The organism is Trinickia camelliae, assembly GCF_053525655.1.
In genome coordinates this window covers 1-56,339 of the sequence record NZ_JBCHAA010000017.1, presented here as the reverse complement: position 1 = coordinate 56,339, position 56,339 = coordinate 1, and the positions used below count along the sequence as shown (strand labels likewise).

The 56,339-nt window shown below is 63.6% G+C and carries 53 protein-coding genes (1 of these 53 running past the window's edge); 25 read left to right on the top strand and 28 right to left on the bottom strand.

Annotated elements, in window-relative coordinates; all coding sequences use genetic code 11:
- Positions 1-201, bottom strand: partial view of a TetR/AcrR family transcriptional regulator gene (locus AAHK20_RS25440; protein ID WP_449184271.1) — the beginning only. The gene continues 420 nt to the left of window position 1, outside the view; 201 of the gene's 621 nt are visible here — the first part of the coding sequence; the start codon lies at positions 199-201; the stop codon falls past the left edge of the window.
- Between the two features lie 235 nt (positions 202-436).
- On the opposite strand from AAHK20_RS25440, the gene AAHK20_RS25435 reads away from it, so the two are divergent.
- Both AAHK20_RS25435 and AAHK20_RS25430 read left to right on the top strand, forming a co-directional pair.
- Positions 437-1,723, top strand: coding sequence for an MFS transporter (locus AAHK20_RS25435; RefSeq protein WP_449184270.1), 1,287 nt, complete (start codon positions 437-439; stop codon positions 1,721-1,723).
- A 143-nt stretch (positions 1,724-1,866) separates the two neighbouring features.
- Positions 1,867-2,460 (top strand): nitroreductase family protein, encoded by a 594-nt coding sequence (locus AAHK20_RS25430; RefSeq protein WP_449184269.1) that lies wholly within the window; start codon positions 1,867-1,869, stop codon positions 2,458-2,460.
- 54 nt (positions 2,461-2,514) lie between these two features.
- Here the strand turns inward: AAHK20_RS25430 and AAHK20_RS25425 are convergent, their stop codons facing one another.
- Positions 2,515-3,990: an MFS transporter gene (locus AAHK20_RS25425; RefSeq protein WP_449184268.1), complete on the bottom strand. Its 1,476-nt coding sequence runs from the start codon at positions 3,988-3,990 to the stop codon at positions 2,515-2,517.
- Between the two features lie 199 nt (positions 3,991-4,189).
- On the opposite strand from AAHK20_RS25425, the gene AAHK20_RS25420 reads away from it, so the two are divergent.
- Positions 4,190-5,440: an Hsp70 family protein gene (locus tag AAHK20_RS25420; protein ID WP_449184267.1), complete on the top strand. Its 1,251-nt coding sequence runs from the start codon at positions 4,190-4,192 to the stop codon at positions 5,438-5,440.
- Positions 5,441-5,592: 152 nt separating this feature from the next.
- On the opposite strand, the gene AAHK20_RS25415 is transcribed toward AAHK20_RS25420, so the two are convergent.
- Entirely contained in the window at positions 5,593-5,796 is a 204-nt protein-coding gene (locus AAHK20_RS25415) for a cold-shock protein (protein WP_137333962.1), read from the bottom strand.
- Between the two features lie 454 nt (positions 5,797-6,250).
- On the opposite strand from AAHK20_RS25415, the gene AAHK20_RS25410 reads away from it, so the two are divergent.
- Together AAHK20_RS25410 and AAHK20_RS25405 are read left to right on the top strand one after the other, a co-directional pair.
- Entirely contained in the window at positions 6,251-7,843 is a 1,593-nt protein-coding gene (locus AAHK20_RS25410; protein WP_449184266.1) for an APC family permease, read from the top strand.
- 242 nt (positions 7,844-8,085) lie between these two features.
- The gene (locus AAHK20_RS25405; protein WP_449184265.1) at positions 8,086-10,038 is read left to right on the top strand and encodes an ESPR-type extended signal peptide-containing protein; all 1,953 of its coding nucleotides are present in this window, start codon (positions 8,086-8,088) and stop codon (positions 10,036-10,038) included.
- A gap of 172 nt (positions 10,039-10,210) precedes the next feature.
- Here the strand turns inward: AAHK20_RS25405 and AAHK20_RS25400 are convergent, their stop codons facing one another.
- From AAHK20_RS25400 to AAHK20_RS25370, 7 genes are all read right to left on the bottom strand, one after another.
- The gene (locus AAHK20_RS25400; protein ID WP_449184264.1) at positions 10,211-11,002 is read right to left on the bottom strand and encodes a DODA-type extradiol aromatic ring-opening family dioxygenase; all 792 of its coding nucleotides are present in this window, start codon (positions 11,000-11,002) and stop codon (positions 10,211-10,213) included.
- A gap of 116 nt (positions 11,003-11,118) precedes the next feature.
- Positions 11,119-11,718, bottom strand: coding sequence for a UbiX family flavin prenyltransferase (locus tag AAHK20_RS25395; protein ID WP_449184263.1), 600 nt, complete (start codon positions 11,716-11,718; stop codon positions 11,119-11,121).
- 43 nt (positions 11,719-11,761) lie between these two features.
- A complete protein-coding gene (grxD, locus tag AAHK20_RS25390; RefSeq protein ID WP_449184262.1) occupies positions 11,762-12,073 on the bottom strand; it encodes a Grx4 family monothiol glutaredoxin in 312 nt (103 codons plus the stop codon).
- 82 nt (positions 12,074-12,155) lie between these two features.
- Positions 12,156-13,070 (bottom strand): peptide chain release factor N(5)-glutamine methyltransferase, encoded by a 915-nt coding sequence (gene prmC / locus AAHK20_RS25385; RefSeq protein WP_449184261.1) that lies wholly within the window; start codon positions 13,068-13,070, stop codon positions 12,156-12,158.
- Positions 13,071-13,106: 36 nt separating this feature from the next.
- Complete coding sequence (gene prfA / locus AAHK20_RS25380; RefSeq protein ID WP_449184260.1) at positions 13,107-14,189, bottom strand: peptide chain release factor 1; 1,083 nt, start codon at positions 14,187-14,189, stop codon at positions 13,107-13,109.
- Between the two features lie 129 nt (positions 14,190-14,318).
- The gene (gene hemA, locus AAHK20_RS25375; RefSeq protein WP_449184259.1) at positions 14,319-15,605 is read right to left on the bottom strand and encodes a glutamyl-tRNA reductase; all 1,287 of its coding nucleotides are present in this window, start codon (positions 15,603-15,605) and stop codon (positions 14,319-14,321) included.
- A gap of 59 nt (positions 15,606-15,664) precedes the next feature.
- Positions 15,665-16,447 carry a response regulator transcription factor gene (locus AAHK20_RS25370; protein ID WP_449184258.1) on the bottom strand — a complete coding sequence of 261 codons (783 nt, stop codon included), beginning with the start codon at positions 16,445-16,447 and terminating at the stop codon, positions 15,665-15,667.
- A gap of 175 nt (positions 16,448-16,622) precedes the next feature.
- Here AAHK20_RS25370 and AAHK20_RS25365 point away from each other — a divergent pair, with 175 nt between their 5' ends.
- The 4 genes from AAHK20_RS25365 to AAHK20_RS25350 are packed head-to-tail and all read left to right on the top strand — an operon-like array spanning position 16,623 to position 19,930.
- The gene (locus AAHK20_RS25365; protein WP_449184257.1) at positions 16,623-16,868 is read left to right on the top strand and encodes a hypothetical protein; all 246 of its coding nucleotides are present in this window, start codon (positions 16,623-16,625) and stop codon (positions 16,866-16,868) included.
- 18 nt (positions 16,869-16,886) lie between these two features.
- Positions 16,887-18,716 carry an aminopeptidase P family protein gene (locus tag AAHK20_RS25360; RefSeq protein WP_449184256.1) on the top strand — a complete coding sequence of 610 codons (1,830 nt, stop codon included), beginning with the start codon at positions 16,887-16,889 and terminating at the stop codon, positions 18,714-18,716.
- Between the two features lie 48 nt (positions 18,717-18,764).
- Positions 18,765-19,310 (top strand): cysteine hydrolase family protein, encoded by a 546-nt coding sequence (locus AAHK20_RS25355; protein WP_449184255.1) that lies wholly within the window; start codon positions 18,765-18,767, stop codon positions 19,308-19,310.
- Positions 19,307-19,930 carry an HAD family hydrolase gene (locus AAHK20_RS25350; RefSeq protein WP_449184254.1) on the top strand — a complete coding sequence of 208 codons (624 nt, stop codon included), beginning with the start codon at positions 19,307-19,309 and terminating at the stop codon, positions 19,928-19,930. The genes AAHK20_RS25355 and AAHK20_RS25350 overlap by 4 nt, the downstream gene beginning before the upstream one ends.
- A gap of 52 nt (positions 19,931-19,982) precedes the next feature.
- Here the strand turns inward: AAHK20_RS25350 and AAHK20_RS25345 are convergent, their stop codons facing one another.
- The 3 genes from AAHK20_RS25345 to AAHK20_RS25335 form a co-directional block, all read right to left on the bottom strand.
- Positions 19,983-21,101, bottom strand: coding sequence for a DUF748 domain-containing protein (locus AAHK20_RS25345; RefSeq protein WP_449184253.1), 1,119 nt, complete (start codon positions 21,099-21,101; stop codon positions 19,983-19,985).
- Positions 21,102-21,217: 116 nt separating this feature from the next.
- A complete protein-coding gene (ettA, locus tag AAHK20_RS25340; protein ID WP_449184373.1) occupies positions 21,218-22,885 on the bottom strand; it encodes an energy-dependent translational throttle protein EttA in 1,668 nt (555 codons plus the stop codon).
- A gap of 170 nt (positions 22,886-23,055) precedes the next feature.
- Positions 23,056-23,397 carry a DUF3761 domain-containing protein gene (locus tag AAHK20_RS25335; RefSeq protein ID WP_449184252.1) on the bottom strand — a complete coding sequence of 114 codons (342 nt, stop codon included), beginning with the start codon at positions 23,395-23,397 and terminating at the stop codon, positions 23,056-23,058.
- Between AAHK20_RS25335 and AAHK20_RS25330 the strand changes: the two genes are divergently transcribed.
- Positions 23,348-24,511 (top strand): glycerophosphodiester phosphodiesterase family protein, encoded by a 1,164-nt coding sequence (locus tag AAHK20_RS25330; protein ID WP_449184251.1) that lies wholly within the window; start codon positions 23,348-23,350, stop codon positions 24,509-24,511. The genes AAHK20_RS25335 and AAHK20_RS25330 overlap by 50 nt on opposite strands.
- A 108-nt stretch (positions 24,512-24,619) precedes the next feature.
- Here AAHK20_RS25330 and ychF read toward each other — a convergent pair whose 3' ends face one another.
- On the bottom strand, positions 24,620-25,714 hold the full coding sequence (ychF, locus tag AAHK20_RS25325) for a redox-regulated ATPase YchF (protein WP_449184250.1): 1,095 nt from the start codon (positions 25,712-25,714) through the stop codon (positions 24,620-24,622).
- A gap of 330 nt (positions 25,715-26,044) precedes the next feature.
- Between ychF and AAHK20_RS25320 the strand changes: the two genes are divergently transcribed.
- The 11 genes from AAHK20_RS25320 (at position 26,045) to AAHK20_RS25270 (ending at position 38,353) form a co-directional block, all read left to right on the top strand.
- Complete coding sequence (locus AAHK20_RS25320) at positions 26,045-27,217, top strand: UbiH/UbiF family hydroxylase (protein WP_449184249.1); 1,173 nt, start codon at positions 26,045-26,047, stop codon at positions 27,215-27,217.
- A gap of 91 nt (positions 27,218-27,308) precedes the next feature.
- Positions 27,309-28,037, top strand: a complete 729-nt coding sequence (locus AAHK20_RS25315) for a DsbC family protein (protein WP_449184248.1) — start codon at positions 27,309-27,311, stop codon at positions 28,035-28,037.
- A 108-nt stretch (positions 28,038-28,145) separates the two neighbouring features.
- Positions 28,146-29,957: a M61 family metallopeptidase gene (locus AAHK20_RS25310; RefSeq protein ID WP_449184247.1), complete on the top strand. Its 1,812-nt coding sequence runs from the start codon at positions 28,146-28,148 to the stop codon at positions 29,955-29,957.
- Positions 29,958-30,218: 261 nt separating this feature from the next.
- Positions 30,219-30,815: an FMN-dependent NADH-azoreductase gene (locus tag AAHK20_RS25305; protein ID WP_449184246.1), complete on the top strand. Its 597-nt coding sequence runs from the start codon at positions 30,219-30,221 to the stop codon at positions 30,813-30,815.
- 313 nt (positions 30,816-31,128) lie between these two features.
- Positions 31,129-33,741 carry a fimbria/pilus outer membrane usher protein gene (locus AAHK20_RS25300; protein ID WP_449184245.1) on the top strand — a complete coding sequence of 871 codons (2,613 nt, stop codon included), beginning with the start codon at positions 31,129-31,131 and terminating at the stop codon, positions 33,739-33,741.
- Between the two features lie 15 nt (positions 33,742-33,756).
- The gene (locus tag AAHK20_RS25295) at positions 33,757-34,332 is read left to right on the top strand and encodes a DUF1120 domain-containing protein (protein WP_449184244.1); all 576 of its coding nucleotides are present in this window, start codon (positions 33,757-33,759) and stop codon (positions 34,330-34,332) included.
- 78 nt (positions 34,333-34,410) lie between these two features.
- Positions 34,411-35,172 carry a fimbria/pilus chaperone family protein gene (locus AAHK20_RS25290; RefSeq protein WP_449184243.1) on the top strand — a complete coding sequence of 254 codons (762 nt, stop codon included), beginning with the start codon at positions 34,411-34,413 and terminating at the stop codon, positions 35,170-35,172.
- Between the two features lie 225 nt (positions 35,173-35,397).
- The gene (locus AAHK20_RS25285) at positions 35,398-36,084 is read left to right on the top strand and encodes a DUF1120 domain-containing protein (RefSeq protein WP_449184242.1); all 687 of its coding nucleotides are present in this window, start codon (positions 35,398-35,400) and stop codon (positions 36,082-36,084) included.
- Between the two features lie 42 nt (positions 36,085-36,126).
- Positions 36,127-36,840, top strand: coding sequence for a DUF1120 domain-containing protein (locus AAHK20_RS25280; protein WP_449184240.1), 714 nt, complete (start codon positions 36,127-36,129; stop codon positions 36,838-36,840).
- A 61-nt stretch (positions 36,841-36,901) separates the two neighbouring features.
- Positions 36,902-37,597 (top strand): DUF1120 domain-containing protein, encoded by a 696-nt coding sequence (locus tag AAHK20_RS25275; RefSeq protein ID WP_449184241.1) that lies wholly within the window; start codon positions 36,902-36,904, stop codon positions 37,595-37,597.
- A gap of 42 nt (positions 37,598-37,639) precedes the next feature.
- Complete coding sequence (locus AAHK20_RS25270; RefSeq protein ID WP_449184240.1) at positions 37,640-38,353, top strand: DUF1120 domain-containing protein; 714 nt, start codon at positions 37,640-37,642, stop codon at positions 38,351-38,353.
- A 149-nt stretch (positions 38,354-38,502) separates the two neighbouring features.
- On the opposite strand, the gene AAHK20_RS25265 is transcribed toward AAHK20_RS25270, so the two are convergent.
- Positions 38,503-39,300, bottom strand: a complete 798-nt coding sequence (locus AAHK20_RS25265; RefSeq protein WP_449184239.1) for a uracil-DNA glycosylase — start codon at positions 39,298-39,300, stop codon at positions 38,503-38,505.
- 105 nt (positions 39,301-39,405) lie between these two features.
- On the opposite strand from AAHK20_RS25265, the gene AAHK20_RS25260 reads away from it, so the two are divergent.
- Complete coding sequence (locus AAHK20_RS25260) at positions 39,406-40,983, top strand: fimbria/pilus outer membrane usher protein (RefSeq protein WP_449184238.1); 1,578 nt, start codon at positions 39,406-39,408, stop codon at positions 40,981-40,983.
- A gap of 10 nt (positions 40,984-40,993) precedes the next feature.
- On the opposite strand, the gene AAHK20_RS25255 is transcribed toward AAHK20_RS25260, so the two are convergent.
- The 7 genes from AAHK20_RS25255 to rpe form a co-directional block, all read right to left on the bottom strand.
- Positions 40,994-41,620 carry a CYTH domain-containing protein gene (locus AAHK20_RS25255; RefSeq protein WP_449184237.1) on the bottom strand — a complete coding sequence of 209 codons (627 nt, stop codon included), beginning with the start codon at positions 41,618-41,620 and terminating at the stop codon, positions 40,994-40,996.
- 24 nt (positions 41,621-41,644) lie between these two features.
- Positions 41,645-42,430, bottom strand: coding sequence for an indole-3-glycerol phosphate synthase TrpC (gene trpC, locus AAHK20_RS25250; protein ID WP_449184236.1), 786 nt, complete (start codon positions 42,428-42,430; stop codon positions 41,645-41,647).
- A gap of 39 nt (positions 42,431-42,469) precedes the next feature.
- Positions 42,470-43,513 (bottom strand): anthranilate phosphoribosyltransferase, encoded by a 1,044-nt coding sequence (gene trpD, locus AAHK20_RS25245; protein ID WP_449184235.1) that lies wholly within the window; start codon positions 43,511-43,513, stop codon positions 42,470-42,472.
- A 14-nt stretch (positions 43,514-43,527) separates the two neighbouring features.
- Positions 43,528-44,121: an aminodeoxychorismate/anthranilate synthase component II gene (locus AAHK20_RS25240; protein WP_449184234.1), complete on the bottom strand. Its 594-nt coding sequence runs from the start codon at positions 44,119-44,121 to the stop codon at positions 43,528-43,530.
- A gap of 14 nt (positions 44,122-44,135) precedes the next feature.
- Complete coding sequence (trpE, locus tag AAHK20_RS25235; protein WP_449184233.1) at positions 44,136-45,629, bottom strand: anthranilate synthase component I; 1,494 nt, start codon at positions 45,627-45,629, stop codon at positions 44,136-44,138.
- Between the two features lie 359 nt (positions 45,630-45,988).
- A complete protein-coding gene (locus AAHK20_RS25230; RefSeq protein ID WP_449184232.1) occupies positions 45,989-46,732 on the bottom strand; it encodes a phosphoglycolate phosphatase in 744 nt (247 codons plus the stop codon).
- Entirely contained in the window at positions 46,729-47,421 is a 693-nt protein-coding gene (rpe, locus tag AAHK20_RS25225; protein ID WP_449184231.1) for a ribulose-phosphate 3-epimerase, read from the bottom strand. The genes AAHK20_RS25230 and rpe overlap by 4 nt, the downstream gene beginning before the upstream one ends.
- A 189-nt stretch (positions 47,422-47,610) precedes the next feature.
- Here rpe and apaG point away from each other — a divergent pair, with 189 nt between their 5' ends.
- Complete coding sequence (apaG, locus tag AAHK20_RS25220; RefSeq protein ID WP_207003454.1) at positions 47,611-47,985, top strand: Co2+/Mg2+ efflux facilitator ApaG/CorD; 375 nt, start codon at positions 47,611-47,613, stop codon at positions 47,983-47,985.
- Positions 47,986-48,042: 57 nt separating this feature from the next.
- Here apaG and AAHK20_RS33505 read toward each other — a convergent pair whose 3' ends face one another.
- Positions 48,043-48,183 carry a hypothetical protein gene (locus AAHK20_RS33505; RefSeq protein WP_498063349.1) on the bottom strand — a complete coding sequence of 47 codons (141 nt, stop codon included), beginning with the start codon at positions 48,181-48,183 and terminating at the stop codon, positions 48,043-48,045.
- Between AAHK20_RS33505 and mltA the strand changes: the two genes are divergently transcribed.
- Complete coding sequence (gene mltA / locus AAHK20_RS25215) at positions 48,149-49,336, top strand: murein transglycosylase A (protein WP_498063348.1); 1,188 nt, start codon at positions 48,149-48,151, stop codon at positions 49,334-49,336. The genes AAHK20_RS33505 and mltA overlap by 35 nt on opposite strands.
- A gap of 67 nt (positions 49,337-49,403) precedes the next feature.
- Here mltA and paaK read toward each other — a convergent pair whose 3' ends face one another.
- From paaK to paaN, 5 genes are all read right to left on the bottom strand, one after another.
- Entirely contained in the window at positions 49,404-50,708 is a 1,305-nt protein-coding gene (paaK, locus tag AAHK20_RS25210; RefSeq protein ID WP_449184229.1) for a phenylacetate--CoA ligase PaaK, read from the bottom strand.
- Positions 50,709-50,835: 127 nt separating this feature from the next.
- The gene (paaI, locus tag AAHK20_RS25205) at positions 50,836-51,294 is read right to left on the bottom strand and encodes a hydroxyphenylacetyl-CoA thioesterase PaaI (protein ID WP_449184228.1); all 459 of its coding nucleotides are present in this window, start codon (positions 51,292-51,294) and stop codon (positions 50,836-50,838) included.
- 1 nt (position 51,295) lies between these two features.
- Entirely contained in the window at positions 51,296-52,087 is a 792-nt protein-coding gene (gene paaG / locus AAHK20_RS25200; RefSeq protein WP_449184227.1) for a 2-(1,2-epoxy-1,2-dihydrophenyl)acetyl-CoA isomerase PaaG, read from the bottom strand.
- A 198-nt stretch (positions 52,088-52,285) separates the two neighbouring features.
- On the bottom strand, positions 52,286-53,488 hold the full coding sequence (gene pcaF / locus AAHK20_RS25195) for a 3-oxoadipyl-CoA thiolase (RefSeq protein ID WP_449184226.1): 1,203 nt from the start codon (positions 53,486-53,488) through the stop codon (positions 52,286-52,288).
- Positions 53,489-53,581: 93 nt separating this feature from the next.
- On the bottom strand, positions 53,582-55,291 hold the full coding sequence (gene paaN / locus AAHK20_RS25190; protein WP_449184225.1) for a phenylacetic acid degradation protein PaaN: 1,710 nt from the start codon (positions 55,289-55,291) through the stop codon (positions 53,582-53,584).
- A 135-nt stretch (positions 55,292-55,426) separates the two neighbouring features.
- Between paaN and AAHK20_RS25185 the strand changes: the two genes are divergently transcribed.
- Positions 55,427-56,203: an enoyl-CoA hydratase gene (locus AAHK20_RS25185; RefSeq protein WP_449184224.1), complete on the top strand. Its 777-nt coding sequence runs from the start codon at positions 55,427-55,429 to the stop codon at positions 56,201-56,203.
- The last annotated feature ends 136 nt before the right edge of the window (positions 56,204-56,339 follow it).

Below are 56,339 nucleotides of genomic sequence, written 5' to 3'. Positions count from 1 at the left end.
GTCCTTCGACGAAAACTGCCGGTACAAGCTCATCTTGTTGACGCCCGCCCGTTCGACCACGGCATCGACGCCGACCGCCCGAACGCCTTCCCGGTAGAACAGCTCACTGGCGGCGTTCAGCAACTGCGCTTGCGCCTCGGTGCCCGCGGTGTGGGCGCGGGTGCGTGTCGTGGAGGATTTATCGGTAGTGGTTCGAGTCACGATGGCTCCTGCTTGAATGCTTAAAAGTCTTGATGCGACGCGGGTGAAGGCGTCGCGCCGCGATGCGCCGCTCCACGGATATCCGTCCGCGTCTCAGGGTGATCTCTTGACATGTTACCGATCGGTAACTAGCATCGCAACTCAGATTGTTACCGATCGGTCACAAGATATTTGTCAGAACTTGCAACAATCAACTGCTGCGTCGCCTTGTAAGGCCGCGCGGATCGGAGTCTCGATGAACTGGGCAACAAAACTGATACGCGGGAGATTTCACTACGGCTGGCTCGTGGCGGCGGTGGTTTTCCTCGTGCTGCTCGCGGCAGCGGGCACCCGCGCCACGCCGAGCGTGATGATGGTGCCGCTCGAACACGAATTCGGCTGGAGCCGCGCGACGATCTCGCTCGCGATCTCGGTCAACATCGCGCTGTACGGCCTGACCGGCCCGTTCGCCGCGGCCGCGATGCAGCGCTTCGGCGTGCGGCCGACGGTGCTGGCCGCGCTCGCCACGATGGCGTGCGGCGTCGCGCTGTCGTCGCTGATGACGGCGCCGTGGCAGATGATTCTGATCTGGGGCGTGATGGTGGGCGGCGCGACGGGCGTGGCGGCGCTGACGCTGTCGGCGACGGTCGTGACCCGGTGGTTCACGACGCATCGCGGTCTCGTGATGGGCATGCTCACCGCCAGCTCGGCCACGGGGCAGCTCGTGTTCCTGCCGATGCTCGCCGCCGTCGTCGAGCACCAGGGCTGGCGTGCGGTCGTGCTGATCGTCGCGGCGGTCGCTGCCGTGGTGTTGCCGCTGGTCGCGTTTCTGCTGCCGGAGCGGCCGGCCGATCTGTCGCTGCGGCCGTTCGGCGAGCCGCATGACGCGCCCATCAAGAACGAAGCCGCCAAGCAGAACCCGCTCGCCATTGCGTTCGGCACGCTCGCGATGGCGAGCAAGACACGCGACTTCTGGCTGCTGTTCTTCAGCTTCTTCATCTGCGGCGCGAGCACCAACGGTTACGTCGGCACGCACCTGATCGCGATGTGCGGCGACTACGGCTTGTCGGAAGTGCAGGGCGCGTCGCTGCTCGCGGCGATGGGCGTCTTCGATCTGTTCGGCACGACGCTCTCAGGCTGGCTCTCCGACCGTTTCAACAGCCGCGTGCTGCTGTTCTGGTACTACGGACTGCGCGGTCTGTCGCTCATGTACCTGCCGCACGCGTTCGGTATCGACTTCTTCGGCCTGCCGCTGTTCGCGGTGTTCTACGGGCTCGATTGGATCGCGACCGTGCCGCCCACCGTGCGCCTCACCACCGACGTCTACGGCAAGGACGCCGCGCCCGTCGTGTTCGGCTGGATCGTCGCGGGCCACCAGCTCGGCGCGGCGTTCGCGGCGCTCGGCGCCGGGATGCTGCGCGCAAGTCTCGGCACCTACACGGTGGCGTCGACGATTTCGGGCGGACTGTGTCTGATCGCGTCGTTCATCGTGTTGCGCATCAATCGGCGTGGGGAGGTCGGCGCGGCGGCGTCTGCGGCTTAAGGCGGTCAGTCACGGGTTTGCTTTGCCAAGTCGATGCGGGTGAATTGCTTTTGCGCGAACGGGTGAGCGCGCTTCCACGAGGACGGTTATGCTATGCGGCCGGGCGCTGGCCGCCGTTTTCCGAACTTGACCAAGAGAAGCTCATGTCAAAGAAACCCGCACCGACCGAAACCCCGATTCACGAACTGATCGCTGGCCGCTGGAGCCCGCGCGCCTATTCGAACCAACCAATCAGCCGCGAGCAGCTGCAGTCCGTGCTCGAGGCGGCGCGTTGGGCGCCGTCGGGTTACAACATGCAGCCGTGGCGCTTCATGGTGTTCGACCGTCATGCCGACGAAGCGTCGTTCAAGCGCGCCTTCGCGACGCTCGTGCCGTTCAACCAAGGCTGGAACGCGAACGCGCCGGTGCTGATCGCGGTGACGGCGCACAAGCTGAACGCGAAGGGCGAAGTGAACCGTGTCGCGTCGTACGACGCGGGCGCAGCGGGTTTCTCGCTGGTGCTGCAGGCTCACGCGCTGGGTCTCGCCGCGCACCAGATGAGCGGCTTCGACCAGAAGGCGTTCCACGAGGCATTCGCGCTGCCGGACGATGTCGAAGCGATCGCGTTCATTTCGATCGGCCACCATGGCGATGTCGACAAGCTCGATCCGGTGCTGCGCGAACGCGAAAAGGCACCGCGCACGCGCTTGCCGCTCGGCGAGATCGCTTACGCGGGGGCGTGGAAGAAGGCGTTCTGATCGGTGCCGCTTTCGCGATCAGGCATGAAACGCGCAGCCTTGTCTGCGCGTTTTTTATTGAGGCGCCGCCTGATCGTCGCTCACCGCCGATAACGGCAGCGCGACATTCTCGAGCGGCCTGCGCTCGGCGTTGATGCCCCAGATCGCCGCGATGAGCGCCGCGGCGATCATCAGCGCAGAGCCGACCAGATAGCCGGAAAACACCTCGCTGCGCTGATGCGTATCGATGAGCCGCCCGAAGAACGCCGGCCCGGCGATCCCGCCGAGCGCGGTGCCGAACGCATAGAAGACCGCGATCGCGAGCGCGCGGATTTCGAGCGGAAACGATTCGCTGACGGTGAGATACGCCGAGCTCGCCGCCGCCGACGCGAAGAAGAAAATCACCATCCAAGCGACAGTCTGCTCGACGACGTTGAGCGAGCCGCGCTCGAACAAATAGCCGCAAGCGATCAGCAGGACGCCGGATATCGCATACGTGAACGCGATCATGGCGCGGCGGCCGATCGCGTCGAACGCATGGCCGAGCACTAGCGGCCCGAGAAAATTCCCGAGCGCGAACGGCAGCAAATACCAGCCGACATGGTCGCCCGGCACGCGATAGAACTCGGTCAGCACGAGCGCGTAGGTGAAGAAGATCGCGTTGTAGAAAAACGCTTGCGCCGTCATCAGCGAGAGGCCGACCAGCGAGCGCCGTCGATGCAGCACGAAGAGCGCATGCAGCACCTCGCGCAGCGCCGTACCTTTGCGCTCGCGCAGCCGCAGCACGCGCACGCTCTCGTCGCGCAGCACTTGGCCCGTTTCGCGGAAGCGCGCTTCGATCGCCTCGACGATCTGGCGGGCAGGGCTCGGCTGATTGTGCGTGAGGAGCCATCGAGGGCTCTCCGGTATCCACATCCGCATGAAGACGATGACGAGCGCGAGCGCCGCGCCGATGAAGAAGCATGCGCGCCAGCCCCAGTCACCTGGCAGCACATGCGGATCGAGCAGCACGATCGAACCGCCCGCGCCCAGCGCGGCGCCGACCCAGAACGTACCGTTGATAGCGAGATCGGTCCAGCCGCGCACGCGGGCCGGCGTGAATTCCTGAATCGTCGAGTTGATCGCCGCGTATTCACCGCCGATTCCGGCGCCGGTCAGGAAGCGGAACACGATGAAGCTCGCGAGATTCCACGAGGTCGCGGTCGCCGCTGTTGCCGCCAGATAGAGGCTCAGCGTGATGAAGAAGAGCTTGCGGCGGCCGAGCCGGTCGGTGAGCCAGCCGAAGAAAAGCGCACCGAGCACGGCCCCGGCGATGTAGGCGCTGCTCGCCAAGCCCACGTCGGCGTTGGAGAAACGCAGCACCGGACTGGTTTTCAGCGCGCTTGCCACTGAGCCCGCGAGCGTGACTTCGAGGCCGTCCAAGAGCCACGTGACGCCCAGCGCGACGACGATCAGCGTGTGAAAGCGTCCCCACGGCAGGCGGTCGAGGCGGGAGGGCAGGTCGGTTTCGATGATGTCGGGCGCCGTCTGCGACATGGTTTCGTGAGTCATTGCGTGGATGCTCCTGAACCCGCCTTGCGCGCAAAGCGCGTGCAACGAAAATCGATAGTGAATCGCTAGACGCGAGCAATTTGCGTTCCCCGACGCTCGATGTGCGACGCCGGGCGCGCCCGGGTTGCTGGCCGACGTGCTTTTATGTTAAATAACCGGTCCTCAATTGTTCGCGCCAGGCGTGATTGCGATCTAAGCCATGACTTACTGCGCGATTGACTTCGGCACCTCGAACTCGGCCGTGGCGCTGCCTGTCGATGGCGGCGTGCGGCTCGCACCGGTCGAGGGCGCCTACACGACGCTCCCCACCTCGGTCTTCTTCAACACCGACGAACACACGCGCGAATTCGGCCGCGCCGCGCTCGAGGCGTATATCGACGGCTTCGACGGCCGTCTGATGCGCTCGATGAAGAGCATCCTCGGCTCGGCGCTCGCGGAAACGACGACCGACCTCGGCGACGGCTCCGCGATCAAATACACCGAAATCATCGCGATCTTCGTCGATCACTTGAAGCGCAAGGCCGAAGCGTTCGCCGGCGCGCCGATCTCGCGCGCGGTGCTCGGCCGCCCCGTATTTTTCGTCGACGACGATCCGCGCGCCGATGCGCTCGCACAGAAGCAGCTCGAAGCGGCGGCGCGCTCGGTGGGCCTCACCGAGATCCACTTCCAGTACGAGCCGATCGCCGCCGCGTTCGACTACGAATCGCGGCTCACCGACGAAGGACTCGTGCTGGTCGCCGATATCGGCGGCGGTACGTCTGACTTTTCGCTCGTGCGCGTCGGCCCCGAGCGCATGAAACGGATCGAGCGCAAGGACGACGTGCTCGCGCATCACGGCGTGCACGTCGCCGGTACGGATTTCGACCGGCGCGTCGAGCTCACGACGATCCTGCGCGAATTCGGCTACCGTTCGCTCGATCCGGAAGGACGCGAACTGCCGAACCGCATCTATTTCGACCTAGCGACGTGGCATTTGATCAACACCGTCTACGCGCCGAAGCGCGTCAGCGAGTTGAAGCTGATGCGGCACCTTTACACCGAAGTGCGCCAGCACGATCGCCTGATGCGCGTCGTCGAGCGACGTCTCGGCCATGCGCTGGCGGCGCGGGCGGAAGAGGCGAAGATTGGCGTCGCGGCCGGTGGGCAGACGCTGATTGATCTGGAGGAGGTGGAGGATGATCTGCGGCTCGCGTTTGACGAAGCCCAGCTGATCGAAGCCGGTCTCGACGAAGTCGAACGCATCGTCCAGGCTGCGCGCGATACGGTGCAGGCAGCCGGCATTGCATCGCGCGACGTCGGCGCGATCTACTTCACGGGCGGTTCGACGGGCCTCGCGTTCCTATCGAACGCGTTGGCTGGCGCATTCCCCGCTGCCAAGCCGGTGTTCGGCGACCGCCTCGCCAGCGTGGCGACCGGCCTTGGAATTCACGCGCAACGCATTTTTCATTAGTGCGTTTGTAGGCGCGGCGGTCGGCGCGGCGGATTTTCTTGTGTCGACCCGAGTTGGCGCTTTAGCGCTTACTCGGGTCCCATGCAAAGCTCAGACAAATAAAAAGCCCCGCAATCGCGGGGCTTTTTGCGTCCTGCTAAGGCTGCGCTCGCTTACACCGGCTTGATGTTAGCAGCTTGCTTGCCCTTCGGGCCGGTCTTAACGTCGAACGTCACTTTCTGGTTTTCTTGCAGCGTCTTGAAGCCTTCCGTGCGGATTTCCGAGAAATGCGCGAACAGATCTTCGCCGCCGCCGTCCGGCGTGATGAAGCCAAAGCCCTTTGCGTCATTGAACCACTTGACGGTACCGGTTTCCATATTACTTGTTCCTAACAATGAGTAAAAAAGGCCGAAGCCTTGGGGTGCGCATGAAAATCAAGGAAGGGTAATAGGACCAACCGGAGTACCGTTGATAGGGCGAAACTACGAAAGACCAATCCACTCGCCACTTGAAATCCTGCTCGCACTTTATAAGTCGAAAGCGATCAAAGGTCAACCCAATCCCGACAAGCTTGGGGGGCTTTTCTACTGTGTTACGCGTAAATGGCGGGCATAACGCTTACAAACCTTGCAATTTAGCCGTTTTTTTTGTAGTGACCGATCCATTTTGGTGCCATTTGAAAGTTGCAACCGTTAAACTACGCGCCGCGTGGCCGGTTGCACCGAGTGCTACATCGGCCTCCACAGAACGCGTGGCAGCCAACCTGTCCTGCACGGAGTATTCTGCAAGACCGCGCTGACCATGCCTTTTGAGATAGAGGAAGGAGAAGTCGTGAAAAGTTCTATTCAACGGAACGTTGGGCCGTTTGCTTTGATGCTGACGGGCCTGGGTTCCATCATCGGCTCGGGCTGGCTCTTCGGCGCATGGAAGGCGGCCAAAATCGCGGGTCCCGCCGCGGTCTGCGCGTGGGTGATCGGCGCGGTCGTGATTCTCGCGATTGCTCTGACATATGCCGAACTCGGCGCGATGTTCCCCGAGTCGGGCGGCATGGTGCGCTATGCGCGCTACTCGCACGGCGCGCTCGTCGGCTTCATCAGCGCGTGGGCGAACTGGATCGCGATCGTGTCGGTGATTCCGATCGAAGCGGAAGCGTCGATCCAGTACATGAGCACCTGGCCCTATGAATGGGCGCATGAGCTGTTCGTCAACGGCTCGCTAACCACAAACGGCCTATTGCTTTCGGCCGTGCTCGTGGTGATCTACTTCATGCTGAACTACTGGGGCGTCAAGGTGTTCGCCCGCGCCAACACGGCCATCACCGTGTTCAAGTTCATCATCCCGGGCGCGACGATCCTCGGCCTGCTGCTGACGGGTTTTCATTCCGAGAACTTCGGCCAGGCAGGCACGTTCGCGCCGTACGGCTGGTCGGCGGTGTTTACCGCGGTGGCGACGAGCGGCATCGTGTTCAGCTTCAACGGCTTCCAGAGCCCGATCAACTTGGCCGGTGAAGCGCGCAATCCGGCCAAGAGCGTACCGTTCGCGGTGATCGGCTCGATCCTGCTCGCGCTCGTGATCTACGTGCTGCTGCAAATCGCGTACATCGGCGCGGTGAGCCCGAGCGACGTCGCGAAGGGCTGGAGCCACTTCAACTTCAAGTCGCCGTTCGCGGAACTCGCGCTCGCGCTGAACCTGAACTGGCTCGCGATCCTGCTCTACATCGACGCGTTCGTGAGCCCGAGCGGCACCGGCACGACCTACATGGCGACGACCACGCGCATGATCTACGCGATGGAGCGCAACAACACGATGCCGAAGATGTTCGGCAACGTGCACCCGTTCTACGGCGTGCCGCGCAACGCGATGTGGTTCAACCTGATCGTCTCGTTCATCTTCCTGTTCTTCTTCCGCGGCTGGAGTTCGCTTGCGGCGGTGATCTCGGTCGCGACGGTGATTTCGTACCTGACCGGCCCGATCAGCCTGATGTCGTTGCGCCGCGCGGCGACCGATGTCGAGCGTCCGCTGAAGGTGGCGGGCATGAAGTTCATTGCGCCGTTCGCTTTCGTCTGCGCTTCGATGGTGCTGTACTGGGCGAAGTGGCCGCTGACCGGCGAAATCATTCTGCTGATGATCGTCGCGCTGCCGGTGTACTTCTACTTCCAGGCGAAGTCGGGTTTCGGCGGCTGGGGGCGTGACCTCAAGGCTGCGTGGTGGCTCGTGGCCTACCTGCCGTCGATGGCGATCCTGTCGCTGATCGGCAGCCATCAGTTCGGCGGCATGGGCGTGCTGCCCTACGGCTGGGACATGCTGATCGTGGCGGTCGTGGCGTTGATCTTCTACTTCTGGGGCATCAACACCGGCTATCGCACCGAGTATCTCAACGAGCGTGAGTCGCACGACGAGATTCTTGAGGGGATCGGCGCGTAAAACCGCCTCGCCTAAGCCACAAAAGCTTCAACTTGAACAGCCCGCCTGAGCGATCAGGCGGGCTGTTTTGTTTTTGTTTGACCCCTCTCAAACCGGAGGTGCCGAGCATCTTTCCCTAGTTAAGTGAGCTCTTAATGCGGACGCCCATCCCGAAATGTCAGGGCAGAGGGCTAGCTGCGTGGCGCTTACAGGCGCCGCCGATTGGCTTGCCGCTACGCCAACTTACTTTTTGGGGAAGCTGAATGAACAGGGTCTATCGAGTGGTGTGGAACGTCGCGACGGCTTCGTGGAGCGCCGTGGCGGAAACAGCAAAGGGGCGCACGAAAGGAACGCGGCGCGTGGCGACTGTGAGCGCGGTGGCCGCTGCGGTGTTGGCGGTGTCAATGGGCACAGCGTTTGCCGCCGATGCGTGCAAGACGTCAGATGGCCGGAACGGTACGCTCGATGAGCAAGGCATCTGCCAGGTGGCGCAGCAGCAGCCGAAAATAGGAGCGTCGCCTAGCGTGTCGGCTACGCTCGACGATACGTATTTCAAAGTTAACAGTACCGGAGCCGCAGCGAGCGCGACTGGAAGCAATGCGGTGGCGATTGGGCCGGGTGCCGCTGCGTCGAATGACAACGCCATTGCCATTGGCAACGGTGCAATCGCGTCAGGGTCGACATCCTCCGTCGCCATTGGCCTTAATGCTCAGGCCACAACTTTTCACACTGTTGCTATTGGTGAAAATGCGAAGGCAAATGGGCAACAAAGCATCGCGATAGGTAATGGCGCCGCCGTATCGGCGCCGCTATATGGTGTTGCGATTGGAACAGGGGCATCGACGACGACGAACTTTTCCACCGCGCTTGGTTCTCGTGCGCTGGCAACCGGGCAGTTCTCAACCGCCGTTGGTGGTGATGCGGCTGCCGCTGGTAGCAACTCCAGTGCTTTTGGCGCGGATTCGAAAGTAACGAGCGATGCGTCGTTGGCAGCCGCAATTGGCAACAAGAGCGTGGCTGATCGCTCGAATACGATTTCGGTCGGCAGTTCAAGTCTCAAGCGCCAAATCGTCAACGTCGGCGCCGGCACACAGGCCAACGACGCGGTCAACGTTAGCCAACTCTCGCCCGTCGTGTCGGCGCTGGGCGGCGGAGCGTCGATCGATGCGGCCACCGGCGCAGTTACGGGTCCGACCTACAACCTCACCAATGGCGGCACGCAAACAACAGTCGGCGGCGCGCTGACCGGGCTCGACAACGCCATCACGCAGATTTCGAACGGCTCGATTGGCCTCGTGAAGCAGGATGCAACGACTGGCAACATCACGGTGGCGATGGGGCTTGCTGGCAGCCTGGTGGACTTCACGGGGTCGGCGGGTCCGCGCGTCCTGAAAGGCGTCGCGAACGGCGTGGATGACAGCGATGCCGTGACGCTTGCGCAATTGAAGTCAGCGACTGCCGGTATGACGGAGAACGCACTGGTCTACGACGACGCTACGCTGGCATCCGCGACCTTGGGTGGAAGTAATGGCACGGTATTGAAGAACGTTGCGGCGGGTCTGGTAGCTGCTGGGAGCATGGAAGCGGTGAACGGCGGCCAGCTTTACGCGATGCAGCAAGACTTCGCGAACCGCTTCGACAAGATGCAAGGCCAGATCGATTCGATTGTCGACGGTGGCGGTGGAAGCGGCGGTGGCGGTGACGACGGAAGCCATTGGGGAACTGTGACCGGTAATAACGGCACGGCAATTGGCCAGGGTTCGACCGTCTCCGGTGACAATAGTGTTGCCATCGGCCAAGGCGCTACCGCGACGGGCAACAATTCCGTGGCGATCGGCAATGGCTCGGTTGCGGATCGGGACAACACGGTTTCAGTAGGCGCGCCTGGCCAGGAGCGTCAGATTACGAATGTCGCGGCCGGTACCGCGCCGACGGATGCTGTCAATGTTCAGCAGATGAGAGATACGGTGAGAAGTGCGCGCCAGGATGCGATGGGTGGTGTTGCGGCTGCGATGGCAGTGGCCGGATTGCCGCAATCGACGCTGCCCGGCCGTACCTTCGTCGCAGTTGCCGGTAGCACTTACGGCGGCGAAGAGGGTACGGCGGTTGGCGTTTCCTACATGACGCGCGACGGCAAATGGACGTTCAAGGCGAGTGCCAATACGAGCACGCGTGGCGAGGTTGGCGTCGTTGTCGGTGGCGGGGTGTATTGGTAAGCGCATAGGGCTTGCATGACTGCCGCGCGCTGGAGGGTGCGTAAAGTCGTGCGGGAGAGCGGAGAGGGACGCCTGGGTTGATCCAGGCGTCCCTTTTTGGTTTGGATCTGCACAGGCGCGAATTCGCCGGGCGGGTCGAACAGCTAGCGGATAGCGATTCCGGAAGCCCCCGCTATGCGTCGACGCCGCCGAACACGTAGTTCGTCATCGCCAGCGAGCGCTGGTAGGTGCCGAGCGATTGGATCTCGAGCGTGTAGTCGTCGTCGGCTGCCCCCAGCGCCGAGAACACCGGCAGCAAGTGCTCGTCGGTCGGGTGCATCAGCACCGCGTGCGGCGCCTGACGGCGATAGTCGAGCAACGCATCGATATCGCGCGCCGCAAGTCGCGCCTCAAACCAATCGGTGAACTCGTCGACGCGCGGGTCGGCATCTTCGGGGCGCGCGGAGAAGTCGGCCGCGCGCAGGTTGTGCGTGATCTGTCCCGAGCCGATCACCATCACGCCGCTATCGCGCAAAGGACGCAATGCGCGTCCGATCCTGTAATGGTGAGCGGCATCCATCCGCGGCTGGATCGACAACTGCGCGATCGGAATATCCGCATGCGGGAACATCAGCAGCATCGGCACCCAGGCGCCATGGTCGAGGCCGTGCGTCTCGGTGCCGGCCGCGATCCCTGCCTGCGCGAGCAGCGCCACCGCTTGCTGCGCCACCTCGGGCGCTCCCGGCGCCGGATACTGGATCTCGTATAGCGCGCGCGGAAAACCGTAGAAATCGTGGATCGTCTCGGGCCGCTCGGCCGTGCTGGCGACCGGCGCTAAAGTCCCCCAATGCGCTGACAGCATCAGGATCGCGCGCGGACGCGGCAGATGCTGGCCAAGCGACGCGAATTCAGCGGACGGCATCGACGGATCGATCGGCAGCGTCGGTGCGCCGTGGGACAGGTAGACAGAAGGAAGGCGGGACATCGCGGCAGGATCGCGTCGAGCGCGATCGGGGAAGTGAAGTTGCTACGACTATAGACGCGCGATTCCGTTTGATAAACGGGGCAAAACGGAATTGATTGTGTCGTGCGCGTTGCGAATCAACCGTCGACGCCGCGCATCCCCTGCCACACGGGCGCATGCGGTGTGCCGATCGCGAACATATCGAGCACCCGCGCGACCGTGTGATCGACCATCTCGTCGATCGAAGCGGGATTGTTGTAGAACGCAGGCAGCGGCGGAAAAATCACGCCGCCCATTTCAGTCACGGCCGTCATGTTGCGCAGATGCGCGAGATTCAGCGGCGTTTCGCGCACCATCAGCACGAGGCGGCGGCGCTCCTTGAGCGTGACGTCGGCGGCGCGCGTGATGAGGTTGTCGGAGAGGCCGTGCGCGATGCTCGCGAGCGTCTTCATCGAGCATGGCGCGACGATCATGCCGTCGGTCGCGAACGACCCCGACGCGATGCTCGCCCCCACGTCGCGCACCGAATGCACGACATCGGCGAGCGGATGGATATCGTCTTTGGAGAGCTGGAGCTCGTGCTGGATGTTGAGCCAGCCAGCGCTGGAGATCAGCAAGTGAGTCTCGACGCCGCCCGTGCGCCGCAGCGTCTGGAGCAGGCGCACGCCATAGATGGCGCCGGTGGCGCCGGTAATCGCGATGATCAGCCGGCGCGGCGGCATGCTGGGTGTTTCCATCGAACTTGCCGCTGGCCGGTAACGTGAAGCGAGGCGGACAGCTTTACGCCGCCGCGAACAGCTGCTGCAGTTCGCCCGACTGGTACATCTCCATCATGATGTCCGAGCCGCCGACGAATTCGCCCTTCACGTAGAGCTGCGGAATGGTCGGCCAATTGGAGAATTCCTTGATGCCCTGGCGGATCTCGTCGTCTTCGAGGACGTTCACGGTCTTGAACTGATCGACGCCGCACGCCTTCAGGATCTGCACCGCACGGCCCGAAAAGCCGCACATCGGGAATTGGGCGTTGCCTTTCATGAAGAGCACGACGGCGTTGTCGTCGACGATTTGCTTGATGCGTTGTTGCGTTTCCATGAGGGGCCTTGCGTTCTGTAGGGTAGGGATAGATCGAAATGATAGCGGAATTCGACCGGCCGGGCTGAGCGTGGCGCGGGCCTCAGCGGGGGCCTGCGGCGCCGGCTCGTGCGATTGGGCCGCTCATTTCGCCGTTCGTCCAGATGCCCCCGCTGATGCGTTCGATGGCGGCGAGATCGGCGCGCGACTGGACGTCTTCGAAGCCTTGCGCCGCGAGCAAAGCGCGCACGTCGGCGGCTTGATCGTAGCCGTGTTCGATCCACAACTGGCCGCGCGACACGAGGCGCTCGCCCGCGCCGGCCACGATGATGCGGATCGCCGATAAGCCGTCGGCTTCGTCGGTGAGCGCGCCGCGCGGTTCGAAGCGCAGGTCGCCCTCGGTCAGATGCGGATCGCCGTGCCGGATATAGGGCGGATTGCTGACGATCGCGTCGAACGAGAGCGCGGGATCGAGCGCCGTGTACCAGTCGCTTTGCAGGAGCTGGAGCGCGCCGCCGGGACGCTTGGCGTCGAGCAGCTTGGCGGCGTTGCGCGCGGCGACGGTCAGCGCCTCGGTGGAACGGTCGAGCGCCCAAACACGCGCGTCGGGCCGCGCCGACGCAATCGCCACCGCGATCGCGCCGGTACCCGTGCCGAGATCGAGCACACGGGGCGCCGTGATGCCGTCGATCGCGGCAAGCGCCGTTTCGACCAGCAGCTCGGTCTCCGGACGCGGAATCAGCACGTGCGGCGTCACGTCGAATTCGAGGCCGAAGAACTCGCGCGCGCCGACGATCTGCGCGATCGGCTCACCAGCCACGCGGCGCGCTTCGAGCGCTCGATACTGCGCGCACGCGGCTTCGGCGAGCGGCTCGTCGCCGCGCGTGATCAGCTCCGTGCGACGCCAACCCAGCGCGTGCGTCAGCAGAATCCGCGCTTCGAGTGTGGGCAGCGTCGATGCGCGCAGCAGCGAGGCAGCGGTTTTCGGCGTGCGTTCAGCGTCGGCGGTGGCGTTCATCGGCAAGCGCCTCGTTTCGGAAGACGTCGCACTAACTTAGTCCGCGTCGCCCAGCGAAGCCAGCAGCTCCGCCTGATGCTCGCTGACGAGCGCGGCGATCAGATCGTCGAGATCGCCGTCCATGATCGCTTCGAGCTTGTACAGCGTCAGATTGATGCGGTGATCGGTGAGCCGCCCTTGCGGGAAGTTGTAGGTGCGAATCCGCTCGGACCGGTCGCCCGAGCCGATCAGGCTCTTGCGCGTCGCGGCTTCCTTCGCGTGCTGCTCGTGGGATTGCTTGTCCTTGATGCGCGCGGCGAGCACCTTCAGTGCGCGATCCTTGTTCTTGTGCTGCGAACGGTCGTCCTGGCATTCGACGACGATCCCGGTAGGCAAATGCGTGACGCGCACCGCCGAGTCCGTCTTGTTGATGTGCTGACCGCCCGCGCCCGACGCGCGGAACGTATCGATGCGCAGGTCGGCCGGATTGATCTCGACTTCGCCGATTTCGTCGGCTTCCGGCATCACCGCGACCGTGCACGCCGACGTATGGATGCGGCCCTGCGTCTCGGTCGCCGGCACGCGCTGCACGCGGTGGCCGCCCGATTCGAACTTGAGCCGCGAATACGCGGCCTGGCCCGCGATCCGCACGATCACTTCCTTGTAGCCGCCGAGGTCCGACGCGCTCTCCGACATCATTTCGACCTGCCAGCGCTGCCGCTCGGCAAAGCGCAAGTACATGCGCAGCAGATCGCCCGCGAACAGCGCCGACTCGTCGCCGCCCGTGCCCGCGCGGATTTCGAGGTAGATGTTGCGGTCGTCGTTCGGGTCTTTCGGCAGCAGCATCGTACGCAGCTCGCCTTCGAGCTGGGTCATCCGTTCGCGTGCGCCACGGACTTCCTCTTCGGCGAAATCGCGCATCGACGCGTCGGCGAGCAGTTCCTGCGCGGTCGCCGAATCGGTGAGCGCCTGCCGCCAGCGCGCGTAATGCTCGACCACCGGCCCGATTTCGGCGTGCTCGCGCGTGAGCTTGCGGTACTGGTCGAGGTTCGATGTGACGTCTTCGCGGCTTAGCAGGTCATTGAGTTCGGCCAGCCGGTTGGTGAGCTGGTCGAGCTTGAGTTGCATGCTCGTTTTCATGGTGTGGAGCGGGGCTCCCGGGTAGGCTGAAAATCTGGGGTCGGTGGAGCGGAGCAGCCGCGGCGGGGAATGGGTCGATCAGTCTGCCTGCGGGCTCCCGAAGCGGAGCAAGGATGCGAGGCAGCGCCGCTAACGGTCTGAAGAATTCGAATGTTTGTAGAACCCGCCCAACAGTTCGATGAGCGTATCGCGGTTTTCGCTGCTGGCGCGATTGAGCGCGTGCGTCGGGCCGTGGATGAGCTTGTTGGTCAGCGATTGCGACATCGCTTCGAGCACCACCGCCGGATCGTCGCCGCGCGAGAGCATTTTGAGCGCCCGCTCGACTTCCGCTTGGCGCAGCAAGTCCGCTTGCGTGTGCATGTGGCGGATCACCGGCACGATGCTGCGCGCATCGAGCCACTGCATGAAATTGGCGACGCGCGACTCGATGATCGTTTCGGCTTGCGCGACGGCCGCCTGCCGAGACGCGTTGCCTTCGCGCACGATCGCACCGAGATCGTCGACGGTATAGAGGAACACGTCTTCGAGCTTCGCGACTTCGGGCTCGATATCGCGCGGCACGGCCAGGTCGACCATGAAAATCGGACGGTGGCGGCGCGCCTTCACCGCGCGCTCGACGGCGCCCAGGCCGATGATTGGCAGCGTCGACGCCGTGCAGGACACGATGATGTCGAACTCGTGCATCCGCGCGGGCAAATCGGAGAGCGGGATCGAGCGGCCGTTGAAGCGCTCGGCGAGCTTCGCGCCGCGCTCGGCGGTGCGGTTCGCGATGACCAGCTCACGCGGTTGCTGAGCAGCGAAGTGCGTCGCGCACAGCTCGATCATTTCGCCGGCGCCGATGAAGAGCACGCGCTGGTTCGCGATCTTGTCGAAGATCCGCTGCGCGAGCCGCACGGCCGCGGCCGCCATCGACACCGACTGCGCGCCGATCTCAGTGGTGCCGCGCACTTCCTTGGCCACCGAGAACGTGCGCTGGAATAGCTGATTCAGATACGTGCCGAGCGCGCCCGCTTCGGAAGCCGTGCGCACCGCGTCCTTCAATTGTCCGAGGATTTGCGTTTCGCCGAGCACCATCGAGTCGAGCCCCGACGCGACGCGAAACGCATGCCGCACCGCTTCCGATTGCGGCAGCGCGTAGACGTGCGGCGCGAGTTCGGCGACCGAAATGCCGTGGTACTTCGACAGCCATTCGATCGCGGCTTCGCGCACGCTGCGGTCGTCGGTCGCGCAGTAGAGCTCGGTGCGGTTGCAGGTGGAGAGGATCGCGGCTTCGGGCGCGTTCGGCGCCGAGCGGCCAAGCCAGAGGTCTTTGAAGGTCGCGAGAGCGGGTTGGATCTGGTCGAGCGGAAACGCCACGCGTTCGCGCAGAGCGACTGGCGCTGTGTGGTGGTTGATTCCGATCGTCAGAAGTTGCATGTGCGGGGCTGCAATGGACCCTGGCCGTGGATGCGGCAAGGCTATGATTCAGCCCGATATTATAGCGTTTCTATGCTGCTTTCATTCTCGTCGCGATCGGCGCCTTGAGGGCCCTTGGTGCCTTTGGGCACTTTGGTCTTGTCGGCCGGGGGATCGGCAAAGAGCCGGTCGAGCTGATATCCAAAGCCGTACAGCGGGTTCAGGCTGTAGCCGCGTTCCGGATAGAGCTGCAGCTTGCTTCGCACGCGCGAGGCGTGGGTGTCGAGTGTGCGCGACTTCAGATCGCGCCGCGTCGCCCAAACCGTCTCCAGAATGTGTGCGCGCGCAACCGGGCGCCCGAGGTTCGCGAACAGCAAGAGCGCAAAGCGGCATTCCTTCGGGGTCAAGGTGACGACCTGGTCGTCGAAACGTGCTAGACCGCGCGCGGCGTCGAACGCATACTCGCCGAACCGTCCGCGCGACGCGCTTGGCGGGCGGCGCACCCCGGCGCGGCGCAGGAGCGCGTCGACGCGCGCGAGCAGCTCGGGGCCGCGTACCGGCTTGGCGATGCAATCGTCGGCGCCCGCGTGAAGGCTGGCGACGATCTCGCTTTCGCGCGGCGCGTGAATCATGACCATGGCCGGCAGGCCGGGCAGGATCGCGCGGGCGGCCGGGATCACGTCCTCGGACGGTAAATCGCCCGCCCACTGGTCAGAAATGAGAAGATCGCAGGTTTGCGTGGCGATCCACGCGAAGAAGTCGTTGCTGTTGGTGAAGGGCTGACAAGTATGGCCGCCGGCGAAGAGCAGACGGTCCATCACTTCAGCGTGGCGAGAATCCGGTTCGATAAGGGCGATTCGCATGGATGGGCGTCAGCGCTGTCCTGCTCGGTTGCTTAACATTCTTCCGACCCCTAAACTCGACCGCTGCACGGAACAATGCCGTGCTGATCTTTTGATTAAATGAGATAAGAATGCTATTAAGGCGTCCGGGCGGTGCCTATGGGATTAGTCTGAAAATAAGGCGAGGGCGCCGCTAATGGGTTCGCCTGGAATCGTGGTGCTCGGGGCCGTCGTCGGTTGGCTCGGCTGGTGGCTTCATCCGCTGCGCCGCGCCCGTCCTTGGATTGCCGTGCTGATCGGGGTCGCGGCAGCCAGCGCCGCCAAGATGGCCGGCAGTGTGACGGGCCTTTTCTATGACGGCGACACGCTCGAATGGCCGGTTTGCACGGCCATCGCACTTCTCGCCGTTGCCGTGACGGTCGGCTTGGTCTCCCGTCGATGAACGCTTGCAGGCTACACAATGAATATCCGACTTCCTGAATCCGCTGCCCTCGGCGAAACCATTCCCGAGCGGCTGGCGCGGCTGCGCGGCGCGATGGCGCGCGCGGGGCTCGCCGCCTATATCGTTCCGACCGACGATCCGCATCTCTCCGAATATCCGCCTGAGCGTTGGCAAGGCCGTCAATGGCTATCGGGCTTCGATGGCTCGGCGGGCCTTCTCGCAGTCACCACCGATTTCGCCGGCCTCTGGACCGATAGCCGCTACTGGGTTCAAGCCGAGGCTCAATTGGCGGGCAGCGGCGTGCAGTTGATGAAGCTCGTGGCCGGCCAGCCGATGCACGTCTATGTCGATTGGCTGGCGCAGAACCTGCCGGCTGGGGCGACGGTAGGCGTCAACGGCGCGGTGCTCGGTGTGGCGGCGGCGCGCGTGCTGACCGACAAGCTTTCGGCGCGCGGCATCACCGTGCGCACCGATGCCGATTTGCTCGACGAGATCTGGCCGGGCCGTCCGGCGTTGCCTGAGGTGGCGGTCTACGAGCACGTCGCGCCGCACGCCGGCGACACGCGCGCCGAGAAGCTCGCGCATGTGCGCCGCGCGATGCGGGAAAACGGCGCGCAATGGCATTTCGTCTCGACGCTCGACGACCTCGCGTGGCTCATGAATCTGCGCGGTGCCGACGTGACCTACAACCCGGTGTTCGTCGCGCATGCTCTGATCGGGCTCGATGGGGCGTCGCTCTTCATCGGCGACGGCAAGGTGCCGCAGGAAACGGTGGAAGCGCTCGCCCGCGACGGCGTGCGCGTCGAGTCGTATCAGAAAGCCTCCAGCGCGCTCGCTGCATTGCCGGCTGGCTCGACGTTGCTGATCGATCCGCGCCGCATCACGTACGGCCTGCTGCAGACGGTGCCGGCGTCCGTGAAAGTCGTCGAGGCGGTCAATCCGTCGACGTTCGCCAAGTCGCGTAAGACGGCGAGCGAAGCCGAAAACGTGCGTGCGACGATGGAACAGGACGGCGCCGCGCTCGCCGAGTTTTTCGCGTGGTTCGAAAGCGCGCTCGCCAAGGGCGAGACGATCACCGAGCTCACCATCGATGAGCGCCTGACAGCGGCGCGCGCGCGCCGGCCGGGCTTCGTATCGCTGAGCTTTTCGACGATCGCGGGCTTCAACGCAAACGGCGCGATGCCTCACTACAAGGCGACCGCCGCGTCGCATTCGACGATCGAAGGCAACGGCCTGTTGCTGATCGACTCCGGCGGCCAGTACCTGAGCGGCACGACGGACATCACGCGGGTCGTGCCGGTCGGCACGGTGTCGGCGGAGCAAAAGCGCGACTTCACGGTCGTGCTCAAGGCGATGATGGCGCTCTCCCGCGCGCATTTCCCGCGCGGCATCCGCTCGCCGATGCTCGACGCGATCGCGCGTGCGCCGATCTGGGAAGCCGGCTTGGAATATGGCCACGGCACTGGTCATGGCGTCGGCTATTTCCTGAATGTCCACGAAGGCCCGCAGGTGATCTCGCACTTCGCGCCGGCCGAGCCGCACACGGCGATGGAAGAGGGGATGATCACGTCCGTCGAGCCGGGTGTTTACCGGCCGGGCAAGTGGGGCGTGCGGATCGAAAACCTCGTGCTCAATTGTGCCGCGCAAGAGACCGCGTTCGGTTCGTTCCTCAAGTTCGAGACGCTGACGCTGTGTCCGATCGACACGCGCTGCATCGAGCTGTCGATGTTGCGCGAGGACGAGCGTGCGTGGCTCAACGCGTATCACGAGACGGTGTGGACGCGCGTGTCGCCGCACGTGTCGGGCGACGCGAAGGCGTGGCTCGAAACGCGTACCCAGCCCATTTGATCGAAGCGCTAAACGGAACAACGCAGTATTTACAAAAGGAATCGCGATATGGCCGGCGCCGGAGTGATTGTCATCGACATGCAGCAAGCCCTGCTCGCCGGCGCCACGCCGGCCTACCGCGTGATGGCGGTGGTGGACGGGATCAACCGTCTGACCGCCGCGGCCCGCAAAGCGAAAGCGCCGGTCTGGTTCGTGCAGCATGCCGACGACGATGAACTCGCGCCGAACAGCGCGGGCTGGCAGCTCCACCCGGAGTTGGAGCTCGAAGACACGGACCGGGTCGTGGGCAAGCGCTACGGCGATTCGTTTCACGAGACGCTGCTGCAGTCGCAACTCGAGCGCAACGGTATCGATCGCGTCGTGCTGTGCGGTTACGCGAGCGAGTTTTGCGTCAATACCGCCGCGCGCCGTGCGTCATTGCTCGGTTACCGGACGACGGTGGTCTCAGATCTGCACACCACGCAGGATCAGCCGCATCTCACCGCGCAACAGATCGTTGCGCACCAGAACTACGTCTGGGAGCACAGCTCGCTCGCCGGCAACCCGATCTCGGTGCGCACGCTCGCCAACGTGCTGAGAGCGGAGTTCGCATGACCATCAAAGCGGTCGTTTTCGATTTCGGCGGGGTGCTGATCGACTGGAGCCCCGAGTATGTCTATCGCCAGCTGATTCCCGACGAAGCCGAGCGCCGTTGGTTCCTCACGCACGTCTGTGCGATGGATTGGGTCGTGCGGCAGGACGGCGGCCAGCCGATCGCGGAGGGCACTGCGGAACTGGTCGCGAAGTTTCCCGAGCATGAAGCGCTTATCCGCGCGTTCTATGAGCGCTGGCAGGAGATGATCGGCGGCGTGCTGGAGGAGGGCGCCGCGACGGTCGAGAAGCTCGACGCGGCCGGCGTGCCGCTCTTCGGGCTGACGAACTGGTCGGCGGAGACGTTCCCTTACGCCTGGGAGAACTTTCCGATTCTGCGGCGCTTCAAGGACATTGTCGTCTCGGGCCGCGTGAAACTGGTCAAGCCGGACCCAGCCATCTTCCACGAGATGGCGAGCCGCATCGAGCCGCATTTGCCCGGCATCGAGCCGCACGAAATCGTCTTCATCGACGACAACCGCAAGAACGCCGATGCCGCGACGGCGCTTGGCTGGCACGGCGTGCATCACACGAGCGCGGCGGTGACCGAAGCGCGCTTGCGCGAGCTGGGCCTGCCGGTCTGAGGGTTGACGCAGCTTAACGTCTAACGGGGCGCGGGCTTGCCGCGCCGGCTGCTCACTGCCCGATCAGGTTGCGTAACGCGCCGCTCAATCCCTTCACAGTTTCCCCGACACCCTTCGCCACGCCCTTGACGCTCACGCCGAGTGCGTCGGCAAAGCCGGAGCTGAGCTTCGTCGCGAAGCTCTCGTTGAGCGAGAACTTCGGATCGCGCAGATTGCCGTCGAGTTCGAAGTGCAGCGTGATCTTGTCGCCGTGCGCTTTTAGTGCGGCGACGGCGGCTTGGGTCGGCAGCGACAGAAAGGTATCGAGCGGATCGCTGCTCTCGGCGAGTTGCAGGTGATTGAGCGTCACCACACCCGGCGCGTGCAATTGCTCGTTGCGGACCGTCGCGTTGACGGTCATATCGAGCGTGCCGCCGGCTACGGGCGTCTTAGCGCTGATCTTCGTCAGCAAGTAGGGATCGAGCGTGACAATGTCGACGCTGCGCAATTCCGTGTTTGTCTGCGAGTCCTTGCTCGCGATCTTGATCCAGCCCGAAAACGATACCGTCCCCGTGTGCTGCGGCCCTTTGATTTCACCTTTCACGGCTACCTGCGTCGGATCGGTGAGGGCGGGCAGATGCAAATGATCGACCGTCGCGTGCGCATTCTCGACTGCGATCTTGTAGGCCGGGTGCCGCACGGTTTCGTCGTAGAACTCGAAGGTCCCGTGCGTGAATTCGACGTGGTCGATGAGCTTGTCTTGTCCCCCGAAGGCGTTGGCTTCGGTTCCGCTCGCGGGCGCGGCGTTGAGCGATTGCCGCAGATTCGGCACGACTTGCAGTCCGCCGCTTGCGGTGCGCAGGACGGTCAGCGTGAAACCGTCGATAACGACGCTTCGCACATGGATGCGTTTCTTGAGCAAATCGGACAGGTCCGGCTCGATCGTGATCCGGTCGGCGCGCAGCGTATCGCCGGCGGGCCAGCTCTTCGGCGCGTGCAGATGGACGTTGGTAAGCCGGACTCCCGAGAGACCGATATCGATACGCTCGGCGCTCCCGAGCGGCCCGAGCGCGCCGGCTATGCGCGCTTTCAGTTCGCGTTCGAGCGTGTAGACCCCGGCAATCGCCGCGACAACGAGCGCGACGATCAGGCCGACGACCACCCACGCCACCCGCACGCCTTTCGATGCCATCCGTCGCTCCTGTCGTTGTCGCCCACCGCCATTGGACAAACGCCCCGCGCACTGTCGAGTGAGCGGGGCGTTTGTTTTGCCGCAAGCCGTGTGCCCTGATCGGGCGATCGTTCGTCTTAGCGGGTAACCGGCTTGTAGCGCACGCGCTTCGGCTTGGCGGCTTCTTCGCCGAGGCGCTTCACCTTGTCCGCTTCGTACTCGTGGTAGTTGCCGTCGAAGAACACGGCTTGCGAATCGCCCTCGAACGCGAGGATGTGGGTCGCAATGCGGTCGAGGAACCAGCGATCGTGCGAGATCACCATCACCGAGCCCGCGAATTCGAGCAGCGCGTCTTCGAGCGCGCGCAGCGTTTCGACGTCGAGGTCGTTCGACGGTTCGTCGAGCAGCAGCACGTTGCCGCCCGCGATCAGCGTCTTCGCCAAGTGCAGCCGCCCGCGCTCACCGCCCGACAGCGTGCCGACGTTCTTCTGCTGGTCGCCGCCCTTGAAGTTGAAGCGGCCAATATACGCGCGCGACGGCGTTTCGTACTTGCCGACCGTCAGCACGTCGGCGCCGCCGGAAATCTCTTCGAACACCGTTTTCGAACCGTCGAGCGCGTCGCGGCTCTGGTCGACGTAGGCGAGCTTGACGGTCGGGCCTTGCACGATCTCACCCGAATCCGGCTGCTCCTTGCCGGTCAGCATACGGAACAGCGTCGATTTGCCCGCGCCGTTCGCCCCGATGATGCCGACGATCGCGCCCGCCGGAATCTTGAAGCTCAGGTCGTCGATCAGGAGCCGGTCGCCATAGGCCTTGCTGACGTTCTTGAACTCGATGACTTCGTTGCCGAGGCGCTCGCCCACCGGAATGAAGATTTCCGACGTTTCGTTGCGCTTCTGGTATTCCTGGCTGTTGAGCTCCTCGAAGCGCGCGATACGTGCCTTCGATTTCGCCTGGCGGCCCTTCGGATTCTGGCGCACCCACTCCAGCTCCTTCTTGATCGCCTTTTGGCGCGCCGATTCGGACGCTTCTTCCTGCTTCAGTCGCTCTTCCTTCTGGTCGAGCCAGCTGCTGTAGTTGCCCTTCCACGGAATGCCGTGGCCGCGGTCGAGTTCGAGAATCCACTCGGCGGCGTTATCCAGGAAGTAGCGATCGTGGGTGACCGCGACGACCGTGCCCGGGAAGCGCACGAGGAACTGCTCGAGCCAATCGACGGATTCGGCGTCGAGGTGGTTGGTCGGTTCGTCGAGCAGCAGCATGTCGGGCTTTTCGAGCAGCAGCTTGCAGAGCGCGACGCGGCGCTTTTCGCCGCCCGACAGGTTCTCGATCGTCGCGTCCCAGGGCGGCAGGCGCAGCGCGTCGGCGGCGATTTCCAACTGCTGCTCGGGGCTGCCGCCGTCGCTCGCGGCGAGGATCGCTTCGTATTTCGCCTGTTCGGCAGCGAGGGCATCGAAGTCGGCGTCGGGTTCGGCGTAGGCCGCGTAGATCTCCTCGAGCTTCTTGCCAGCCTGGAACAGATCGCCGAGGCCTTCTTCGACCGCTTCGCGCACCGTCTTCGACGGGTCGAGCTTCGGCTCCTGCGGCAGATAGCCGATGTTCAGGTTCGGCATCGGCGTGGCTTCGCCTTCGATTTCCGTGTCGACGCCGGCCATGATTTTGATGAGCGTCGATTTGCCCGAGCCGTTCAGGCCGAGCACGCCGATTTTCGCGCCGGGGAAGAACGAGAGCGAGATGTCTTTTAGGATCTGGCGCTTCGGCGGCACGATCTTGCCGACGCGGTTCATGGTGAAGACGTATTGGGCCATGGGCTTGAAGTCGGATGTTGAGGCCGCGTTGCGCTCGATATGGCGCGCGCGGCGATGGGTGAAATGGGATTCGAGCGGTGCGCCGGCGCGGCGCTTCAATGCGCCGTCGCGCCGGGGGTTCGAGCGCGTAAGCGTCCGCTATTGTACTTCGCGTCGACGAGGGCGCCGCGTCAGAGCCACGCGGCGACGCCGCCGTGCCCCGAGCATGTGCCGCGGCGGTGCCGGCTGAAGCTATAAGTGCCGTCGCGGCAGCGAGCGGTCGCGCCTTCCGGCACGCGCCCCGATTTCGAATGCGCGGGCGAATGGACCGTTTCGCCCGAGCTGTTCTGGTAGGTGTTGTGGTTGTCGAGATCGAACTCGTTCGGAGCTGTCGAAGATGACGAATACGCGAACGCCGGGGCGGCGGCGGTGAGCAGCAGGCAGGCGGCAAGCGCGGCGAACGCCGGCTTGACGATGCGCGCGATGGCCGGATGGCAGAGTTGGCGGGCAGGGTGGCTGTGTGGCATGGTCATGGTCTCGGGAATGTCGTTTTACTGCGCGGACAATGGGCACAACGCCCGGCATAATAGCGCGGTCATGAGTGACGGATTATTTCGATTAGAAAAGCTAAGTAATTCGGAAAGTGTTAGCAAGGGAGGGAGTGTGCTGCGTTTGATTCGTTTTGGTTTGAGCGTGCCGCTATGCGCGGTTTTTCTGGGAGCGTGTGCTTCTTCGCCGCCTGCGTCGCAAGTTTCGTCGCTGCCGCTCATCGTGGCTCACCGTGGCGGCACCGCTGACGCGCCCGAGAACACGATCGAGGCGATTCGCCAGGCGGTCGCTCATCACGCGGACGTCATATGGCTCACCGTGCAGTTGAGCAAGGACGGCGTGCCCGTTCTATACCGTCCGGTTGACCTGTCGGCACTAACGGATGCGTCAGGACCGGTGGCGGGCAAGACGGCGGCTGAGCTGGCACGTGTGAATGCGGGGTGGATGTTCAAGCAACCCGGCGCGACTGGCGAAGGTGAGTATCCGTATCGCCGCGATCCCGTCGGCATTCCCACCTTGCGCGATGCGTTACGCGCCATTCCCGTCGACTTGCCCGTGATCCTGGATATGAAAGCACTGCCCGCCGAGCCGCAGGCGCAGGCCGTTGCAAAGGTGTTGAGTGACGAGGGGGCATGGCCGCGCGTCGTGATCTATTCGACGGAAGCGGCGTACCAAAGCGCGTTCGCAGCTTATCCGCAGGCACGTCTGTTCGAGTCGCGCGATGCGACGCGCTTGCGATTGCTGCGGGTGCTGCTCAACGAAGGTTGCATGGACGCGCCGGCCAAGCCGACGTGGACCGGCTTCGAATTGCATCGAAAACTCACAGTCACCGAGAAATTCACTCTTGGAGAAGGGCGCTCGGAAGTGAACGCCACGATGTGGACGCCCGAGGCAGTCGCGTGCTTTCGGAGACAGTCCGACAAGGTCCACGTCGTCGCCATCGCTGTGAACAACGCCGACGACTACCAAACCTCGGCATGCCTGGGCATCGACGCGGTATTGGCTGACTCGCCGCGCGAGATGTCGGCGATTCGCTCGAAGATTGCGCTGCCGCTGCAATGCCCGGTGCGACGAGATACCGCGACTGCGCAAAATTGATAGTCGCCAGACAACGCGGAACGCAGATGCGACAAAGCCCGCTGACGCGGGCTTTGCTGTGCTTTGACTTGTGGACGCCCGGCCGAGCGTCCGCAAACGAGGCAGACCTTACACGTTGAACAGGAAGTTCATCACGTCCCCGTCGTGCACGACGTATTCCTTCCCTTCGGCGCGCATCTTCCCGGCTTCCTTCGCGCCTTGCTCACCCTTGTAGGTCACATAGTCGTCGAAAGAGATGGTTTGCGCGCGGATGAAGCCGCGCTCGAAATCGGTGTGGATCACGCCGGCGGCTTGCGGCGCGGTATCGCCGATATGGATCGTCCACGCGCGCACTTCCTTCACGCCCGCGGTGAAATACGTCTGCAGCCCGAGCAGCTTGAAACCGGCGCGGATCACGCGGTTCAGGCCAGGTTCTTCCATGCCCATGTCGGCGAGGAACACTTCCTTGTCTTCGTCCGCCAGATCGGCGATCTCGGCCTCGATCGCCGCGCACACGGCGACGACCGGCGCCTTCTCGGTTTCCGCGTACTTGCGCACCGCGTCCAAATGCGGGTTGTTCTCGAACCCGTCTTCCTTCACGTTCGCGACATACATCGTCGGCTTCGCGGTGATCAGGCAGAACGGCTTGAGCAGCGCCTCTTCCTCGTCGGACAGATCGAGCGAGCGCACCGACTTCGCCTGATCCAGCTGCGCGCGCACCTTTTCCAGCACGGCCGCGAGCTTGACCGCTTCCTTGTCGTTGCCCGACTTCGCGGCCTTCGAGTAGCGCGCGAGCGCCTTTTCGACGGTGCTGAGGTCGGCGAGCGCCAGTTCGGTGTTGATGACTTCGATGTCCTGTAGCGGATCGACCTTGCCCGCGACGTGAATCACGTTCTCGTCCTCGAAGCAGCGCACGACGTGCGTGATCGCGTCGGTCTCGCGGATGTTCGCGAGGAACTGGTTGCCGAGCCCTTCGCCCTTGCTCGCGCCGGCTACGAGGCCGGCGATGTCGACGAACTCGACGACCGCCGGCACGACGCGCTCGGGCTTGACGATCTCGGAGAGTGCGCTCAAGCGGTGATCGGGCACTTCGACCACGCCGACGTTCGGCTCGATCGTGCAGAACGGATAGTTTTCGGCGGCGATGCCCGCCTTGGTCAGTGCGTTGAACAGGGTGGACTTGCCGACATTAGGCAAGCCGACGATGCCGCATTTGAGGCTCATGGAATCCTTCGAACGGGTGAAACGGCGCTAGGGCCGGGCGCTCTTCGGCGCAGCCGGCAGGACGGCTCGACCGCAGCGCGGAAAAAAGGGACGGCGCGCGGGGCGCGGCCGGCAAAAGCGCTATTGTACCGCTGGTCCCGCCACGGGCTGTGCGCTTTGGCATCGGGTGTGCAGCGTCGCCGTATGTTGCCCGCCGTAGGCAGTTCGCGGGTGAAGGGGCCAGATACGAGGCCAGGCCCGCCCCGAATGTGCCCGCTCCACTTTTGATATAGCGCACCGGCGCGGTCCGCCGGACAAGCGGTGCAATAGGGCGCGGCTATAATGCCCGGCATGAGTGCTTCCCATCAAAGCTTCCACGTGGCCGTCGTCGGCGGCGGGCTGGTCGGCAAGACCACCGCGCTCGCGCTGACGCAGGCCGGTCTGCGCGTCGCGCTGCTCGCTCAGCCCACGGTGCCGCGTCCGGCCGATGCCGTCTTCGATGCGCGCATTTACGCGCTGTCCTCCAGTTCGCAGACTTTGCTCGAACGCCTGCGCGTCTGGCAGGCGCTCGATCACAGCCGGCTTGCGCCCGTCTACGACATGCGCGTCTGGGGCGATGCCCACGCCGAACTCCATTTCTCCGCGTTCCAAGCTTCGGTGGCGCAGCTCGCGTGGATCGTCGAATCGTCGCTGATCGAGCAATCGCTCGACGCCGCGTTGCGCTTCCAGCCGAACCTGACCTGGATCGACGCGCGCGCCCAAGGGCTCGACGTCAAGACCGATGCGGCGGTGCTCGGTCTGGCGAACGGGCAGGTCATCGAGGCTGATCTGGTCGTCGGCGCGGACGGCGCCCATTCGTGGGTCCGTGCTCAGATCGGCTCCAAAGTCGAGCGGCGCGACTACCGGCAGACGGGCGTCGTCGCGAACTTCAAGGCCGCCAAGCCGCACGGCGAAACCGCCTATCAGTGGTTCAAGGACGGCGAAATCATCGCGTTGCTGCCGCTGCCTGACGGCCACGTGTCGCTCGTCTGGTCGGCGCGCACCGAGCACGCGAAGGAACTGATCGCGCTCGATCCCGCGCAACTGGCGGCCGCCGTCGAAAAGGTCACCCAAGGCCAGCTCGGCGCGCTCGAATGCGTGACGCCCGCACAGGGCTTCCCGCTCGCGCTGCAAACGGTCGATCGGCTGGTCGCGCCGCGCGTCGCGCTGGTCGGCGACGCCGCGCATCTGATCCACCCGCTCGCCGGCCAGGGGATGAACCTCGGCCTGCGTGACGCGGCCGCGCTCGTCGACATCATCGCGAAAAAGGAGCCGTTCCGCGATCTGGGCGACCCGGTGCTGCTGCGCCGCTACGAGCGCGCCCGCCGCGAGGATATCGGCGCGCTGATGATCGCCACCGACGGCCTGCAGCGCCTGTTTTCCCTACCTGGAACGGTCGCACGCGCGGTGCGCAACACGGGAATGGCGCTGGTTGGTGCGCAGCCGCTCATTAAGCGCTGGCTCGTTTCCGCCGCCTTGGGCTAATAATTAGACAACGACGGGGGCCTCGACTCGACGGCCCGCCACGAACACACACGCTCGCCACGCGAGCGCGTTTCACCAAAGGATGCAAGACATGAAGAAAATCGTTCGGATCGCGGTGACGGCGCTGGCCGTCGCGGCAGCCACCCTGGGCTGCACCGCCCAGGCCGACCAGACCACCGACAAGCTGAAATCGACGCTGCAATCGCGGCTCGGCGGTGATGTCGAGATCAAGAGCATCGCGAAATCGCCGATCGCGGGCCTGTACGAAGTCAACCTCGGCACGCAGATGCTCTATAGCGACGCAAACGGCGACTACGTGCTGCTCGGCGACCTCGTCGACACGAAGACCCGCACCAACCTGACCGAAGCGCGCCTTGCCGAGACCAACAAGATCGATTTCGCGAGCCTGCCGCTCGCGAACGCGGTCAAGGTCGTGAAGGGCAACGGCAGCCGCAAGATCGCGGTGTTCTCCGATCCGAACTGTCCGTACTGCAAGCAGCTCGAGACGACGCTGAAGTCGATCGATAACGTCACCGTCTATACGTTCCTGTACCCGGTGCTGTCGCCGGATTCGCTCGTGAAGTCGAAATCGATCTGGTGCTCGGCCGACCGCGCGAAGACCTGGGAATCGTGGATGCTCGACCATAAGGCGCCGAGCGGCCCCGCCAACTGCGACACCACTGCGCTCGACAAGAACCTCGCGCTCGGCCGCGGCATGAACGTGACCGGCACGCCGACCGTATTCCTCGCGGACGGCCGCCGGCTGCCGGGAGCCGTCTCCGCCGACCAGCTCGACAAGGCGCTATCCGCCGTGCGCTGATGCGGCGAACCGTTTAACAAGAGGCGCAATGGCGCCTCTTGTCGTTTCTGAAGCCCCGATTGTGTCCCTCACCGTTTTCCGAACCTTTCCGAGCCCACTAGCCTGCCGATGAAGCCGATCCGCTACACCATCGTCCCGAAGCAACCCGCCGCGCACCTGTTCGAAGTGACCTTGACGCTCGCCGATCCCGATCCGGCCGGGCAGCGCTTCATGCTGCCGGTGTGGATTCCCGGCAGCTACATGGTGCGCGAGTTCGCGCGCAACATCGTCACGCTGCGCGCGTTCAACGACGCGGGCCGCAAGGTGCGCATCGAGAAGACCGATAAGCACACGTGGCAGGCCGCGCCGCTCAAAGGCGGCTCGCTGACCTTGCGCTACGAGGTGTACGCGTGGGACCTGTCCGTACGCGCCGCGCATCTCGACGACACGACCGGTTTCTTCAACGGCACGAGCGTTTTCCTCGCTCCGCTCGGGCATGAGCAAGCGCCCTGCGTCGTCGATATTCAAAAGCCGGCGGGGCCAACGTACCGCAACTGGCGCGTCGCGACGGCGCTGCCGGAAGCGCGCGGCACGAAGCGCTACGGATTCGGCGAATACCGCGCGGAGAACTATGACGAGCTGATCGATCACCCGGTGACGCTCGGCGAATTCGCGCTCGCGACGTTCAAGGCGTACGGCGTGCCGCATGACATCGTGATCGCGGGCCGCGTCGTGGCACTCGACATGGACCGGCTCGCGGCGGATTTGAAGCGCATCTGCGAAGCGCAAATCGCACTGTTCGAGCCGAAGACCAAGAAAGCGCCGATGGATCGCTATGTCTTCATGACGCAGGCCGTGAGCGATGGCTATGGTGGCCTCGAGCATCGCGCGTCGACGGCGCTGATCTGCAACCGTACCGACCTGCCGGTGGTGGGCCAGGGCGAGGCGTCCGAGGGTTATCGGACGTATCTGGGGCTCTGCAGCCACGAGTACTTCCACACCTGGAACGTGAAGCGCATCAAGCCCGCCGCCTTCGCGCCGTACGACCTGACGCGCGAGAACTACACGTCGCTGCTGTGGCTCTTCGAAGGCTTCACGTCTTACTACGACGATTTGATGCTCGTGCGCAGCCAGAGCATCACGCAAGACCAGTACTTCACCTTGCTCGGCAAGACGGTGGGCGCGGTGCTGCGCGGCAGCGGCCGCCTGAAGCAGAGCGTCGCCGAGAGCTCGTTCGACTCGTGGGTCAAGTACTACCGCCAGGACGAGAACTCGCCGAACGCGATCGTCAGCTACTACGCGAAGGGCTCGCTTGTCGCGCTGGCGTTCGATTTAGCGATTCGCGCGCAGACGAACCATCGCAAGTCGCTCGACGACGTGATGCGGCTGCTTTGGCAGCGCTATGGCCGCGATTTCTACCGCGGTAATGCTGTCGGTGTGGGTGAGGATGAGGTCGAGGCGCTGATTGCCGAGGCGACCGGCGCGGACCTCTCGTCGCTGTTCGACGAGGCGGTGCATGGCACGCGCGACTTGCCGCTTGTAGAGTTGCTCGCGCCCTTCGGCGTAACGCTCGGACCGGAGACCGACAAGAACGGCAAGCCGTCGCTCGGGGCGAAGACGCGCGGCGGCGCGGAGTGCGCGCTGACGGTGGTTCATGACGGCAGCGCCGCGCAGAAGGCGGGCTTGTCGGCGGGCGACGTGCTGGTCGCCGTCGATGGCCTGCGCGTCACCGGCTCGAACCTCGACGCACTGCTCGCCCGCTACCAGCCGGGCGCCAGGGTCGAGATCCACGCGTTCCGGCGCGATGAGCTGCGCGTCGCGCAGGTGAAGCTCGATGGGCCGGAGGTCTCGCGCTACAAGCTGACGTTCGGGGAGAAGGGCGATAAGCGCGGCGAACCCGCAGCGGTGCGCAAGGTGCGCGAGCGCTGGCTGCAAGGCTGATCCAGCGGCGGCTCGGCTTGGGACGGCGCTGGCGTCTGCGCCGTCCTGAGCTGTTCTGCGCTGGCCGAGCAGGCGGTTGCGTCCAAGTCAGACCAGGACGTATCGCCAATCCTGCGCTAATTTCGATGCGAAACCGGCCGTAATCGGTGGATTGTCCCACCGTTGCAACAATCCGTCGCCGCCAGACTACTTTTTCGCGACGCGCAGAAAAATACAATGGCTTCACTCGCGCAACGATGCGCAACCCCTCTGGAGCCGACCATGACCACCATCCTTCAACTGAACTCCGCCGCCCGCACGCAAGGCGCCCAATCGACGCTGCTCGCCAACGAATTGACGGCAAAGCTGCAACAATCGAATCCGGGTGCGAAAGTCGTCGTGCGCAACCTGCTCGCCGACGCGCTGCCGCACCTCGACGAGTCCGTCCTCGGCGCGTTCTTCACGCCGGCCGATAACCATACTGCCGAGCAAGCAGCAATTGCCGCACGCAGCGAAGCGCTGATCGCCGAATTGCAAGCCGCCGACATCGTCGTGATCGGCGCGCCGCTCTATAACTTCGGCATCTCGTCGCAACTGAAGGCGTACTTCGACTGGATCGCGCGTGCCGGCGTCACGTTCCGCTACACCGAGAACGGCCCGGAAGGCTTGGTGAAGGGCAAGAAGGTGTTCGTGGTATCGGCACGCGGCGGCAAGTACCAAGGCACGCCGAACGACACCCAGACGCCGTACCTGAAGACGTTCCTCGGCTTCCTCGGCATGACGGACGTCAGCTTCATCTACGCCGAAGGCCTGAACATGGGCCCGGACGCAGCCAACGCCGCCCTCGCTGGTGCGCGTGAGGCGATCGCGGCGGTGTAATCCGGCAGGTTCGCGCCGGGTAGCGCAAGGCGTCGCAGCAGAATGCCGTAGCGACGTTGCAATTCCGTCTCTCGACGTTTCGAGATACTTCGCCCCCTCTTCGCAGGGGGCGAAGCCGTTTACGCGCCGACAGCGTTGTTCGCTCCCCACGCGCCATTCTTAGCGTCGTGAGTGCCGGTAAGACGAGACGTCTCTTGTGCCTCGTTGTCTTAATTCCTAAGCAATCTCATTAAGAATTTAGGAATAGTCTCATGGAGTCCGAAGGGGTGCGCCGCAACAATTAATCCTGTGAATTTACCGGGATGTGTGCGTCATGAACCTTCGCATTACCCCTCGCAGCGGTTCGACGTATGACAACCGGGCGCAGATGCGGCCAACCGCGCTCTCTCCGTTCGCTCTGGCGGCCTTTGCAACGTTTTGCCATGTGTCCGCGTCCGCGAGTCAGATTGCTCCGGAGGCTGTCGCGGTTGTATCGCTTGGTCAGCAATCCCAAATTGCACCTGCCGAGCCGGCCAATCGGCAGCCCAAGAGCACCCCTGCCTCTGCGTTCGACGCCGACTTGATGCGCGCCCGCGGCCTCGACCCGGCGCTGGCGGCGTACTTCAGCCAGGCGCCGCGCTTCATGCCGGGTCCGCAGCGCGTGTCGCTGTACGTGAACGGCGAACGGCGCGGAAACGCCGCCGCGACGTTCGACGATCAAGGCAACCTGTGCTTCGACCGCGCGCTGCTCGAGCACGCGGGCCTGGTCGTTCCCGACGCGCTGAAGCACGACAAGGAGCAAGGCGGCAAAGAAGGCAAGGAGCCGAAGCCGGCCGCCAAGGCCGCCTGCTACGACTATCGCGACGCCTTTGCGCAGGCCACGGTCGACCTGGACCCGGGCGCGAATGCCGTACGCCTGATTGTTCCAACCGAGGCGCTGAAGAGCGATGCCCAGCCCGTCGGGAAGTTCGAGTCGGGTGGCGTGGGCGGCGTCTTCAACTACAACGTGATGTCGATGTCGACCTCGGGCGGCGGGTCGAGCAACCGCTACACGACTGCGGACGGCGAAGTCGGCCTGAACGCCGGCGATTGGATCGTGCGCAGCCGGAACGTCTTCACGCAGCAAGGCAGCGTCTCGGACGTCAGCAACCTGTACACCTACGCGCAAAAGACGTTTGTGCGCACGGGCGGCATGCTGCAAGCCGGACAGATCAACGTCAGCGGCAGCCTGTTCCCGGTGCCCTCGCTCACTGGCGTGCAGTATTTTCCCGACTCGGCGCTGATCCCGCCGGCCCCCGGCCCGTCCTTTCAAGGCATCGCCAATAGTCCGTCGCGGGTCGAGGTCCGCCAGCTGGGCGCGCTCATCTACTCGACGATTGTGCCGGCCGGCCCGTTCACGCTGTCGAACCTGCCGTTGACGAGCGCGTCGGCCGACGTGCACATCACCCTCACGGAAACGAATGGCGGCGCGAAGAGCACGTATACCGTGCCGGCGGCGTCGCTGACCGCGGGGCAGCGGGCGCCGTTGGGTTTGTCGGCTGCGCTCGGCAAGGTGCGCAATCTCAGCGACGTCGACGGCCAGCGCTCGCCGCTAGTCGCGACGGCCTCCAAAGGCTGGAACGTCGGCACGCGCTATCGGGTCGCTGCGGGCGCGCTCGTCGCGCAGGACTATCAAGCGCTGGCTGGCAGTCTGGACGCCGCGCTTTCCAGGAACACGTTCGCGAACGTTCAGAGCCTGGCGTCGAATTCGCAGCTCGATCGCGCCCGCGGTTTCAACGTCAGCGCGAGCGTGAATGCACAACTGATCGGCAATCTGTCGGGCAGCCTCAGCGCGACCCAGCAGACCCAGGGCTATCGTTCGCTCGCCGATACGCTTACCCCGTCAACGTTGGGGGCTCCGTACGTGCGGATCCGTGGCCAGTACACGGCTTCCGCCAACTGGAGCCACCCGCTGCTCGGTGGTCTCGCGCTGTCGTATTCGTACGCGTCGAACTACGACGCTCCGGTTTCGCAATATGCGACGCTCGGCTGGAACCGCACGTTCGGCCGCGTCTCGGCCTCGCTCAATTTGCAAAAGAGCTTCAATCAAGAGAGCAATTCGAACGGCGTGTCGAGCCTGAACAACGGCCTCCAGTTCTACGCAATGCTGAGCATCCCGCTCGGACGAGCGAGCGTGCGGGGCTACAGCACCAATAGCGGCGGACAGACCCGCTTTGGCACCAACGTGTCGCAGACCGTCAACGACTACTGGAATTACAGCGCACGCGCCGAGACCAATCCGAGCGCCAACGGCCCGGACTGGGGCGGCACCGTGAACGTGCGGCCGCGCTACACGCAGGCTTCGGCGTCCTATTCGCAGTTCGGCCGGGGCAGCAGTTCCTACACGGGGCAGTTGCAGGGCGGCGTCGTGGCGACGCGGGAAGGCGTGACATTCTCGCCCTATCAGATCGGCGACACGTTCGGCGTGGTCTCCGCAGGCGATCTGTCAGGCGTGCGCATCAGCACGCCGCAAGGCGTCGTCTGGACGGACCCGCGCGGACGCGCGGTGCTGCCGGTGCTGCCCGCCTACCAGCGCTCGCGCATCGAAGTGCTCACGAAGAGCCTGCCGCGCAATGCCGACTTGAGCAACGGCATCGATTTCGTCGATGCCGGCCGGGGCTCGGTCAACTTCGTGAAATTCGGCGTGGTGAAAACGCGTCGCGTACTGCTGCGCGTGACGACGCCAGACGGCGCACCGCTGCCTGCTGCGCTGCCGGTGCTCGATGACAAGGATCAATACCTCACGACGTCAGTAGGCGACGGCGTCGTGTTTCTCAATAGCGACGCCGCGAAGAACCTGCAAGTCAAGCTGGCCGACGACAGGCTCTGCAAGCTGAGTTACGAGCTGCCGACCAAACCGAGTCTCGACCGGCCTTTCGATTCCGCGGCGGCGGTCTGCAATTTCTGATCGATGGAGGCAAATATGCCGAGCATGAACCGTGCGCTGTTCATTCGTTGTGCGTTGTCGCTTGCACTGCCGGCGCTTGCCGGCCTGGCGACGTCAAAAGCCATTGCGGCGCCTGAATGTGTGTTGACGGCCTTCGATTCCGTCATCGACTTTGGCGCCATACATCCGCCACCCGGCAACCGCGAGAAGTCATTCAAGCCGGCTCCGATGCAGCGGACTTTCTCGGCGATCTGTCCCGAGGCGGCGCAAATGAACGTTGTCTTCCAGGGGCGGGCGAAATCCGCCGACCAATTGCAGTTCGGCAACAACGCGAGCTACACGGTGCGTGTGATGAGCGCGCGACTGGACGGCGAGACGGTGCAAATGGCGCATTTGCAGGCGGCCGGCGCGCCGCCGCAGGGCGCTCCGTCCGGCGACCTCACGTTGCTGCCGTCCGACCTCTTCGCGCCGGTGAGCGGTCAGCAATTGCTGAGCGGCCGGCACCTGGATTTCACGCTTGAAATTGCGCCCGTCATCCCGGTGGACACGATGCATCTCAACCAGCAAGTCAACCTCGATGCGACCGGGCAACTGCAACTGATCGTCCGGTGATTCCTGACGTCCTTTCCTTTTTTCATTCGGCAAGGATGCCGAAATTTTCTTCCTTCACTTCATAGCCTGAGATTCAACATGAAAACGATGTCCAAAAAGGTGGCCGCAGCCGCGGCCGTAGTTTTCCTGAGCGTGTCGGCTCAACTGACGCATGCCGCGGGCATGCTGCCCGAATCGACCGCGATCCTGATCGACGAGGCGAACGGCGAAGCCGCGATGAACGTCAAGAACACCGATCCCGCGCCCACGCTGCTCTATTCGACCATTCAGGCCGTGCCGGAGGACAAGAACCCGCCGCTGGTGCTCACGCCGCCGGTCGCGCGTGTCGAGCCCGACAAGACGCAGTTGGTGCGCTTCATGCTCACGAACACCGAGCCGCTGAAAGTGGAGCGTTACGCGCGCGTCACCTTCGACGGCATTCCGGAAAAGAAGCCCGACGACAAAGCCAAGGTCACGCTGACGATTCGCCAAAGTTTGCCGGTCGTGATTCACCCGAAGTCGCTTGCCGTGGACAAAGCGCCGTGGAAGCACCTGAAGTGGTACCGCGACGGCGACAAGCTGATGGCCTTCAACGACAGCCCCTATGTCGTGCGCATGGACCAGCAAGTGTTGTTACAGCCGGGCAACGTGCTGGCCGGAGTGGGCAAGGCTTATCTGATACCGGGCGAACGCGTACAGGCCGAGATTGCGAAGAAAGACGGACAGGTAACGGCTTCTCTCGACGCGCTGACGAGCGTCGTGATTTCGCCGTTCACGGCATATGGCTACGCCTCGGATCCGTACACGATGCCTATCGGCACCCAGCCGCAGGCAAGCACGTCCGACGTGGCAGAGAAGTAAGCGGTTGGCATTTTTATCGGAATATTCTTGAAAACAAATCAGAATTTAGGAGTATTCCTAATATTGTGATGGTTTAAATAAATAAAATTATTTCGCCCAATCGGCTCGCAAATTGGCAGTCGAGCCGAAGCGTAAATCGCTGCGCGAGCATCAAGGGTTGCAGCTGAATCGGGCAACCCTTGTTTCTTTGGACAACATGATCGAATCACATTTTCTGGGAAGAATATGAAACAAACGAAGCTGGTTAAAGCTCTCGTCGGCATGACTTTTGGCGGGACGATGCTGGTGGCGGGAGCCTCCGCATTTGCCGCCACCGCTGATTTCACGGTCAAGGGCACGGTTATCCCGGCGTCTTGCAACCCGACTTTCGACGGCGACGGTAAGGTGGATTTCGGCACGATCCAGGCCTCGAGCCTGAAAGACGCCGACTACACGACATTGACTGCGAAGCCGGTCATTCTCACCGTCACCTGCTCGGCGCCGATGAGAATGGACTTTGGCGTGGTAGATAACAAGACTGCGTCCAGCCTTGGTTCGGCCGTCACAACGGCATTGGGCGTGGGTGCGGCGACTTACGTCTATGGGCTGGGCGCGACGACGATCAACGGTCAAAGCGTCAGCCTTGGTTCCTATGCAATCAAGGTGAACGGGAAGCCGACGGTTGACGGTACCGCTGCTAGCTTCAACTACGCAGTGGCGGATAGCGGCCAAGGCTATTCCACTGCGGCAACAGCAATTATCGGAAATGGGACCCAGGTATATACCGCAGCCACTAACAACGGGACCACTCCGGGCAAGGTTTTCGTCTACCCGCTCACGATAGCCGCGGTCATCAACAAGGGCAGCTTGCTGCCGTTGAACGGGGAAGTCGATCTGGATGGCCAGGCGACGTTCACCATCGGCTATTGGTGATTGAGCTCAGCTCCCCTTATCGACTAGTTTTCTGAGGACTCCATGAAACAAAACATGATCGCCAAAGCCGCGGCGTTGCCCCTGCTCGCCATGATGGCCCTGGCTACCGCTCCGGCATTCGCCGATACCACCACGGCGACGCTGAAGGTCACCGGCAAGCTTGCCGCGGGCGCCTGCACCGTCGCCATCGTTGGTGGCGGCGACGTCGACTACTCCGAGATTTCGTCTTCGGTGATGTCGAAGACGGGCAACACGGTGCTGGGAACGCAGAGCAAGAGCCTGTCCGTGACATGCGGCAGCTTGATCAACGCGTACGTGAGCGTGGCCGACAACAAAGCGGCGAGCGCGGTGAAGGATGCGTCGATGCTGACGGCGCTGAGCGCGACCGCGGCGCAACTGTACGGTCTGGGCACGACGGGCAGCGGTGACAACGTGGTGAACATCGGCGCGTACACGATCGCGATGGGCCCGGGCACGACGACGAACCTGGCCGGCACGAGCACGACTCAGGCGGCGGTGTTGTCGTCGACGGACAAGAGCACGTGGACGATCTCGACGACGCCGGTGCTGACGACGCCTGGTGGCACGACGTACTACTCGACGGGCGCATCGGCGGCGGGCTCGAAGCCGGTGGTGGCGAAGACGTTTGCGTTCCCGCTGACGGTGAAGGCGGCGTTGAACAACTCGACCAACATGCCGGTGACGGAGAACGTGGTGATGGCCGGCTCGGCGACGTTCACGGTCGCCTACAACTAAGCGCGAGCGCAACCCTTGCTCTTTTGAGCAATATGCTCGAATCACATTTGGTGGGAAGAATATGAAACAAACGAAGCTGGTTAAAGCTCTGGCCGGCACAACTCTTGGCGGGGCGCTGCTCATGGCAGGAGCCTCCGCATTTGCAGCCGATACCGCTGATCTTACGGTCAAGGGCACGGTTATCCCGGCGGCTTGCACGCCGGCCTTCGATGGCGGCGGTACGGTGGATCTCGGCACAATCCAGGCCTCGAGCCTGAAAGACACCGACTACACGACATTGAATGCGAAGCCGGTCAAGCTCACCGTCTCCTGCTCGGCGCCGATAAGAATCGACATCAGGGCCCTTGACAACAAGAGCGCGTCGAGTCTAGGTGCGGCCATTATGTCGGCAGTGGGTGTGATGGGGGCACCTCACGTATATGGCTTAGGTACAACGACGATCAACGGTCAAAGCGTCAGTCTTGGCTCCTATTCGTTGAAGTTCGACGGGAAGGCGACGGTTGACAGCGCGACCTATACCGTCAACTACGCGGGGGTGGCAGAGAGCGGCAAGACCTATGGCAATGCGGCGTCATCGATTGCATCGGACGGGTTGACCATCTATAGCCCGGTCACGACCGGCAACGTGGCCGCCACGGGCAAGGTTTTCGTCTTCCCGCTTACGTTAACCGCAGCCATCAACAAGGGCAGCCTACTGCCGTTGACCGGTGACGTCGACCTGGATGGCCAGGCGACGTTCACCATCACCTATTGGTGATCGAGCGCAGCTCCCCTTATCGACTAGTTTTCTGAGGACTCCATGAAACAAAACATGATCGCCAAAGCCGCGGCGTTGCCCCTGCTCGCCATGATGGCCCTGGCTACCGCTCCGGCATTCGCCGATACCACCACGGCGACGCTGAAGGTCACCGGCAAGCTTGCCGCGGGCGCCTGCACCGTCGCCATCGTTGGTGGCGGCGACGTCGACTACTCCGAGATTTCGTCTTCGGTGATGTCGAAGACGGGCAACACGGTGCTGGGAACGCAGAGCAAGAGCCTGTCCGTGACATGCGGCAGCTTGATCAACGCGTACGTGAGCGTGGCCGACAACAAAGCGGCGAGCGCGGTGAAGGATGCGTCGATGCTGACGGCGCTGAGCGCGACCGCGGCGCAACTGTACGGTCTGGGCACGACGGGCAGCGGTGACAACGTGGTGAACATCGGCGCGTACACGATCGCGATGGGCCCGGGCACGACGACGAACCTGGCCGGCACGAGCACGACTCAGGCGGCGGTGTTGTCGTCGACGGACAAGAGCACGTGGACGATCTCGACGACGCCGGTGCTGACGACGCCTGGTGGCACGACGTACTACTCGACGGGCGCATCGGCGGCGGGCTCGAAGCCGGTGGTGGCGAAGACGTTTGCGTTCCCGCTGACGGTGAAGGCGGCGTTGAACAACTCGACCAACATGCCGGTGACGGAGAACGTGGTGATGGCCGGCTCGGCGACGTTCACGGTCGCGTACAACTAAGCGCGGAAGCGCGCAGCGGCCGGGCGCTGCGCGTGTCTTGCAGCCGAATGAAAACGTCGCTTGAACAGGGCGGTTTCTAAAGAAAAAGCCTCGCACCTTTACGGTGCGAGGCTTTTTTTGATTGCGAATTCGACCCGTGGGCTTTGCCGCTACGCCAGCAATTCCGCGTCCTCCGGCAAGCGCCAGTCGATTGGTCTGCGTCCGTGTGCTTCCAGGTATTCGTTTGCCAACGTAAAGTGCCGGCACCCAAGAAACCCGCGATGGGCCGATAACGGCGATGGATGCGGCGCTTCGAGCACGCAATGCGATTTGCCTTCGAGCAGCACGCGCTTGGCCTGCGCATGTGCGCCCCACAGCATGAACACGAGCCCGTCGTGACGCATCGCGAGTTCGTGAATCAGCGTATCGGTGCATTTTTCCCAGCCGCGCTTCGCGTGGCTCGCAGCCGAATCGCGCTCGACGGTCAGCACCGTGTTCAGCAGCAGCACACCTTGCCTGGCCCATGCATCGAGGCAACCATGTTGCGGAGTCTCGAAACCGAAATTCGCCCCGATTTCCTTGAAGATATTGCGCAGCGACGGCGGCGGCCGCACGGCCGGCGGCACCGAGAATGCTAGCCCGTGCGCCTGCGGATGCCCGCGGTCTTCGCCGTGGTAGGGGTCTTGCCCCAGGATGACGACTTTGACGTCGTCGGGGCTCGTGAGCCGCAGTGCGCGAAATACGTCGGCAGGGTAGATGGTCTTGCCCGCCGCCCGCTCGCCATCGACGAAACGGCACAGCGGCGCATAAGCGTCGCTGTCGAGAAACGGCCGCAGGTGCGCGCGCCATGCAGGCGGCAACGCATCAAATTGGGTTTCGAGAGAGGCGTCGGAGGACGCGGCGACGGGCGGCGCGTCGAACAGCGAGCGTTGGCGCTCGCCAGAAGAGGGGCGGGAGGCGGAGGTCATGGCGCAGAAGTGTCGCAGCAAACGCCGCTGGCTTCAAGGCTGGCTTGCCAAGGTGTTTGCGATATTAGGGTCGGCTTTGGCTTAAGCAAATTCGCATAACTATGCGTGTCGGGTAAGAGGATTTCGGAATCGTCTTATCGTTCGAGGAAGGGGGAATCGACAAAATATGCCTGCCTGGACTCCTCCTTTGGAACGCAAATGACCGCCGTCCTTAAATCGCATTGCCAACTCGCTCCGATGCCGTTGCGTCGCTCCCGCTCCTATCACTTGGCGCTGACGGCCATCGCTCTCGGCGTGCATGCCATGTCGGCATCGGCTCAAACTAAATCCGAACCGTCTTTGGGCGCGGAAAAACTGGCCGCTCTCGATTCGTCGTTTGGGCCGGGCCGCATCTATCACGAACAACTCCGCGCGCCTTTGGTAGGTGGCCTCCAGCGAGAAATGGGACGCGCGACGTACTCGGGCGCTGCACAAGGTCCGGAACGCGTTGAAATCCGCCAGTCCGGCCGTTTGATCCGCTCGACGGTGGTTCCGGAAGGTCCGTTCACGTTGAGGGATCTCGAGCTGGGCGATCGCACGTCGGCGGTGGAAGTGACGACGGTGGACTGCGATGGCAACCGGCACACGGACGTCGTCGCGGCGGCGTCGCTCTTCGACGCGGTGACGCCCGAGCCGGCCTCCCACGCGGCACCCGTTCCCTTGGCTTCGCATACAGCACCGGCCACGATGGCCTCATACACCGAGCCGGCCACGACGCCTTCGTACGCCCCGCGGGATGTCGTCGCCGAGCACGTACGGTCCAGCCAGAATGCCGTCGACGATGGCGCCGTGCAGACGTTTCCGATTGCCTCCACCGACATTGAGATTGCGCCGCTCCCGGCGTCACCTTCCGCCTCTCCGGACCTCGTAGCGGAACGCACTGAGGACTACCCTGGCGTTAGCTCCGGCGATGCCGGACAAGCGCCGCTCGTTGCGTCGGTGGGCGTCGATCGCGCGGATGGCGCACCGGTCGACTTGCCTTCCAAGTCGGAACTCGATATTCGCGTGCAGCCGGTCAGCGTTGCAGCCCTGAAAGCACTGTCGTATCCGGTCGATACCGTGACCGCTTACGCGATGGTTGTTGGCACGTTCGGCAGGGCCCACTTGGCGCGCGGTGAGAAAGCGGCCGGATCTCGGGTGTTCCAGTCGGCCGCAAACCCGCTTCCTTTGAACGTCGCGAATAATCTGGGCGCGATTTCGAAGTCCAAGGCCAGGGCCGTCGTGGCGTGGAGCCCCGAGACGCGGGCGCCCGAGCCCTACGCCTATAGCTCGAACGATTCGGTTGGAGAAGCCGCTGGAGAGCGTCGTTTGCCGGATGCGTGGGGCCGCGAGTTCGCGCGGGCGAACATGCTGCCCGTTGGCCCAGGCGACGCGCACGCACGTGACGATTCCAGTGCGGCTGCACCGGCTACTTACGCCGCCGCTGAACCGGTTCCGCTCACCAAGATTTCTGACCGCGTGTTGAGTAGCGGTGATTTGGCACTGATCGGCATGGGGCATGTCAGCCTGAACGGTGAGCCGCTGCCTTATGAGGTGCATGCCTGGGCAGGCTCTTCGCAAGATCGCGACGCCGTGCATGCCGGCGAACCTACGCTGCGCCGCTACGCCGAAATCAGCTTCACCGCAGCGTACGCTCGAAGCTAACCGGTAGCGCTCAACGCTCGCGCAAGCGGTAGCCGCGCTGAGCCTTGCTGACGTCGTCGGGGGTGACGCCCGGCACCGCCGCCGTTAGCTCGGCATGGAGCGCATGAAGCGCCGCTTCGTCGCCACGCTTCAATTCGAGTTCGATTTCACTGATCGGCGCGCGGCGGGTCTGCCCGCCGACTTCAGCCGTGATCTCGCCTTGATCGATCGCGGCTTCGACTTCCGTATCGCCGCGCACGACATGCCAGAGCGTGCGCGTGAAATTCGTGCTGAATAGCTCGATCAGTTCTGGCGCGGCGGCGCGCAGGGCGTCGGCGGAGGTCGCGTCGTCGCATGCCGCCACGAGCGCGTCGATTTCGAGACTTTCGCCGGCAACCGGAATCTCCCACTCGTGCCGCCGATGCAGCCCGCCTTCGGCGCTGCCCACGGTCTTGTAGGTTTGCAGCCAGCCATGCGGCGTCTTGCGCAGACGCAATGCGCCTCGTGATTTCGCGAGCGTGAGCGTCGGCGTATCGAAGTAGTCGTTGCTAAGCGCCACCTTGATGCCGGTCTTGCCCGTGCGCGCGACGAAGAACTGCGTAGCTGCCTCGATTTGCTCGGCCGGCAAGGCGAGCTTGATTTCGCGTTCGATGCTCATGGCAGTGCCTCATTCCATGAAGAATCAGAAGAACATCCGTGCTAGTTCCGCGCCGGGCTCCTTGGCGCGCATGAACGCCTCGCCGACGAGGAAGGTATGCACGGACAGCTCACGCATCCGCTCGACATCGGCTCGCGACAGGATGCCCGATTCGGTCACGACGATGCGGTCTTCGGGGATCGAATCGAGCATGCCGATCGTCGTTTGGAGCGAGGTCTCGAACGTGCGCAGATTGCGATTGTTGATGCCGATGAGCGGCGTCGTGAGCGTGAGCGCTTCCTTGAGCTCGCGGCTGTCGTGCACCTCGACGAGCACCGCGAGACCCAGCGAATGCGCGAGCGCTTCGAAATCCTGCATCTCGGAGGTTTCCAGCGCGGCGGCGATCAAGAGGATCGCGTCGGCGCCCATCGCGCGGGCTTCGACGATCTGATACGGATCGACGATGAAGTCCTTGCGAATCACCGGCAGGTCGCACGCGGCGCGGGCTTCTTCCAGATACGCGGCGCTGCCTTGGAAGAACTGCACATCGGTCAGCACCGACAAGCATGCCGCGCCGTGCTTCGCGTACGAGCGCGCGATGTCGGCGGGGACGAAGTGCTCGCGCAGCACGCCTTTCGATGGGCTCGCTTTCTTGACTTCGGCGATGACAGCAGCCTTGCCGGCCGCATGTTTGGCGCGCAGTGCGCCGACGAAATCGCGCTTGTCGCGCGCAGAGGCTTCGAGGCGCAACTCTTCGAGCGGCGCGCTTTGCTGCGCGACACGGACTTCCTCGCGCTTGACCGCAATGATGCGTTCCAGAATGTCGCTCATAGTTCTTGATTCCGTTTCCGTAGTGGCTGTCGGCTCGGCTTAGTTTGCGGGCGTCGGCTTGAATTGCTGCGTGAAGCGCACGAGTTCGTCGACCTTCGCGCGCGCCTTGCCGCTCGCGATCGCCTCGCGCGCAAGCTGAATGCCGTCCGCGATCGATGCCGACACATTCGCCGCATAAAGCGCGGTGCCTGCATTCAGCGTGACGATCTCGCGCGCGACGCCCGGCGTGTTGTCGAGCGCTTCGAGCAGCATCGTTTTCGATTCGGCTGCGTTTTCCACCTTCAGCGAGCGGTTCGACACCATCTGCAAGCCGAAATCCTCGGGATGGATCTCGTACTCGTGCACCTCGCCGTCGCGTAGCTCGCCGACGAGCGTGGCCGCGCCGAGCGAGACTTCGTCCATGCCGTCCTTGCCGTATACGACGAGCACGTGCTTGGCGCCGAGCCGCTGCATCACGCGGACCTGGATACCGACGAGATCCGGGTGGAACACGCCCATCAGTTGATTCGGCGCGCTGGCGGGATTCGTCAGCGGCCCAAGAATATTGAAGATCGTCCGCACGCCGAGTTCGCGGCGCACTGCGGCGATGTTCTTCATCGCGGGGTGATGGTTCGGCGCGAACATGAAGCCCATGCCGGTCTCGGCGATCGATGCGGCCACTTGATCCGGCTGCAAATCGATATTGACGCCGAGCGCTTCGAGCACATCGGCGCTGCCCGACTTGCTCGACACGCCGCGATTGCCGTGCTTCGCGACTTTCGCGCCGGCGGCGGCCGTGACGAACATCGTCGCCGTCGAGATGTTGAACGTATGCGAGCCATCGCCGCCCGTGCCGACGATGTCGACGAAATTCGAGTTGTCGGCCACCTCGACGTGATTCGCGAATTCGCGCATCACCGTCGCGGCTGCGGCGATTTCGCCGATGGTCTCCTTCTTCACGCGCAAGCCGGTGATGATCGCCGCCGCCATCACTGGCGATAGATCCCCGCGCATGATGAGCCGCATCAAATGCAGCATTTCGTCGTGGAAGATCTCGCGGTGTTCGATCGTACGCTGCAACGCTTCCTGCGGGCTGATGGTCATGATCTCGTCCCTCTTCATGCGCTGCGGCGCGCGCCGGTGGCTTTCGCGCTTTTCACGAAGTTTTCGAGCAGCGCATGGCCGTGCTCGGACAGAATCGATTCCGGATGGAATTGCACGCCTTCGATCGCGAATTCCTTGTGGCGCACGCCCATGATCTCGCCGTCGTCGGTCCAGGCGGAGATCTCGAGGCAGTCCGGCAGCGATTCGCGCTCGATCGCAAGCGAGTGGTAGCGCGTGATGTTGAAATGCTTCGGCAGGTCGGCGAATACGCCTTTGCAGTCGGTTTCGATCTGGCTCACCTTGCCGTGCATGATTGTTTTCGCGCGCACGACGCGCCCGCCGAACGCTTCGCCGATCGCCTGATGGCCCAGGCACACGCCAAGAATCGGCTTCTTGCCGGCGAAGTGCTTCAGAACGTCGAGCGTGATGCCCGCATGCTGCGGGTTGCTCGGTCCGGGCGACAGGCAGATGCGCTCGGGGTCGAGCTTCTCGATCTCCTCGATCGTGATTTCGTCGTTGCGATGGGTCCGCACGTCTTCGCCGAGTTCGCCGAAGTACTGGACCAGGTTATAGGTGAAGGAATCGTAGTTGTCGATCATCAGCAGCATGGTCTTGTCTCCGGTCAGAAGTCGCTATCGAGGCCGTCTTGCACTTGCTCGGCGGCGCGCAGCACGGCGCGAGCCTTGTTCTCGGTCTCTTGCCATTCGGATTCGGGCACCGAATCCGCGACGATCCCCGCCGCCGCTTGCACATACAAATTGCCGTTGTGGATGAGGCCGGTGCGGATCGCGATCGCCAGATCCATCTCGCCCGTAAACGACAAGTAGCCGACTGCGCCGCCATAGAGCCCGCGCTTGACCGGCTCCAGCTCGTCGATCAGTTCCATCGCGCGCACCTTCGGCGCGCCCGAGAGCGTGCCGGCCGGGAACGTCGCCCGCAGCACGTCGAAGTTGGTCGTGCCCGGCTTCAGCTTGCCTTCGACCGAGCTCACGATGTGCTGCACGTGCGAGTACTTTTCGATGACCATCTTGTCCGTGACGGCCACTGAGCCGATCTGCGCGATGCGGCCGACGTCGTTGCGCGCGAGGTCGATCAGCATCACGTGCTCGGCGATTTCCTTCGGGTCGTTCAGGAGTTCGGTGGCGAGCTCGGCATCGCGCTCCGGCGTATTGCCGCGCGGACGCGTGCCTGCGAGCGGACGGATCGTGACGATCCGGTCTTCGCCGCGTTTTTCCTGGCGCACCAGAATCTCCGGCGACGCGCCGACCACCTGGAATTCGCCGAAGTTGTAGTAATACATATACGGCGACGGGTTCAGCGAACGCAGCGCGCGGTACAGGGAGAGGGGATTGTCGCGATACGGTTTGATCAGGCGCTGGCCGACTTGGACTTGCATCAGCTCGCCGGCTGCGATGTATTCCTTGGCTTGGCGAACCGCGGTGAGGTAATCGTCCTTCGCGAACTCGCGGTAGATCTCGGTGCGCACGCTCGCCGATGTGACGGGCGGCTGCACGGTCGTGCGCAGACGCTGGCGCAGGTCGCGCAGACGCTGCTTCGCCCGCGTGTACGCCTCGGGCGTGGACGGGTCTGCATAGACGATCAGGTAGAGCTTGCCCGCGAGGTTGTCGATGACGGCGACTTCCTCGGTCAGCAGCAACTGAATGTCGGGCAGACCGAGATCGTCGGGCGGCGTGCTGTGCGCGAGCTTCTTTTCGATGTAGCGCACCGCGTCATAGCCGAAGTAACCGGCGAGACCGCCGCAAAAACGCGGCAGGCCAGGGCGCTGCGCGACCTTGAAGCGAGCCTGGAATTGCGCGATGAATTCGAGCGGATCGCCTTCGTGCGTCTCGACGACCTTGCCATCCTTGACCACTTCCGAGACCCCCGCCTTCGCTCGCACCAATGTGCGCGCCGGCAAGCCGATGAATGAGTAGCGCCCGAAACGCTCGCCGCCCACCACCGATTCGAGCAGGAACGAATTGGCGCCGCCGCGTTCGGCCTGTGCCAGTTTCAAGTACAGCGAAAGCGGGGTTTCGAGATCGGCGAGCGCCTCGGCGATCATCGGGATGCGGTTATAGCCCTCGTTCGCGAGGGATTGGAATTCGAGTTCGGTCATGTTCCGATCCTGTTCGTAGGCAAGGCGGCTGGCGCCAGGCAAAGCATTGGCGCTGCGCGGCCGGTCGGGCGTGTACGGCAAGAGGATGCCAACCGGCGCAGGGTGTCTCGCACAAGCGCGCATGGCGAACCGAAAACCGGCCGTGAATGCAGCATCTGCTTAGGATGCGGGCCTTGGTTCAAGCAATGCGGCGAAAGGAGCGCGAGCGCGCAGCGAAGTAAAAAACGGGCGCTGAAGACGAACTCCAGCGTACCTCAAGAGAGGTTAGCGCGACCAGCGACGCCAGGGCCAAGCTCCCCGGTCGATGCTGCTCAGACTCCGTTTTTTATTCAGAAACATGAAGATGGACGACGGTTAGGTCAGGGTTGAGGTGCTGCGTTGCGAGCCGCATTGTAAGCCGAGATGGCGTTTGCGGCATCGAACAGCGAGGCAACTATACCATCCGATTTTATCGTTTGTATAGCTTGCCCATGGTTGTAGCCATAGGGGACGGTGAGGGTCGCCATGCCCGCCGCGCGGCCGGCGAGCGCGTCGTTTTCCGAATCGCCGATGGCCACCGCCTCTTGCGGTGCGACACCCAGCGTCTCGCACGCGGTGAGCATCGGCAGCGGATCGGGCTTCTTGCGCGGCAGGCTGTCGCCGCCATAAACCACGGCAAAGTAGCCGATCAGCGCGTACTGCTCGAGCAGTTCGACAGCGAAGCGGCGCGGCTTGTTGGTCACGCAGGCAAGCGTGAGGCCCGCGTCGCGCATCGCTCGCAAGCCCGCTTCGACATCGGGATACAGACGCGTGGCGAGCCCGTTGATCTTCGCGTACTCCGCTTGATATAGCGCAAGTGCCTCTTCAAAGCGACCTTGAGCTTCATCGGCCGAAAGACGCGGCGCAAGCACGCTGCGGATCAGATGCTCCGAGCCCTTGCCCACATACCCGATCACTTCCTCACGCGACGTTTCCGTCGCATCGAGTTGCGCGAGCATGCCATTCAGGCCGGCGGTGAAATCGTCTGCGGTATCGATCATCGTGCCGTCGAGATCGATGATCGCCGCCTTGATGCACGGCCCCGTGAAGCGCGGGGCGTCGAATGCCGGGGCCGTCTTTGTCATGCTTGGTCCGCTTTTACGGTGGCGAGCGCGCGGCGCATGTCGTCGATCACCGCGCGATAGTCCGGCTTGCCGAAAATCGCCGAGCCGGCGACGAACGTATCCGCGCCTGCGGCTGCGATTTCCGCGATGTTGTCGGCCTTCACGCCGCCGTCGACTTCGAGGTGGATGTCGCGGCCGGTGCGCTCGCGGTACGCGTCGATACGCGCACGTGCCTCACGCAGCTTGTTCAGCGCCTCGGGAATGAACGATTGGCCACCGAAACCCGGATTCACCGACATGATCAACACGAGGTCGACGCGGTCCATCACATGATCGAGGTAGTTGAGCGACGTCGCCGGATTGAACACGAGGCCGGCCTTGCAGCCGTGATCGCGGATCAGCGACAGCGTGCGGTCGATGTGATCGGAGCCTTCCGGATGGAAGCTGATCAGATTCGCGCCGGCCTTCGCGAAGTCCGGCACGATGCGGTCGACCGGACGTACCATCAGATGCACGTCGATCGGCACCTGCACGTGCGGGCGGATCGCCTCGCAGACGAGCGGGCCGATCGTCAGGTTCGGCACGTAATGGTTGTCCATCACGTCGAAGTGGATCCAATCGGCGCCGGCGGCGACGACGTTGCGGACTTCCTCGCCAAGCCGCGCGAAGTCGGCCGAAAGGATGCTGGGTGCGATACGGAATTGCGTCATGGCGCTAAATGGTTGGCGAAGTGGGCCGAAAAACCGCCATTTTACCGTTTCGCGCGGGCTAAAGCGGGCGTGTTCGGTTGCGGGCGGGGAGCGCATCCATCAGAATGCGAAACCAGAGCGGTTCCAGGCCGGCAGGCGCGAGGCCGTTGCCGCGCGGGTCCAGCAGGTTTCTATCAGAACGGAATCACGATGAGCCAGTATCAATTCAGCGTGTCGGCGCAGACGCGTTACTTGCCCGAGCAGTCGGACCCGGAGCGCCGTCAATACGCGTTCGCGTACACGTTGACGATCCGCAATACCGGTCAGGTGACCGCGCAATTGATCGCGCGGCACTGGATCATCACGGACAGCGAGAGTCAGGTTCAGGAGGTGAAGGGGCTCGGCGTGGTCGGGCACCAGCCGCTCTTGAAGCCGGGCGAGCAATTCGAATACACGAGCTGGGCGGTGATTGCGACGCCCGTCGGCACGATGCGCGGAGAGTATTTCTGCGTGGCCGAAGACGGCGAGCGTTTCGAAGCGCCGGTTCCGGAGTTCGCGTTGCAAATGCCGCGCACGCTGCATTGAATCAGCGCGGGCGCGAGCCACATTCGGCGTGCGCGACGCGTCCGCCTGGCCGCGCGCTTATCGAAGCGGACGCTTGTTGCCCGGATTCTTCTTTCTGCCCGACGCCGTCCACACGACGATGAAGATCAACAGGGCCAACGCCAGAAATGCTTCCAGCGCGAAGATGAGCATCGGGTATTCGTTGAGCAAATCAGACATGGCGGTTTCCATCAAGAACGAACATTGTAAGCGCTTGAGCCTTCGTGCAGCGGGCTGGGCCGCTGCGGTTTCCGTTGCGGTGCTCGTCGCCGCGTGCGGCGGCGGCTCCGTGGTGCGGCCGAGCGTATCGCCGCCGACAGGTGCTGCGATCATCCCTGGCCAAATTGCAGCGTCGCGCCTGACTGCGGTCGCTTGGCAACAGGTTTCGGGCTGGGACGACGACACGCTGATCGGCGCGACAGCAGCGCTGCGCCAGAACTGCCTGCGTCTTGCGCAGCAACCGAATTGGCGGCGCGCGTGCGCAGCGGCCGCGCAATTGGACGATCTCGACTTCGCCAGCGCGCGCACCTTCTTTGAAACGTACTTCACGCCGTATCAATTCGCCAACAGCGACGGCACGCTGGATGGTCTCGTGACCGGCTACTACGAGCCGCTGTTGCGAGGTGCGCGTACGCGCCACGGTCCTTACCAATATGCGCTGTATCACTGGCCGACCGGATACCGGGCCGGCGCCGCGCTGCCGGCGCGTTCGCAACTCGAGCGTTCAGGCGTGCTGGAAGGCAACGAATTGGTGTGGGTCGACGATCCGATCGAAGCGTTCTTTCTACAAGTGCAAGGGTCGGGACGCGTCGTGATGGAAGACGGCAGTGTGATGCGGGTCGGTTTCGGCGGGACCAACAACCAGCCATATAAGTCGATCGGGCGCTGGTTGCTCGATCGTGGCGAGCTGACGCCGGCGCAGGCGACGATGCAGGGGATCAAAATGTGGGCGCGTACCAATCCGACGCGCGTCGATGCCTTGCTCGATACGAACCCGCGTTTTGTCTTTTTCAGGGAGATGCCGTCGACGGAATCGGCGCCGAGCGGCGGTGCCGACGGTCCGATCGGCGCGCTTGGCGTGCCGCTGACGCCGGAGCGCTCGATTGCGGTCGACCCGTCGTCGATCCCGCTGGGCACGCCGGTTTTCCTGCAGACGACGCGGCCGATGACGAACTCGCCGATGAACCGCCTCGTGTTCGCCCAGGACACCGGCAGTGCGATCAAGGGCGGTGTGCGGGCCGACTACTTTTGGGGGCTCGGTGACGATGCAGGCGATCTGGCCGGCAAGATGAAGCAGACCGGGAGAATGTGGTTGCTGCTGCCGAATTCCTGATGGGTTTGCTTGCGGCGCGCGGCGGTTCCTCCGCGCGCCGCATTCATCGTCTCAACGCCCTCGTGGCTTAAACACCCAGCTTGCGCTTGTCGACGACACGCCTAGCCTTGCCCACCGACCGCTCGATCCCATTCACCGGCAAGACGTTGACGATGGCAGTGACCCCGATCAGCGCCTTGATGTCGTAAGCGAGCGCTTGCTTGGCGGTGTTCAGCGCCGTGACATCCGGCGCAGTTTCGGGGCAGGGCTCGACGTTGAGAGTCATCACGTCGAGTGGTCCCTCCTTCGTCAGCACGATCTGATAATGCGGCGCCAGTGCGTGCTGTTTCAGCAGGAGCTCTTCGATTTGAGTCGGGAAGACGTTCACACCGCGGATGATCATCATGTCGTCGGAGCGGCCCGTGATCTTTTCCATACGACGCATCGTGCGCGCGGTGCCGGGGAGTAGGCGCGTGAGGTCGCGAGTGCGATAGCGGACGATGGGGAGCGCTTCCTTCGTGAGCGACGTGAAGACGAGCTCGCCGAGCTCCCCATCAGGCAGCACCTCACCGGTTTCCGGATCGATGACTTCCGGATAGAAGTGGTCTTCCCAGATCGTCGGGCCGTCCTTCGTTTCCACGCATTCCGACGCCACGCCAGGGCCCATCACCTCGGACAACCCATAGATGTCGACTGCGTCGATGCCCATGCGCTTTTCGATCGCGGTGCGCATGTCGTTGGTCCAGGGCTCGGCGCCGAAAATACCGATGCGCAGCGAGCAATGCGCGGGATCGACGCCTTGCCGCTCGAGCTCGTCGGCGATCGACAGCATGTAACTCGGCGTCACCATGATGATGTCGGGCTTGAAGTCCTGGATCAGCTGAACCTGCTTTTCCGTTTGGCCGCCGCCGAACGGAATGACCGTCAGGCCCGCGCGTTCCGCGCCATAGTGCGCGCCAAGACCGCCCGTGAAGAGGCCGTAGCCGTAGCTCACGTGGACTTTGTCGCCGCGCCGTGCGCCTGCGGCGCGAATCGAGCGAGCGACGAGATTGGCCCAAGTATCGATATCGCGCGCCGTGTACGCGACGACAGTCGGCTTGCCTGTCGTACCCGACGACGCGTGAATGCGCGAGATCTGTTCCTGCGGCACGGCGAACATGCCGAACGGATAGTTGTCGCGCAGGTCGCTCTTGGTCGTGAACGGGAAGCGCGCAAGATCGGCTAGCGACTTCAGATCGTCCGGATGAACGCCGGCGTCGTCGAACTTGCGCCGATACACCGGTGAATTTTCGTACGCGTGCTTGAGCGACCATTTCAGCCGATCGAGTTGCAGCGCTGCGAGTTCGTCGCGGCTGGCCTTTTCGATTGGCTCGAGCGAGAGCGGGGTAGTCATCGGGTGTCTCCTACATGATGTTTACTGATTGGGGCGCGAAGCACGACGCATGCGAAGCGTTTCGCAAAAGCTTGCATTCCGGCCGATGAACGGTGCCGTAAAAGTGCGTTGAGGACGCGAACCCGCGTTAGCTATCGACCGGGATCACATGACCCTTGATGTGCGCTGACTTGCCGCGAAACATCGCGACGGTTTCGCCGGCGCGGTTTGTCAGGCGAATGTCGTAGATGCCGTTGCGCCCGCTCAACACTTGCTCGACGGCCTCGGCCGTCAACACGTCGCCGCCGTGGACCGGCCGCAGGAATTCGATCGAACAACCCGAAGCTACGGTATTGATGTTGTACGAGTTGCACGCGAACGCGAAAGTGGAATCCGCGAGCGTGAACATGAGTCCGCCGTGGCAGATGTTGTGGCCGTTGAGGAAGTCCGGACGCACCGTCATGCGCATCCGCGCGTAGCCCGGTCGCACTTCGAGCAGCTCGAAGCCGAGCGCGCGACTGCAGGCATCGGCGTCGAACATGGCTTTTGCTGTGGCGCGTGCGAGTTCGTCGGGCGAGAGGCTTTCGTGGGACGGTTGGGAGGTCATCTCAACGTCCTTCAAAGCGCGGGGCGCGTTTTTCGATGAAAGCGCGCACGCCCTCGGCGTAATCGAACGACGCGCCGAGTTCGCGCTGCAAGTCGCGCTCGAGATCGAGCTGCTGATCGAGCGATTGCGTCACGCTGGCGCGCATCGCGGTCTTGATCGCGGCGATCGCGCGCGTGGGTTGTTGCGCGAGCCGGGCTGCAAGCTGTGCGGCGGTGCTCGGCAACTCGGCGTCGTCGACGACTTGCCAGATTAGGCCCCAGTTGAGCGCTTGCTCGGCGCTTAGCTTGTCGCCGGTAATGGCGAGCCCAAGCGCACGTGCCATGCCGACGCGCTGGGGCAGAAAAGCAGTCCCCCCCGAGTCCGGCAGCAGGCCGATCTTGACGAACGCTTGAATGAAGCTGCTCGAGCGAGCGGCAAGCACCAGGTCGCAGGCAAGCGCGAGATTGGCGCCCGCGCCGGCAGCCGTGCCATTGACGGCCGCGATGACGGGCAGCGGCAACGCTTGCAGGCGGCGGATCAGCGGATTGAAGTACTGTTCGACCAAGTCGCCCGGGTCCGTCATCGCGCCAGGCGTGAAATCAAGGTTCGCGAGATCCTGGCCGGCACAGAAGCCTCGCCCCGCGCCGGTCAGCACGAGCGCGCGAACGTTGGCTTTTTCGACATCGTCTAGCGCAGCACTCAATTCCTGGTGCATCGATCGAGTGAAACTGTTGAGCTTGTCGGGGCGGTTCAGCGTGATCGTGGCAACGTGCGCTGACGCGTCGATGTCGACGCGGATCGCTTCATAGGGCATCGAATGTCTCCTGTCGACCTGAGTTAGCGCTTTAGCGCTTACTCGGGTCCCATGCTGTGGCTGCTGGAGTTAGTGCTTCAGCACTTACTCCAAGCCCACAGCGGTCGATCAGAGTTAGCGCTTTAGCGCCGTACTCTGATCCCATGCAAGGCTCTCTGACTCTAAATCGCGCGGCGCGGTCGAGCGCCGGCAGCTCGATCAAACACGCTCGATCGCCAGCGCGATGCCTTGACCGACACCGATGCACATCGTGCAAAGCGCGTAGCGCCCATCGGTTCGCTCAAGCTGGTACAGCGCGGTCGTGATCAGCCGTGCACCGGACGCGCCGAGTGGATGCCCTAGCGCAATGGCGCCGCCATTGGGGTTCACGCGCGCATCGTCGTCGGAGAGGCCGAGCATACGCAGCACCGCGAGCCCTTGGGCCGCGAATGCCTCATTGAGCTCGATGACATCGAACTGGTCGATTGACATCCCGAGCTGGCTCAGCAGCTTTTGCGTAGCAGGTGCGGGCCCGATGCCCATGATGCGCGGCTCGACGCCAGCCGTCGCCATGCCGATGACGCGCGCGCGGCGGCGCAACCCGTACTGCTCGGCGGCTTCGGCGTTGGCGAGCAGCAGCGCGCACGCGCCGTCGTTGACGCCCGAAGCGTTGCCTGCCGTGACCGTGCCGTCGGGGCGGACGACGCCCTTCAGCTTGCCGAGCGCTTCAAGCGACGTTTCGCGCGGATGCTCATCGAGCGCGACGCGAATCGGATCGCCTTTCTTTTGCGGGATTTCGATCTCGACGATTTCCTGAGCAAGCGTGTCGTCGCGCTGCGCGCGAGCCGCTTTCTGCTGGCTGCGCATCGCGAATGCGTCCTGATCGGCCCGACTGATCGAGAAATCGGCGGCGACGTTTTCTGCAGTCTGCGGCATCGAGTCGACGCCATAGTCGCGCTTCATCAGTGCATTGATGAAGCGCCAGCCGATCGTCGTGTCATGAATGTCCGCCTGGCGCGAGAAAGCACCCGTGGCTTTACCCATGACGAACGGCGCGCGCGTCATGCTTTCGACGCCTCCTGCAATCATCAAGCGTGCTTCGCCTGCTTTAATCGCGCGTGCTGCCGTGCCGACCGCGTCCATGCCGGAGCCGCACAGGCGGTTCAGCGTGGAGCCGGGCGCCGTGGTGGGGAGACCCGCTAGCAGTGCGGCCATGCGTGCGACGTTGCGGTTGTCTTCGCCGGCTTGATTGGCGCAGCCGTAGATGACGTCGTCGAGCGCGCTCCAGTCGACATTGGGATTGCGATCGATCAGCGCCTTGATGGGCACGGCGGCGAGATCATCGGCGCGAACGTCTTTGAGGACGCCGCCGTAGCGGCCGAACGGGGTGCGAATCGCGTCGCAGATAAAGGCATCGGACATCTGAATTCCCTGCGAAAGGCGCGCCTGCACGGAGGCAGGCGCTTCAGCTCATATTAGTGACGAAGACCGCGGCGTTCGATTCAGCCGAACGGTCTATGCCGTTTGGCCGGCTTCCGCGGGAACGGACTTCGGCGCAACATGGACCCGGCTTTGAACGACGCGGAAGCGATTTGCCACAAAGGCCGCGTCGGCCAGCGCCGCGTTGGCGGCCGGATTGGCGCCGGTGCCGTGGAAATCGGAGAACGCCGCCGACTGATTGACGAAGACGCCGCCCGTCAGATTGATCGAAAGCGCTACGCCGCCGCGGACCGACACCTCATGTGCCGCTTCGATCGTCTTGCCGTCGGTGCTGTAGACGGAGAACGTGAGCGCGCCGTGTTCGGCGGCGATGGAGCCCGCGAGATCGAGGGAGTGAGCGGTCGAATCGGTCGCGATCACGAACGAGATTGGGCCGAACCATTCGCCGGTGAAATTGCTCGCGTCTTTCGCTGCGTCGAGTTGCAGAACGAGCGGCGTGCGAACGCGTGCACCAGGGAACGCGGGGTGCTCGAGCGACTGGCTTTCCACGAGGACGCGGCCGAGCGAACGCGCTTCATCGATTCGGCGCGCGACGCCGTCGTTCTGGATCGCGCCGAGCAGTTCGACTGCGCGCGCGGGATCGGCAACGAGCTTCTGCACGGCGCCCGCGAGCGCTTGCGCGACGTCGTCGAAGCTCAAGTGCCCGTCGGCAGTGCGGATACCGTCGCGCGGCACATAGATGTTTTGCGGAGCGGTGCACATTTGGCCCGAGTAAAGCGCGAGCGAGAAGGCGATGTTCCGGGCGACGGCTTTGATGTCGTCGGCCGAATCGATCACGATTTGATTGACCCCCGCCTTTTCAGTGAACACCTGGGCCTGGTGGGCATTGCGTTCGAGCCAAGTGCCGTTTTGCGTGCTGCCGGTGAAGTCGATCAGCTTGATGTCCGGGCGCAGCGCGAGGTCTTGCACAAGGGCGCCGTCGTTAGGTTCCGTTGCAAGTAGCGTGACGACGTTCGGGTCGAAACCGGCCTCGCGCAGCACGTCGCGCGCGATACGGACAGTAATGGCGAGCGGCAGAATGGCGCCGGGATGGGGTTTGACGATGACCGCGTTGCCCGTCGCCAAGTCGGCAAAGAGGCCAGGGTAGCCGTTCCAAGTCGGAAACGTGCAGCAGCCGAGCACAAGTCCGAGACCGCGCGGGGCAATCGTATAGCGCTTTTGCATTGCGAGCGGCGGGTTTTTGCCTTGCGGTTTTTCCCAGTGAGCTTCCGAGGGAATGCGCCGCAATTCGTCCCACGCGTAGGCGACCGCTTCGAGCGCGCGGTCTTGCGCGTGCGGGCCGCCTGCCTGGAAGGCCATCATGAATGCCTGGCCGGTCGTATGCATCACGCTATAGGCGATCTCAAAACTGGCGCGGTTCAAGCGGGCGAGAATCTCGAGGCTCACGCCAACCCACGCCTTGGGGCCGGCAGCGCGCCAGCTTTGCTGCGCCGTCTGTGCCGCGGCGATGAGCGTTTCGACATCGGCCTTCGGGTAGCGAACCCCCAGCGCGACGCCGTAGGGCGACTGCTCGGCACCGACGGTCCCACCGTCGGCCGGCTGGTCGAGTTCAAACGTGTGATCGAGGTGGGCCTTGAATGCAGCCTCGCCATCGGCGTTGCCGGTTTCCCCGTACACTTTGGGACTCGGCATTTCTGCAAACGGGCTCCAATAGCCGCGCGATTCGATGGCGGCGAGGGCGTTGTTCAGCGTGGCTTCGTGCTTCGTGAATAGGGCGTGTGTCATGGCGGAGAAGGGGATGGCTGAGCGATTGGGGAAACCTGCCGATTAATTGACCGACCGGTTGGTCGAAGAATGGTAGCATCATTCAAACTCACGCGGGAAGGGTTTTCGCGTTTCTTTGATCCATAAGGAGGATGCATGGCGTACGAGAACATTTTGGTCGAGACCCGAGGGCGCGTCGGACTGGTGACGCTGAATCGCCCGAAGGCGCTCAACGCTCTCAACGACGCATTGATGGACGAGTTGGGTGCCGCCCTCAAGGCATTCGACGCCGACGACGGCGTCGGCGCAATCGTTCTGACGGGCAGCGAAAAGGCGTTCGCTGCGGGCGCCGACATCGGGATGATGGCGACCTATTCCTATATGGATGTCTATAAGGGCGACTACATCACCCGCAACTGGGAAACGGTGCGCTCGATCCGCAAGCCGATCATTGCTGCGGTCGCCGGCTTCGCGCTCGGCGGCGGCTGCGAATTGGCGATGATGTGCGACATCATCATTGCTGCGGATACGGCCAAATTCGGCCAACCGGAGATCAAGCTTGGCGTCATGCCTGGCGCCGGTGGTACGCAGCGGTTACCGCGCGCGGTTTCCAAGGCGAAGGCGATGGACATGTGTCTGACCGCGCGCTTCATGGATGCATCGGAGGCTGAGCGTGCCGGATTGGTGTCGCGCGTGGTTCCGGCCGCGACGGTAATCGACGAGGCGGTGACGGCTGCCGCGACGATCGCGGAGTTTCCTTTGCCGGCGGTCATGATGGTGAAGGAGTCCGTCAACCGCGCATATGAAACGACGCTTGCCGAGGGGGTTCATTTCGAGCGGCGTCTCTTCCACTCGCTCTTTGCAACCGAGGATCAGAAGGAGGGAATGGCGGCGTTTGTCGAGAAGCGCAAACCGGTGTTCAAGCACAAGTAGGTGCGACTTCAAAATACCGCTTGCCAGGTGGGATGAGGGTGGCTAGAATCTCGGTCTTTCGCGCTTCGGAGTGAAGCGCGGGGGAAGCGAGGCAGGTGGGGCGCGAGTAGTGCGCAGCCCGATCTGGCAAGGCTTT

Coding starts and splice junctions, on each gene's coding strand:
- AAHK20_RS25435 (WP_449184270.1), top strand. CDS start 437: ATGAACTGGGCAACAAAACTGATACGCGGGAGATTTCACTACGGCTGG.
- AAHK20_RS25430 (WP_449184269.1), top strand. CDS start 1,867: ATGTCAAAGAAACCCGCACCGACCGAAACCCCGATTCACGAACTGATC.
- AAHK20_RS25425 (WP_449184268.1), bottom strand. CDS start 3,990: ATGACTCACGAAACCATGTCGCAGACGGCGCCCGACATCATCGAAACC.
- AAHK20_RS25420 (WP_449184267.1), top strand. CDS start 4,190: ATGACTTACTGCGCGATTGACTTCGGCACCTCGAACTCGGCCGTGGCG.
- AAHK20_RS25415 (WP_137333962.1), bottom strand. CDS start 5,796: ATGGAAACCGGTACCGTCAAGTGGTTCAATGACGCAAAGGGCTTTGGC.
- AAHK20_RS25405 (WP_449184265.1), top strand. CDS start 8,086: ATGAACAGGGTCTATCGAGTGGTGTGGAACGTCGCGACGGCTTCGTGG.
- AAHK20_RS25400 (WP_449184264.1), bottom strand. CDS start 11,002: ATGTCCCGCCTTCCTTCTGTCTACCTGTCCCACGGCGCACCGACGCTG.
- AAHK20_RS25395 (WP_449184263.1), bottom strand. CDS start 11,718: ATGGAAACACCCAGCATGCCGCCGCGCCGGCTGATCATCGCGATTACC.
- grxD (WP_449184262.1), bottom strand. CDS start 12,073: ATGGAAACGCAACAACGCATCAAGCAAATCGTCGACGACAACGCCGTC.
- prmC (WP_449184261.1), bottom strand. CDS start 13,070: ATGAACGCCACCGCCGACGCTGAACGCACGCCGAAAACCGCTGCCTCG.
- prfA (WP_449184260.1), bottom strand. CDS start 14,189: ATGAAAACGAGCATGCAACTCAAGCTCGACCAGCTCACCAACCGGCTG.
- hemA (WP_449184259.1), bottom strand. CDS start 15,605: ATGCAACTTCTGACGATCGGAATCAACCACCACACAGCGCCAGTCGCT.
- AAHK20_RS25370 (WP_449184258.1), bottom strand. CDS start 16,447: ATGCGAATCGCCCTTATCGAACCGGATTCTCGCCACGCTGAAGTGATG.
- AAHK20_RS25365 (WP_449184257.1), top strand. CDS start 16,623: ATGGGTTCGCCTGGAATCGTGGTGCTCGGGGCCGTCGTCGGTTGGCTC.
- AAHK20_RS25360 (WP_449184256.1), top strand. CDS start 16,887: ATGAATATCCGACTTCCTGAATCCGCTGCCCTCGGCGAAACCATTCCC.
- AAHK20_RS25355 (WP_449184255.1), top strand. CDS start 18,765: ATGGCCGGCGCCGGAGTGATTGTCATCGACATGCAGCAAGCCCTGCTC.
- AAHK20_RS25350 (WP_449184254.1), top strand. CDS start 19,307: ATGACCATCAAAGCGGTCGTTTTCGATTTCGGCGGGGTGCTGATCGAC.
- AAHK20_RS25345 (WP_449184253.1), bottom strand. CDS start 21,101: ATGGCATCGAAAGGCGTGCGGGTGGCGTGGGTGGTCGTCGGCCTGATC.
- ettA (WP_449184373.1), bottom strand. CDS start 22,885: ATGGCCCAATACGTCTTCACCATGAACCGCGTCGGCAAGATCGTGCCG.
- AAHK20_RS25330 (WP_449184251.1), top strand. CDS start 23,348: ATGGCCGGATGGCAGAGTTGGCGGGCAGGGTGGCTGTGTGGCATGGTC.
- AAHK20_RS25335 (WP_449184252.1), bottom strand. CDS start 23,397: ATGACCATGCCACACAGCCACCCTGCCCGCCAACTCTGCCATCCGGCC.
- ychF (WP_449184250.1), bottom strand. CDS start 25,714: ATGAGCCTCAAATGCGGCATCGTCGGCTTGCCTAATGTCGGCAAGTCC.
- AAHK20_RS25320 (WP_449184249.1), top strand. CDS start 26,045: ATGAGTGCTTCCCATCAAAGCTTCCACGTGGCCGTCGTCGGCGGCGGG.
- AAHK20_RS25315 (WP_449184248.1), top strand. CDS start 27,309: ATGAAGAAAATCGTTCGGATCGCGGTGACGGCGCTGGCCGTCGCGGCA.
- AAHK20_RS25310 (WP_449184247.1), top strand. CDS start 28,146: ATGAAGCCGATCCGCTACACCATCGTCCCGAAGCAACCCGCCGCGCAC.
- AAHK20_RS25305 (WP_449184246.1), top strand. CDS start 30,219: ATGACCACCATCCTTCAACTGAACTCCGCCGCCCGCACGCAAGGCGCC.
- AAHK20_RS25300 (WP_449184245.1), top strand. CDS start 31,129: ATGAACCTTCGCATTACCCCTCGCAGCGGTTCGACGTATGACAACCGG.
- AAHK20_RS25295 (WP_449184244.1), top strand. CDS start 33,757: ATGCCGAGCATGAACCGTGCGCTGTTCATTCGTTGTGCGTTGTCGCTT.
- AAHK20_RS25290 (WP_449184243.1), top strand. CDS start 34,411: ATGAAAACGATGTCCAAAAAGGTGGCCGCAGCCGCGGCCGTAGTTTTC.
- AAHK20_RS25285 (WP_449184242.1), top strand. CDS start 35,398: ATGAAACAAACGAAGCTGGTTAAAGCTCTCGTCGGCATGACTTTTGGC.
- AAHK20_RS25280 (WP_449184240.1), top strand. CDS start 36,127: ATGAAACAAAACATGATCGCCAAAGCCGCGGCGTTGCCCCTGCTCGCC.
- AAHK20_RS25275 (WP_449184241.1), top strand. CDS start 36,902: ATGAAACAAACGAAGCTGGTTAAAGCTCTGGCCGGCACAACTCTTGGC.
- AAHK20_RS25270 (WP_449184240.1), top strand. CDS start 37,640: ATGAAACAAAACATGATCGCCAAAGCCGCGGCGTTGCCCCTGCTCGCC.
- AAHK20_RS25265 (WP_449184239.1), bottom strand. CDS start 39,300: ATGACCTCCGCCTCCCGCCCCTCTTCTGGCGAGCGCCAACGCTCGCTG.
- AAHK20_RS25255 (WP_449184237.1), bottom strand. CDS start 41,620: ATGAGCATCGAACGCGAAATCAAGCTCGCCTTGCCGGCCGAGCAAATC.
- trpC (WP_449184236.1), bottom strand. CDS start 42,430: ATGAGCGACATTCTGGAACGCATCATTGCGGTCAAGCGCGAGGAAGTC.
- trpD (WP_449184235.1), bottom strand. CDS start 43,513: ATGACCATCAGCCCGCAGGAAGCGTTGCAGCGTACGATCGAACACCGC.
- AAHK20_RS25240 (WP_449184234.1), bottom strand. CDS start 44,121: ATGCTGCTGATGATCGACAACTACGATTCCTTCACCTATAACCTGGTC.
- trpE (WP_449184233.1), bottom strand. CDS start 45,629: ATGACCGAACTCGAATTCCAATCCCTCGCGAACGAGGGCTATAACCGC.
- AAHK20_RS25230 (WP_449184232.1), bottom strand. CDS start 46,732: ATGACAAAGACGGCCCCGGCATTCGACGCCCCGCGCTTCACGGGGCCG.
- rpe (WP_449184231.1), bottom strand. CDS start 47,421: ATGACGCAATTCCGTATCGCACCCAGCATCCTTTCGGCCGACTTCGCG.
- apaG (WP_207003454.1), top strand. CDS start 47,611: ATGAGCCAGTATCAATTCAGCGTGTCGGCGCAGACGCGTTACTTGCCC.
- mltA (WP_498063348.1), top strand. CDS start 48,149: ATGAGCATCGGGTATTCGTTGAGCAAATCAGACATGGCGGTTTCCATC.
- AAHK20_RS33505 (WP_498063349.1), bottom strand. CDS start 48,183: ATGTCTGATTTGCTCAACGAATACCCGATGCTCATCTTCGCGCTGGAA.
- paaK (WP_449184229.1), bottom strand. CDS start 50,708: ATGACTACCCCGCTCTCGCTCGAGCCAATCGAAAAGGCCAGCCGCGAC.
- paaI (WP_449184228.1), bottom strand. CDS start 51,294: ATGACCTCCCAACCGTCCCACGAAAGCCTCTCGCCCGACGAACTCGCA.
- paaG (WP_449184227.1), bottom strand. CDS start 52,087: ATGCCCTATGAAGCGATCCGCGTCGACATCGACGCGTCAGCGCACGTT.
- pcaF (WP_449184226.1), bottom strand. CDS start 53,488: ATGTCCGATGCCTTTATCTGCGACGCGATTCGCACCCCGTTCGGCCGC.
- paaN (WP_449184225.1), bottom strand. CDS start 55,291: ATGACACACGCCCTATTCACGAAGCACGAAGCCACGCTGAACAACGCC.
- AAHK20_RS25185 (WP_449184224.1), top strand. CDS start 55,427: ATGGCGTACGAGAACATTTTGGTCGAGACCCGAGGGCGCGTCGGACTG.